The sequence below is a fragment of the Anianabacter salinae genome, assembly GCF_019061145.1.
Taxonomy (GTDB): Bacteria; Pseudomonadota; Alphaproteobacteria; order Rhodobacterales; family Rhodobacteraceae; genus Anianibacter; species Anianibacter salinarum.
The window spans coordinates 275,208-331,333 of sequence record NZ_JAHQZS010000003.1 but is presented as its reverse complement, the minus strand read 5'-3'; the positions used below and the strand labels follow the sequence as shown (position 1 = coordinate 331,333).

The window sequence follows — 56,126 nt, the reverse complement described above, 5'->3', positions numbered from 1 at the left end:
TCATGCGGTGGTCGGTCCTTCGGGATCACCCGCGATCTGGTAGGTCTCTGACGGCTTGAAGCCGACGCCGCGGGTCTGGCGGCCCCATTTGCGCGACAGCGCGACCAGATGCAAGGCCGCCGCCGCCGCGCCGCCACCCTTGTCCTGATCGCCGGGCGCGGCGCGCACCACTGCCTGATCGCGGGTCTCGACCGTCAGGATGCCATTGCCGATGGCGCAGCCCTGCAGCCCCAGCAGCGTGAGCGCGCGGCTGCTGTCGTTGCACACCGTCTCGTAATGCGTCGTCTCGCCGCGGATCACACAGCCAAGCGCGACATAGGCGTCGAAGTTCGACAACCGGTGCGCCAGCGCGATGGCGGAGGGGATTTCCAGCGCGCCCGGCACTTCGACCGTCTCATGCGAAGCGCCCGCCGCCTCTAGCGTTGCCACCGCACCCGCGATCAGGTCGTCGGCGATGTCGCGGTAATAGGGCGCGACCACGATCAGCGCCTTTACCGGGCGGTCGAAGGCGGGCAGCGGCAGGGTGTAGTGCGTCTCGGTTCCGGCCATGGCGGTCACTCCAGCGGGATCTTGCGGGTGCCGACGATCGACAGGCCGTAGCCTTCGAGGCCCACGACCTTGGGCGTCGGCGAGTTGGTCAGCAGGATCAGTTCGGACAGCCCCAGCGAGGACAGGATCTGAGCACCCAGCCCGTATTGCCGCAGGATCTGCGGCGACACGCTGTCATCGGACACCATCTTGGAATGGGTATCGCGCAGCAGCACCAGAACGCCGCGCCCTTCCTCGGCGATCAGGCGCATCGCCGCGCCGAATTCGCCCGTTCGGCCCGCCGGGCCAAGACCGACGACATCCATCAGGGGGTCCATCGCGTGCATCCGCACCGTCACCGGCCCGCCGCCGTCGACATCGCCCTTGATCAGCACGATGTGTTCCGAGCCGTGGGTTTCGTCGGTGTAGATGCGCAGTGTCCAGTCGCCGCCGAACTCGCTGGTGATGGTGCGTTCTGTGGTGATCTTCACAAGGTTGTCGTGGCGGCGGCGGTAGGCGATCAGGTCGCTGATCGTGCCGATCTTCAGCCCGTGGCGCTGCGCGAAGGCCACGAGATCGGGCAGGCGCGCCATCTCGCCGTCTTCCTTCATGATCTCGCAGATCACGCCCGCGGGGTTCAGCCCCGCCAGCCGCGAGATGTCGACCGCCGCCTCGGTATGGCCCGCGCGCACCAGCACGCCGCCCTCTTTCGCGCGCAGCGGAAAGACGTGTCCGGGGGTGGCGATGTCCTGCGCGCCCTTGGTGGGGTCGATCGCCACCGACACGGTGCGCGCGCGGTCATGGGCCGAGATGCCGGTCGTCACGCCCTCGCGCGCCTCGATGGACACGGTGAACGCGGTCTCGTGGCGCGAGGAGTTCTGCGAGGCCATCAGCGGCAGGCCCAGAGCGTCGATGCGATGGCCCGGCAGCGACAGGCAGATCAGCCCGCGCCCGTGGGTCGCCATGAAGTTGATCGCATCGGGCGTCGCCATCTGCGCGGGGATGACAAGATCACCCTCGTTCTCGCGGTCCTCGTGATCGACGAGGATGAACATCCGGCCGTTGCGCGCGTCCTCGATGATCTCCTCGACCGACGAGATCGCGTCGGACCAGTCGCGCTCGACCGGGCCGGGGTCTTCATAGGCGCTCGACGTGGCCTCGTTCATGCGGAGTCTCCTTGGAAATAGCGGTCCGAGGGCAGAAAGCCCCCAAGGCGTGCGGCGGTGCACCAGTCGCGTTCCAGCGCGGTGTCCCCGATGACGACGATTCCGTCCGCCGGGATGCCGCGGGTCAGCGTCTCGATCCGGGTGCGGGCGGCGCGCCATGTGTCGGCAAGACCGGGCGCGCGGTCGGCGCGCTCGATCAGGCCGTCGGTGGCGGCAATCAGGCGTTCGGGCGGCAGCGGCGGCTGGACCAGCGCAAGGCGTCCGCAGGCGTGGATGGCGTGCAGACGCGCGGCGCGGCCGGTCGCGGGGCGGCCATCGCGGGCGACGCGCAGGGCGTTTGACGAGAACAGGAAGGCGATGACATCGCGGCCCGTCGAGGCGCGCAGGCTGGCATAGCTGCGGTAGTCGAGGCCAAGCTCCTTGGCTCGCGTCACCCGCAGGCGAATGACCTCGAGCGGAAGTTTCGGCAGCAACTCGGCGCGGGCCCGTTGCCACGCATGGCGCCGCCAAGCCGTGCCCCCCTCCAGCGTGGGGCCGTTGTTGTGGCCAAGGCCCGCCATCATGCCCAGTCCTGCAGCCGCGCGACGTAGCGCGCCAGCGTGTCGATCTCGAGGTTGATCGCGTCGCCGACCTTCACCCTGCCCCATGTCGTCGCCGTCTGGGTGTGCGGGATGAAGTTGATGCCGAAATCGCGTCCCTCGACCTCGTTCACGGTCAGCGACGTGCCATTGAGAGCGACCGATCCCTTCGGCGCGATGAAGCGCGCCAGCGCCTCGGGCGCGCGGAATATCACGCGGGTGCTGTCACCGTCGGGGGTCACGCCGATCACCTCGGCCACGCCGTCGATGTGACCCGACACGATGTGCCCGCCCAGCTCGTCCCCGACCTTCAGCGCGCGTTCGAGGTTGAGCCGCGTGCCCGCCGCCCAGCCCATCGCGCCGATGTTCGTCTTCGACACCGTTTCGGCCGAAATCTCCACGTCGAACCACGGGCGCGGCGCTTCGCCCAATGCGATCACCGTCAGGCAGACACCGTCGCAGGCGATGGAGGCGCCGATGTCGATGCCGCCGATGTCATAACCGGTGCCGATGCGCGCGCGCAGGTCGCCGCGTTTCTCGGTTTCCAGAACTTCGCCGATATCGGTGATGATGCCTGTGAACATGGGCAATCCTTGCGTTTCGCCTGACCTAGCCCCGCCCAGGGCCTTGCGCAAGTCTGGGGACATGCTGCGAGGTCGCGCGGCGTCTGTGCGCCGTTGCCCTAATCATGCCGCATTGACGTTGCGTAATGAGCCGGGCTGCGTCGCATTTCCGGCGCGTCAGCGGCATATTGCCGAACTATGGGGCTGGGTATGAACGATCCGTCGAACAGGCAATTTCTGTTCCTGCAGGGGCCACATGGCCCGTTCTTCTATCGCCTGAGCCGGATGCTCCGGGCGGCGGGGGCAACGGTCTGGCGCGTGGGCTTCAACGCGGGAGACGCGGCATTCTGGCCCGACCGGTCGAGCTATATCGCCTATGCAGGTGCTCCAGCCGATTGGCCCGCGCGCTTTGCCGATCTGGTGCGGGACAAGGCCATCACCGACATCGTGCTCTACGGCGACACCCGCGCCGTGCATGCAGACGCCATCGAGGCGGCGCGTTCGCTTGGTCTTGCCATCCACGTCTTTGAAGAAGGCTATCTGCGCCCCTATTGGGTGACGTACGAACGCGGCGGATCGAACGGCAATTCGCGGCTGATGGATCTGTCCGTCACGCAGATGCGCGAGACGCTGGCACAGGCGCAACTCGACATCCCCGAGGCACCCGCCCATTGGGGCGACATGCGCCAACACATCTGGTACGGTGCGGTCTATCACGGCTTCCTGATGCTGGCGAACCGCCGCTACCGGCAGTTTCGCGGCCATCGCACGCTGAGCGTCCGGCAGGAGTTCCGCCTTTACCTGCGCCGCCTGCTGCTGATGCCGCTTTTGTGGATCGACCGGGTCGCCGCGACGTGGCGGATCAAGTCCGAAGGCTTTCCATATCATCTGGCGCTGCTGCAACTGGAACACGACGCCAGCTTTCAGGCGCACAGCCCGTTCACCCGGATGACCGAATTCCTGGAACTGGTGATTGACGGCTTCGCGCGCGGCGCGGCGCGGCATCATCACCTGATCTTCAAGGCCCACCCTCTTGAGGACGGGCGCGCGCCGATCCGGCGCGACATCCGGCGCATCGCAGCCGAAAAGGGCGTCGCGGACCGCGTGCATTTCGTGCGCGGCGGCAAGCTGGCGCAGCTTCTCGATCATGCCCGCAGCGCGGTCACGGTGAACTCGACAGCGGCGCAGCAGGCGCTGTGGCGCGGACTTCCGCTCAGGGTGTTCGGCGCGGCGGTCTATGCCAAGCCCGAGTTCGTTTCGGTCCAGACACTGCCCGAGTTTTTCGCCCGCCCGACCCGGCCCGACAACGCCGCCTACCGCGACTATCGCCATTTCCTGCTGGAGACATCGCAGATCTCGGGCGGGTTCTATTCGGCGCGCGGTCGGCGGCAACTGCTGCGGCAAGTGGTCGACCTGATGCTGGCGGTCGACGATCCCTATGACGCGCTGCGGCGGGGCACAGCGGCTCCAAGGCAACAGTTGCGCGTGGTGAAGTGAGGCGCCCCGAAATTGCCCGCTAGCCTTTTTCGCGGGATTTCGATACCTTGCAAAGAAAAATTGAGGCAGAACTCCCGAAACGAGGAGACCGAGCAGTGAAAATCCAGTCATCGCGATGGGCGAGGACGCTAGCCGTGTTTCTGCTTGTGGCAACCGCCGCAAGTTGTGGGCTTCCGCGTTCCGGGCCCACGAAGCGCGAAATCTACTCCGGCTCGGTGCAGCGCGAGGGCGATTCGTTCGTCGTCACAGTGAACGACCGCGTGACCCGCGCCACCGCCGTGATCCCCGCCTTCGGCTTCAGCCAGGCGTTCCTGGGCGCGGGCGTGCTGGGATCTGACACGATCCGTCCGGGCGACACCCTTGGCCTGACGATCTACGAGAACGTCGACGATGGCCTTCTGGCCAGCCAGGGCGTCAACGCCACCGTGCTGGACGAGGTGCAGGTCGACGGCGCGGGCTTCATCTTCGTGCCTTACGCGGGCCGCATCCGCGCGGCGGGCAACTCGCCCGACGAAATCCGCCGTCTCATCACTGAACGGCTGGCTGAACAGACTCCCGATCCGCAAGTCCTTGTGCGCCGCCTTGCTGGCGACGGCTCGACCGTGTCCGTCTCTGGCGCTGTCGGCGGCCAGGGGATCTACGCCATCGAACGCCCGACCCGCACGCTGTCGGCGATGCTGGCCCGCGCGGGCGGTGTGGTGGTCGATCCCTCCATTGCGCAAGTGCAGATTTCCCGCGGCGCGCGTCAGGAAACCGTCTGGTATCAGGATCTCTACGAGCATCCGCAATTCGACATCGCCCTGCGCGGCGGCGACCGCATCCTTGTCAAGGAAGACAGCCGGTCCTTCACCGCGCTGGGTGCAACCGGAACGCAGAACCGCGTGCCGTTCGAGACCCAGACGATCAGCGCCATCGAGGCCATCGCCCAGGTCGGCGGCCTGAACTCCAACGCGGCCGATCCCACCGGCGTGTTCGTCTTCCGCAACGAGCCGCCCGAGATCGCCAACCAGGTGCTCGCCCGCACCGATCTGCAGGGCGCGCAGCGCATGGTCTATGTGCTGGACCTGACCGAGCCCAACGGCGTGTTCCTGGCCCGCGACTTCGTGATCCGCGACGGCGACACCGTCTATGTCACCGAAGCGCCGTTCACCCAGTTCTCCAAGGTGTTGTCGGCCGTGACCGGCACGCTGTCCGCGGCCGGGAACGTGTCGAACATCGCGCAGTAGGCCGGATGGTCGATCCCGAAGGACCACAGGCCGGGGCGGAAACGCCTCGGCCTTTGTTCGTCTACAGCGGCGGCTTCCTGACGCAAGCGCGCGTGCGCCGCATCCTGCGGCTGGCAGGCTGGCAGGTGACGCTGGGCGCCCCGCCCGAAGGCGGCTGGGTCGGCGTCTGGGGGCAAAGCCCCACGGCAGGGCGGGGCGAGGCCGTGGCCGACCGGCGCGGCGCGCAGGTGCTGCGGGTCGAGGACGCCTTTTTGCGGTCCGTCCATCCGGGGCGCACGGGCGGGCGCCCTGCCCTTGGCCTGACGCTCGACAGCACGGGCGTGCATTTCGACGGGCGCGCGCCGTCCGATCTGGAAACCCTGCTGGCCACGCATCCGCTGGACGACACGCCGCTTCTGGACCGCGCCCGCGCCGGGATCGACTGGCTGCGCAGTGCGCACCTGTCGAAATACACCGCCTTCGATCCCGCCGCCCCGGTGCCGGATGCGCCCTACGTGCTGGTAATCGACCAGACGCGCGGCGATGCATCCGTTACTGCATCCGGCGCGACCGACGCGATGTTCCGCGAGATGCTGGTCGAGGCGCAGGCCGATCACCCCGGATTGCCGGTGCTGGTCAAGGTCCACCCCGAGACGGCGGCGGGAAAGCGCGAGGGGCATTTCGGCCCCGACGATCAGACGGGCCGTGTGCGGCTGATCTCTGATGCCGTCTCGCCCTGGGCGCTGCTGGAAGGCGCGGTCGCGGTCTACACCGTGTCCTCGCAATTGGGGTTCGAGGCGATCCTCGCCGGGCACCGCCCCCGCGTCTGGGGTCAGCCGTTCTATGCCGGGTGGGGCCTGACCGAGGACACCAACCCACCGCACCGCCGCACCCGCCGCCTGACCCGCGCACAACTGTTCGCAGGGGCGATGCTGCTCTATCCGAAATGGTACGATCCCTGCATGGACCGGCTCTGCGACTTCGAGACCGCGACCGCCCAGTTGCAGGCCGAGACGCGGGCCTGGCGCGAGGATCGGCGCGGCCACGTCGCCTCAGGTATGCGCCTTTGGAAGCGGAAACCGCTACGGAAATTCCTTGGAACCGAGGGCGCGCTCACGTTCACCGATCCTGTGGACAAGGCTGGGGATCAAGCCGCCGCCACGGGCCGCGATCTGGTGGTCTGGGCGGGCAAGCTGACGGGCGACTTTCACCGATCGGACATTCGCGTGATCCGGGCCGAGGACGGGTTCCTGCGCTCTCGCGGGCTCGGCGCCCGGCTGGTGCCGCCGCTGTCGCTGGCGCTGGATGACCTCGGGATCTACTACGACCCGACCCGCGAAAGCAGGCTGGAACGAATGGTGGCCGAAGCTGCCGATCTGCCGCCTGCGCGGCTGGATTGGGCGCACCGTCTGATCGCGCGGATCATCGACACCGGCGTGACAAAATACAACATCGGCGGGGTGTTGCCCGATCTGCCGCAAGGTCACCGCATCCTTGTGCCCGGCCAGGTCGAGGATGATGCGTCGATCCGGCTCGGCTGTTCGGACGTGACCACGAACGCCGGGCTGCTGGCGCAGGTGCGCGCGGAGAACCCAGGCGCGGTGCTGATCTGGAAGCCGCATCCAGACGTCGAGGCGGGACTGCGAAGCGGCGGCGCGCCTGACGAAACACTGGCCGATGTCGTCGTGCGCCAGGGCGATCCCGTGGCCCTGATCGGTGCTGTGGATGAAGTCTGGACGCTGACCTCTCTCTTGGGGTTCGAGGCGCTGATCCGGGGCAAAACCGTCACCTGCCTTGGCACGCCGTTCTATGCCGGGTGGGGCCTGACGCGCGATCTTGGCCGGGTGCCTGCGCGGCGGCAGGCAAGGCCCTCGCTGGCGGCGCTGGTTCACGCCGCACTGATCGATTATCCGCGCTACCGCGACCCTGTCACCGGCCTGCCGACCACGCCCGAGGTGATCGTGGAGCGGCTGGCGACGGGCGACATCCCCGCACCCGGCACGGCGACGCGACTTGTGTCAAAGCTGCAGGGTCTGCTTGCCAGTCAAAGCTGGCTCTGGCGCTAGACCGCGCGCCAGCGGTGCATCGCGTCGCCGCCCGCCCGCCGCGTCTCGACCAGCCGAAACCGGGGCGCCTCGGCCAGCCGGTCGACGCCCAGCGCGCTGATCGACGGTTGACCTTCCGCCCCGAGCGCAACGCCTGCGGTAAAGCCGACCAACTCGTCCACCAGCCCTGCGGCCAGCAAGGACGCGGCCAGTGATCCGCCGCCTTCGCAGAACACCCGGGTCAGGCCCGCCTCGGCCATCGCGGCCAGCGCCGCCGCGGGGTCGATCTGCCGCCCGCCGCCCGTCGGCACGTCGATCAGCCGCGCACCCGCGCCTTGCCAGTGATCCCGAACATCGGGATCGACGCCGCTGCCGTGGCACAGCCAGACCGGCACCTCGCGCGCCGTGGCGTGCAGGGCCCGCGCCCCGGCCAGATCCAGCCTGCGCGACCAGACGACCCGCACCGGCTGATGCGCCACGCCAAGACCGCGCACGGTCAGCGCCGGGTCATCCGCGCGTGCCGTGCCGCCGCCGACCAGGACCGCGTCATTCCGGGCCCGTTCCAGATGCACCAGTCGACGCGCCTCGGGCCCGGTGATCCAGCGGCTCTCCCCCGTCGCCGTGGCGATCCGTCCGTCGAAACTGGCGGCCAGCTTGAGCGTCACCCAAGGCCGCCCCCGCGACACGCGCGACAGGAACCCTGCCTGAAGCGCGCGCGCCTCATCCTCCAGCACGCCGGTCAAAACCTTGATGCCCGCGTCGCGCAGCATCTCCAGCCCGCGTCCGTTTACGCGGCTGTCGGGATCGCCCAAGGCCACCACGACACGCGCCACGCCGGCCTCCGCCAGTGCCGATGCACAGGGCGGGGTCTGGCCGTGGTGGGAACAGGGTTCCAGCGTGACATAGGCGGTTGCACCGCGCGCCGCGTCACCGGCTGCGGCAAGCGCTACGGCTTCGGCATGGGGGCGCCCGCCAGCTTGTGTCCAGCCGCGCCCGACGACGCGGTCGCCTTGGATCAGAACGCAGCCAACCGCGGGGTTCGGCCAGACCCGGCCCAGCCCCCGCGCCGCCAACGCAAGCGCGTGGCGCATGTGCCGCGCGTGGTCGTCCGTCACACGTCTTCTGGGGGCGTGTGCGGACGCAGCTCACTGACGAACTTGTCGAAGTCGTCGGCGGCCTGGAAGTTCTTGTAAACGCTGGCAAAGCGGACGTAAGCCACGGTGTCGATCCGGGCGAGGCTTTCCATCACGATTTCGCCGATGACCTTGGACGGGATATCCGTCTCGCCCATCGATTCAAGCCGCCGCACGATGCCGGAAATCATCTGGTCGACACGCTCCGGCTCGACCGGGCGTTTCTGCATCGAGATGCGCACCGAACGCTCCAGCTTGTCGCGGTCGAAATCCTCGCGGCGCCCGTTCGTCTTGATGACGACAAGGTCGCGCAACTGCACGCGTTCATAGGTGGTGAACCGGCCTCCGCAGGCGGGGCAGAACCGGCGCCGCCGGATGGCGACGTGATCCTCGGCAGGACGGGAGTCCTTGACCTGCGTGTCGATATTTCCGCAAAACGGGCAACGCATCCGCTCTCCCTCGGTCCCTGTCCCAGTCTGTCCACAGGCACTATAGGGAACCCGCGACCCGTTGGGTAGTGAGGAAATCACGCCCCCACATGATGCGCGGACCCTATTGCAAACCTGCCGCGTTGAGCGCGTGACACAAGACAAGCATGGGAACCCCAAAGGCATGACCAAGACACTTTTCATCACCGGAGCCTCCAGCGGGATCGGCGCGGCCACGGCACGGGCGGCAGCCGCGAACGGCTGGAACGTCGCCCTGTTCGCGCGGTCGCAAGACAAGATCGAGGCGCTAGCGGCAGAGCTTGGCGAGGGCGCGCTGGCGCTGCCGGGCGACGTCACGCGGCTGGACGATCTGGAAAAGGCGGTGGCCGCGACGACCGAAGCCTTTGGCGGGCTCGATGCCGCGTTTGCCAACGCCGGCAAGGGCCTCGACACCCCCGGCACGGTGGAAGGCGACCCCGAGGAATGGCGCAGGCTGGTCGATATCAACATCATGGGCGTGCTTTATACCGCGCGCGCCGCGCTGCCTGCGCTGAAGACGGCCAAGGGACATCTGGTGATGACCGGCTCCGCGGCGGGCCGGCGGCACATCCCCGGCTCGATCTACGGCGCGACGAAATGGTTCGTCCACGGCTACGCAGGCAACATGGCCGACGAGATGCGCGACTGGGGCGGGCGCTGCACCGTCATCGCGCCCGGCATGGTCGACACCGCCTTCTTCGACGAGGCCAAGCCCGACAAGCTGCACCCCGATGACGTGGCGGATGCGGTCCTGCACGCGCTGAACGCCGATCCCCGCAACGGCGTGCGCGAGATTTTTCTGATGCCGCAATCCTGAATCAGCAGCGCCGGGCCGGGGGCACGTTGGTAGGAAGAGTGACCTTCGTGATCGATTCCGGCTCAGACCGACAGATGTGCCGCCACCCGCCGCAGATGCGGGTGGCGGCGATGTTCGAACAGGTAGATCCCCTGCCATGTGCCAAGCGCCATGCGCCCGGCGGCCACGGGGATCGACAGGCTGACCGGCATCATCGCGGCCTTGATATGGGCAGGCATGTCGTCTGGCCCCTCGGCGCGGTGAGCCAGATACGCCATCGCCGGATCGTCGGCAGGCGGAACAAGGCGACCGAAAAAGGCGCCCAGGTCGCGCTGCACGTCGGGATCGGCGTTCTCCTGGATCAGCAGAGAGCACGAGGTGTGGCGCACGAACAGAGTCAGAAGCCCGTCTTGCGCGGGCAGCCAGCGCGCCACGTCCTGCGTGAACTCGGCAAGGCCCGCGCCCTGCGTCTGGATGCGGAATTCTGTCTGCATGTCCGCAAGGATGGCGCAAGCCGTGCGTCACCGCAACGGGGCTAGCAGCTGCGCGCGCCCTCGACCATCGCACCGGGCACGCACATGTTGCCGCCCCAGTGGTAGCCACTGACGCCCGCGTGATCCACGAAGAACCACCGGAAATTGTCCATCTCGACGCCGGTGTCCATCATCACCTGGATGCCGCTGTCCTCGGCCGTCACCAAGAGAACAGCACTGTTCGGATCGGGCTGCTCGAAGATCGTGGCGCCGAACGACAGCCCTGCGGTGTCGATCATCACGGGGTCGGCGGGACGCGAGGCGGCATCAGTGGTGGTCAACTCGCAGCCGATGGTGGTGCGGTTTCCGTCCCCGTCGCTGGCCACGTTGCCGTTGGCGGTGGCACCGATCACGCCCGCCGAAAGGTCATGGCTAAAGGTGATGTTGACGCTGGAACTGGCGAAGGACATCGGATCGGACGGCTCTGCCATCAACACGAAGTGAGCCGTGTTCTCACTACCATCCGCCAATTCGCCGACTTGATCGGCCAGGTCGCCTTCGGTCCCGCTTGCCACGTCGAGGTTGGACGTCGGATAGCGGTCGACATCGACAAAGCCGGGATCGTCGGGGGCGAAGTTGACCGTGTAGCTGTAGGCGCCGTCGCTGACGCAGCTGTAGACATACACCTCGCCGTCGCTGGCGGCCGCCATCTGCGGAAGGGCGGCACAGGCCGCCAACGCGATCGCACTTGTCGCACGCATGATATCGTCACCTTTCAAATGGCGGAACGGGCAGGCCCGTCCACGGAATCGCTCAAGGTGAATGAACCCCGAAAACGCGGCAACATTGCGGAATCGGTCGTTCAATCCGGCGGCGGTGCGGCCAAACGCGAAACGGCGGCCCGGATGAGGGGCCGCCGTTTCTGGGTGGTGGACAGTGAGGCCGATCTCAATAGTGAAAGCGGCACTGAATGATCTGCAAGGCGTCGGGTGTCACACGGTAGACCAGTCGATGTTCACGGTCGATCCGGCGCGACCAGTACCCGGCAAGGCTGGCCCTCAGCGGCTCGGGCTTACCGGTGCCCTCGAACGGATGGCGCTGGCATTCCTTGATGAGCGCGACGATGCGCTGCGCCAGTTTTTGGTCCTGCCCCTGCCAATACAGGAATTGCTCCCACGCCTCGGCGGTGAACGTGACGTTCATTCGCCCGCAGGCGCGTCGAACTCGTCCATCGTCGGTGTGACGATCCGGCCCGCCTCGACCTGTTCGAGCGACCGCGCCAACGACTCCCGGTTGGCCTTGGTCGACATCAGATAGGCGGTTTCGTCGAGCGAATCGTAATCCTCGACCGAGATCATCAGCACCGGCCTTCCATTGGCGCGGGTCACCAGCAGCGGCTCATGGTCCTCGTTCACCTTGTCCATAAGAGCGGACAGGTTCTTGCGCAGATCGGTGGAGGTGGTGTGCTTCATGAATATGAGTGTACGCGATTGCGTACAGAAAAGCAAGCGAGTGAAGCTCTACGAAACAGATCGACAAGCCCGATAAGGCGGGACAAGTCCCGCCTTATCGTCACGCATTGGCAGCGTATCCGCCTGCCCTACTGATCCAGGAAACTCCGCAGCTTCCTCGACCGGCTCGGGTGCTTGAGCTTGCGCAGCGCCTTCGCCTCGATCTGGCGGATGCGTTCGCGAGTGACGCTGAACTGCTGGCCGACTTCTTCCAGCGTGTGGTCGGTGTTCATGCCGATGCCAAAGCGCATCCGCAGAACCCGCTCCTCGCGCGGGGTGAGGCTGGCCAGAACCCGCGTCGTCGTTTCCTTCAGGTTCTCCTGAATGGCGGAATCCAGCGGCAGGACGGCGTTCTTGTCCTCGATGAAATCGCCAAGCTGGCTGTCTTCCTCGTCGCCGATGGGCGTTTCCAGCGAAATCGGTTCCTTGGCGATCTTCATCACCTTGCGAACCTTTTCCAGCGGCATCTGCAGCTTTTCGGCCAGTTCCTCGGGCGTGGGTTCGCGGCCGATCTCGTGCAGCATCTGGCGGCCGGTGCGCACCAGCTTGTTGATCGTCTCGATCATGTGGACCGGGATGCGGATCGTGCGCGCCTGATCGGCAATGGAGCGGGTGATCGCCTGCCGGATCCACCACGTCGCGTAGGTCGAGAACTTGTAGCCGCGCCGATACTCGAACTTGTCCACGGCCTTCATCAGGCCGATGTTGCCTTCCTGGATAAGGTCAAGGAACTGCAGACCCCGGTTGGTGTATTTCTTGGCAATCGAGATCACGAGGCGCAGGTTCGCCTCGACCATTTCCTTCTTCGCCTGCCGCGCCTCTTTCTCGCCCTTCTGGACCTGCTGGACGATGCGGCGGAATTCGCTGATGTCGACGCCGACATACTGGCCGACCTGAGCCATGTCCGAGCGCAGTTCCTCGACCTTGTCGCGCGAGCGTTCAAGGAAAGCCGCCCAGCCGCGCCCCGGCTTTTCGGCCATCCGGTCAAGCCAGTTCGGATCAAGCTCTGCGCCCCGGTATTCGTCGACGAATTCGCGGCGGTTGATGCGAGCCTGGTCAGCCAGCTTCACCATCGAGCTGTCGATCGACATGATCCGGCGGTTGATGCCGTAAAGCTGGTCGATCAGCGCCTCGATGCGGTTGTTGTGCAGGTGCAATTCGTTCACCAGCACCACGATTTCCGAGCGCAGCGACTGGTAGGCGTCTTCTTCCTTCTGGCTGAACGATCCGTCCTCGTTCAGCGTCGCCGACATCCGCAGGTCCTGCATTTCGGACAGGTGGACATAGTCGTTCGCGATGCGTTCGAGAATTTCCAGCACGCGCGGTTTCAGCGCGGCCTCCATCGCGGCAAGCGACATGTTCGCCTGCTCGTCATCCTCGTCGTCGTCATCGCTGCGGATCGGGTTGCCGTCGGCGTCGTATTCCGGCTGTTCGCCGCTCTCTTCAGACTTCGGCTTGGGCTCTGCCGCGCCCTCGAGCCCGGCGACGACCGGCTCGGCGACACCGTCCTCGTCATCGCCTTCGACGCCGCGGCCGAACGTGGCCTCAAGGTCGATCACATCGCGCAGAAGGATGTCCTCGGACAAAAGCTCGTCCCGCCAGATCGTGATCGCCTGGAAGGTCAGCGGGCTTTCGCACAGGCCCGCGATCATCGTGTTGCGGCCCGCCTCGATCCGCTTGGCGATGGCGATCTCGCCCTCGCGGCTCAGCAGTTCGACCGATCCCATCTCGCGCAGGTACATGCGCACCGGATCGTCGGTGCGATCGAGCTTTTCGGTCTCGGAGGACGACACCGTGACTTCGCGGCTGGACGAGGCTTCGACCACGTCGGTCGAGCCCTTGTCGTCGTCGTCGGCCTCGTCGTCCTCGATCACGTTGATGCCCATCTCGGACAGCATCGACATGACGTCCTCGATCTGCTCGGAAGACACCTGTTCCGGGGGCAGGACCTGGTTCAGCTGGTCATAGGTGATGTACCCACGCTCTTTTGCCTCGGCGATCATCTTCTTGACCGCGGTCTGGCTCATGTCGAGCATGACCTCTGAATCCTGATCGTCCGGCTTGCGGTCGTCAGTGGTGTCTTTGGCTGCCATGCGGCACTCCTTCACGAAGCAAAGGGAATCGGGCTTTCCGAATCATACCGGGCGAATCGGCGATTCGCACTCCGTTTACCCTGATTTCTTTGCGAATTCCTCACCCTGTGAGTCAATTAGGCCGCTTTGTGCCTTTGCCAAAGGCAATCTGGCCGAGAAGTGATTCGAACGCGGACTTCTCGTCACGGCTTATGAGGGCCCCGTTCGGTCCGATTTCGTATTCGGTGCGGTCTTCGGTCTGACTTTTCAGAGCCTTGTTCCTTGCGTCTGCCGCCTGTCGCAGCCGGTGGGTCAGCCCCTCGTCGGCGCCGGCCCCCATGTCCTCGACAGCTTCGGCGATTTCCCGTTCAAGCCCGCCCAGCGCCTTCAGCTTGGCAAGCTCCTCTGCGATGCACTGCGCCACGATATCCGAACCGCAGCCCGGACGCATTGCCGGAATGATGCCGAGATGGCGCGCCGAGAGAAGCTTTTCAAGGGCGTCTTCACCCACGTCACGCGCGATGCGGTCCGCCAGCGTTTCTGGATCGGCATCCGCGTTGCGCAGGATCGCGGCGCGCAGCCGTTCGGCATCGGGGTCAATGGCGGTCATGCCCTCCAGATCGCCCTCGAAGCGCAACAGATGCTCGGGGTGCGCCACCAGCATCGCCAGGATCACCTGTTCGCGCAGGCGCCGCTCGGACGCGGCATCCGCCACCAGCGGTGACAGGCGCGCCTCGGCGGTCGGACCCTCGGGCGCCTTCCACATGCGCGGGCCCCGGCCCTGACCGCGCGCACCTTGCGGCCCCCCAGGACGCGCGGCGGGACGGAAGAAGTCCCATTTCAGGCGCTTGATCTCTTCGCCGTAGTGGCGTTGCAGCGTCTGGTCGCCGATCTTGCGGATGCTGTCCCACAGCGCACGGTCCAACGCCGCCTTGCGCTCGGGGCTGTCAAAGCTCTTGCCCGCCGTCTCGCGCCGCCACAGCACGCGGACCAGCGGCTCTGCTGCCTCGACCAGCTTGCGCATCGCCTGCGGCCCGCCGCTGCGGGTCAGGTCGTCGGGGTCCTGCCCCGGCGGCATCAGGCAGAACCGCAGCGACCGTTCCGCCGAGAGCTGCGGCAGCGCAAGGTCCATCATCTTCTCCGCCGCGCGCTGGCCCGCGGTGTCACCGTCGAGCGTCACGACAGGCTCGCGGTCGATCCGCCACAGAAGCTGCAACTGGTCCTCGGTCACGGCAGTGCCCAGCGGCGCCACGGCGGCGCGAAACCCCGCCTCGGACAGCGCGATCACGTCCATGTAGCCCTCGGCCACCAGAAGCGGGCCGTCCTTGCCCGCCGCCGCGCGGGCGTTCTGGATGTTGTAGAGCGTGCGGCCCTTGTGAAAGAGCGGCGTCTCGGGCGAGTTGATGTACTTCGCCTGATCGTTCGGATCGAGCGCGCGGGCACCAAAGGCGATCGCCCGGCCCCGCGCATCGCGGATCGGGAACATCACCCGGTTGCGAAAGGTGTCATAGGGCGCGCGGCCCTTGTCGGATGTGCGCGCAAGACCCAGCGTCACCTGATCGTCCACCGCCACGCCCTTGCCGGTCAGATGCTCGCGCAGCGCTTCCCAGCCGTTCGGGGCATACCCAAGCTCCCAACGGTCGATCACGTCCTCCGGCAGACCCCGCCCAGCCAGATAGTCACGCGCCGCCGATCCGGCCCCGGTCCGAAGCTGCAGGCGATAGAACTGGACCGCCTGTTCCATGATCCCGTGCAGCTTTTCAAAGCGGTCCTGTTTTTGCCGCGCCTCGGGATCGGGCGCGGGCATCTGCATCCCCGCCTCACGCGCCAGCACCTCGACCGCCTCCATGAACTCCATGTTGTCGATCTGGCGCAGGAAAGCGATGGCGTCGCCCTTCGCCTGGCACCCGAAGCAATAGTAGAAGCCCTTGCGGTCATCGACGTGGAAGCTGGCGGTCTTCTCGGAATGGAACGGACACGGCGCCCACCAGTCGCCCTTGGCCTGGTTCGACTTGCGCAGGTCCCACGTCACGCGGCGCCCGACGATCTGCGACAGGCTCGTGCGGGTCTGGATCTCGTCGAGAAAGCCGGGCGGAAGACTCATGGTCGCCAGTGTCCGCCCCCCAAGCCCTCGGTGCAAGGGCCGCTGCCGCCCGCCCGCATCACGTTTCTGGGGATAACTTCAGGTCAGGCGCAGGCGCGCCGCGCGGCTTTCCATCGCTTCCGTGATCTCGTGCACTGCCGTCTTCGCCATCGAGCGGAAGACGAGGATCAGATACGCGTCATCTTCCACCCGCGTGATCGACGCCTGCATGTGGCCCAGAAGCGTGCGCGCGGTCGCGCCCTCGGCAAAGCTGGACGGGCGCAGGTCAAGCGGTGTCAGCCGCGCCAGAACGTCCCGCGCGCCCGCACCGTCCAGCCGCAAGGTGCACCAGGCATCGGACTGGTCCGTCACCGCCGCCCCGTCCAGCGCCGCGACCGGCGGCCCCATCACCAGCACATGCCGCACCCCGAACCAGACCACCCGCGCGCCGCCGCGCCCCGTCGTCGTCGCGCCCGGCCCCGGCAGGCTGGCGCCCGTCGCCGCCTTGAGCGCCGCGCCGATGTCCGCGCCGCCCAGCGCCGCCACGGAGGTTAGGCCGCCGGGGTCCACCTCGGACAGCCGCACCCCCGCTACCTCGACCGGCAGCAGCCCCTCGGCGGGCGTCTTTGCGATCAACCTAGCCACGCATCCGCCCTCCGCCTGCATCGAAGACTTGCGGCGCCACGACCTCGCACAGGGTCTGGACCGAGCGCAGGTGATCGACCATCCGCACCGTCTCGCCCAGCCGCGCGCGCCCGCCCTTCAGGAACGCCAGCCCAAGATAGGATTGCAGCGTTGGCGAATACCCGGCGCTGGTCACATAGCCTTGGGAATTCTCGCGCACCGCCTCTGCCCCTGCCTCGAACAGATGCGCCCCCGCCAGCAGTTGCTTCACCGCACCCACAGGCCGCAGGCCCACAAGCTGCTCGCGGTCGTCGGCCAGCAGCCCCGGACGCGCCGCCCCAGCCTTGCCGATGAAATCGCCCTCGGATTTCAGCATTCCCTGCATCCCAAGATCGAAGGCCGTGGTGCGCCCGTGGAGTTCGGCATGGGTCAGGAAGCCTTTTTCGATCCGCAGGACGTTCAGCGCTTCCATCCCGTAGGGACCGCCGCCCAGCATCTCGGCCTGTGCGACCAAGAGCCGCCACAGGCTTTCGCCATAGCGCGCCGGGACAGCGATCTCATACCCGCGCTCGCCAGAGAACGAGATGCGGAACAGCCGCCCCGCGACACCTGCCACGGGCACCGCGCCGCAGGACATGAACGGCCACTCCGCATCCGTGATCTCGGCATCCGTGACAGCGTTCACCAGCTCCAGCGCGCGCGGCCCGGCGACGGCGAATTGCGCCCATTGCTCGGTGACCGACATCAGCGAGACATCAAGATCAGGCCGCAGCACCTGTGCGACGAAGTCGAGGTGCTGCATCACCTGCCCCGCCGCTGCCGTGGTGGTGGTGATAAGGTAGTGACCGTCGTTCAACCGCGCCGCGGTCCCGTCGTCCATGACGTGACCGTCTTCGCGCAGCATCAGCCCATAGCGCACGCGCCCCGGCTTCAGTGTCGACATTCGCCCGGTATAGACGAAATCGAGGAACCTGCCCGCATCCCGCCCCTGCACGTCGATCTTGCCCAGCGTCGACACATCGGTGACGCCGACCGCCTGCCGCACCATCCCGACTTCCCGATCGCTAGCCTCGCGCCATGTCGCCTCGCCGGGGGCGGGGAAATACGACGGCCGATACCACAGCCCCGCCTCGATCATCGGCGCGCCGCGCTGCCGGGCCGCGCTGTCCGAGGTGGTGAAGCGCTGCGGCGCGAACCCGTCGCCCAGCGCCCCGGCCCCCATCGCGGCGATGGACACGGGCGTATAGGGCGGGCGGAACGTCGTCGTCCCCGTCGCCGGGATCGACCGCCCCGTCGCATCCGCCAAAACCGCCAGAGCGGTGACGTTCGACGTCTTGCCCTGGTCGGTCGCCATGCCTTGCGTGGTGTAGCGCTTCATGTGCTCGACCGAGCGGAAATTCTCCTGCGCGGCCAACGCGACGTCCTTGGTCGTCACGTCGTTCTGCAGATCGAGCCAGGCGCGCCCCTTGGCCTGCACCTGCCAGAAGGCGTCGATCCCGCCCACCTCTGCCACAGCCTCGGGCAGCGACACCGCCTTCGTGCGTCGCCCCAGCGCCTTCAGCGCCGCCTTGCCCGCGCGCAGACCATCGGCAAGACACCCTGCGGTGTCCATCACCCCCGCCGCAGCCCCCGCCGCCTCAAGCCCCGGCACCGCGCCGGGCAAGGGGACAAAGGCCGCGATGGCCTCGTTCCACACCGGCCGCGCGCCCATATGGCTGGTCAGGTGCAGCGCCGGGTTCCAGCCGCCAGACACCGCAAGGCAATCCGCCTCGATCCAGATCTCACGCCCCGCGCCGCGCACCTGCACCGCCTCCAGCCCCAGCCGCCCGCGCGTCGCCGCGACCACCGCCCCGGCATGGACCGGCCAGGGCGCATCGCGCGGCACCTCGGGCCGCGAATCCACCACCGCAGCCACCCGCACGCCCGCCGCGTGCAGGTCCTGCACCGTGCGGTGCGCATCGTCGTTGTTGGCGAACACCACCACCCGCTTGCCCGCCGCGACGCCATAGCGGTGCAGATAGCCGCGCACCGCCCCCGCCAGCATCACGCCGGGCCTGTCGTTGCCGGGATGCGCGATGGGCCGCTCGATGGCGCCCGCCGCCAGCACCGCCCGCCGCGCCACGATCCGCCAGAAACACTCGCGCGGCGCATCGCCGTCCGGCAGGTGCAGCGCCACCCGCTCCAGCGCGCCATAGGTCCCGTGATCGTAGGCGCCTGTCACCGTGGTGCGCGGCATCAGCCGCACGTTCGGCAGCGCGGCCAGTTCCGCCAGAACCTCGTCGGCCCAAAGCGTGCCCGGCAGCCCGCCGACCTCCTCGTCCTCCAAGAGCATCCGCCCGCCCATCCGCGCGCCCTCGTCCGCAAGGATCACCTCCGCGCCCGACCGCGCCGCCACCAACGCCGCCATCAGCCCCGCAGGCCCCGCGCCGATCACCAGAAGATCGCAGTGGGCAAAGGCTTTCTCGTACCGCGCCGCGTCGCGTGCCCCCGACAAGGCCCCCAGCCCCGCCGCGCGGCGAATCACCGGCTCGAACAGCCGTTCCCATAGCCGGTGCGGCCCCATGAAGGTCTTGTAGTAGAAGCCCGCCCCAAGGAACGGCGACAGCAGATCGTTGACCTCCAGCGCATCCCATTTGAGCGAGGGCCAGGCATTCTGCGACCGCGCCTCCAGCCCCGCGAACACCTCCTGCACCGTCGCCCGCACGTTCGGCGTATCCCCCACCGTCATCAGCGCCGACGGCTCCTCCGATCCGCAGGTGAACACCCCGCGCGGACGGTGATACTTGAACGACCGCCCCATCAGCCGCATGCCGCCCGCCAGAAGCGCCGAGGCCAGCGTATCGCCCGCGAAGCCCTCATGACCCTGCCCGTCAAAGGAAAACCGCACCGGGCGCGCGCGGTCCACCAGCCCATACCCCTCGACGCGCATCACAGCCCCTCCGCCGCCAGCCGGGCACCGTCCACCGCATGGGTCACGGTATCGCGTTCCACCACCAGCCAGGCGCCGCAGCCGCCGCCATGATACCAAAGGTCCCGCACAGCCCCCGCAGGGTTGTCCCGCAGATGCAAGTAGTCGTCCCAGCGGTCGATGCCCGCGCCCTCGCCGGGCCGCGCAAGCGCAGCCCCGCGATAGGTGAACTCGCGGATGTCACGGTCGCCGCAGCATGGACAGGGCAGCCTCATCGCGTCCCCCCATCTTTGGCCCTGAAATACTCCGGAGAGCCCGAGAGGCAGCGCCTCTCGGACGCGCCGAGGGGGCTCGATGCCCCCGAGGCGCGTTCCCCCGCGCCGCGATATGCCATGCCGCGCTCCATCAATGCAGGTTGTGCTGGCTGCCGGTGCCTTCTTCGTCCATCAGCCCGGCCCCGCTGCGGAACCGGTCCAGCCGGAACCGTGCGGCAGGGGCATGATGCCGGTCCGTGGCGATCAGATGCGCAAAGGAAAACCCCGATCCCGGCACCGCCTTGAACCCGCCATAGCACCAGCCCGCATCCAGATAGAGCCCGTCCACAGGGGTCTTGTCGATGATCGGCGATCCGTCGGGGGTCATGTCCATGATCCCGCCCCAGGATCGCAGCACGCGGGCGCGTCCGATCACCGGCATCAGCGTCATCGCCGCCTCCATCACATGCTCCTTCATCGGCAGGTTCCCCCGCGCGGCGTAGGAGGCGTAGAAATCAAGATCGCCGCCGAACACGAGGCCGCCCTTGTCGGACTGGCTGATATAGAAATGCCCCATCCCGAAGCTCACCACGTGGTCGATCACCGGCTTCAGCCCCTCGGTGACGAAGGCCTGCAAGACATGGGATTCGATGGGCAGCCGCATCCCCGCCATCGCCGCCACCTGTCCCGACCGTCCTGCGACGACGATGCCGACCTTGCTGGCCCGGATCGCGCCGCGCGTGGTCTGCACGCCGGTGACGCGCCCGCCCGAGATGTCGATCCCCGTCACCTCGCAGTTCTGGATCAGGTCCACGCCCCGGCTGTCCGCCCCGCGCGCATAGCCCCAGGCCACGGCGTCGTGCCGCGCTGTGCCGCCGCGCGGGTGCAGAAGACCGCCGTAGATCGGGAAGCGCACGTTGTCGAAATCGAGATACGGCAGATGTCTGCGCACGCCCTCGCGGTCGAGCAGCACCGCGTCGTCGCCCTGGTTGATCATCGCGTTGCCGCGCCGGGCGAAGGCGTCGCGCTGGCCGTCCGAGTGGAACAGGTTAATCAGCCCACGCTGCGAATGCATCACGTTGTAGTTCAGGTCGCTCTCCAGCCCTTCCCACATCTTCAGCGAATGGGAATAGAACTCGGAATTGCCGGGCAGGAAGTAGTTGGCGCGCACGATGGTGGTGTTCCGCCCCACGTTGCCGCCGCCGATAAAACCCTTCTCCAGCACCGCGATGTTGCGAAGCCCGTGTTCCTTGGCGAGGTAATAGGCCGTCGACAGGCCATGCCCGCCGCCGCCGATGATGACGATGTCGTACTCGTCCTTCGGCACGGGGTCGCGCCAGACGGGTTTCCAGCCCCTGTTGCCGGTCAGGCCCTGTTTCAGGATCTCAAAGGCGGAGTAGCGCAAGGAAGGGCCCCTTGGACGGTGATGCGGTCGCACAGACCTTAACCTGACCCCCCGCCGGATCCGCAAGGTGTTCGCGACAGCGGCAGGGTCGAAAACGTCAGGGGGCCGGTCCCCATTTCATGGCACGGCGCCTTCGGCGGCGCGGCGCTCTGCCAGCGTCAGGACGCGCGGTTCGGCGACCGGTCTGCCGCCATCGTCCCGAAACGGACCACCGCCCTGTCCGGACAACCGCGCGCGCAGATGCCGCAGCAGGACCGCCGCGCCCGCGCGGGCGACACCATAGCCCTTGCGGCCAAGCGGCGGGTCCGCCTGATCGACTGCGTTCAGGCAGATCACCGGCCCCAGCCGGTCCTTGCCCTCCGCGATCAGAGACTGGGGCACGCCGGCAAACCGCAGCCCCGGACTGAACAGCGTGTTGGCCACCGGCGTCCGGCAACAGGCGGTATGCCAGCGCAACAAACCTTTGGGACCAAGGCGCAGGGCGGCCAGATGCTCGGCCCCTGTGTCGATCGTAATGCGGTCGGGCGTGGTCTGGAACAGCGCGGTGCCGCCATGGTCATCGAGCACAACGTTTGCCACATCGTCCCCGAGATGGCGCGCATAGGCGCGGCAATCCTTGCAGTAGCACACCAGCCGCGATCCGCGTGCAGGGTCCAGCCGACCCGTCAGCGCGCCGCACCGGCAGCGCAGCGCGAGGCCGGTCGCAGCTCCCGTCATGGCCCCCGTCACAGCACCCGTCACAGCCCCTTGGCCCGGTAGCTGGAGACCACCCGCTCGATTGCGACGATATAGGCCGCGACGCGCAGGTCCGGCACGCCCTTGCGGCCATGCCAGACCGCGCGCATCGCCTGGTAGGCGCTGCGCATGGTGTCGTCGAGACCCGAGCGCACCAGTTCCAATTCGTCCGCGCCGCGAAGGTAGCGTTCCTTGAAGCCGGGCGACAGCGTCCAGCCCAGTTCCTTGTCGCGCGACAGGCGTTCGAGTTCGTTCACGATCAGCTGGTGGCGCGACTCTTCCTGGCGCCGCTGCATCCGGCCAAAGCGGATGTGGGACAGGTTCTTGACCCACTCGAAATACGACACCGTCACCCCGCCCGCGTTTGCGTAAAGATCGGGGATGATGACGGTGCCCTTGTCGCGCAGGATCTCGTCGGCGCCCGCCGTCACCGGGCCGTTCGCCGCCTCGATGATAAGCGCCGCCTTGATCCGCGCGGCGTTCTCACGGGTAATCACCCCTTCCATCGCGGCGGGAATGAGGATGTCGCAGTCGGTTTCAAGCGCACGGCGTCCGTCGGGGTGGAAGGTGCCGCTCGGATAGCCCGTCAGACCGCCATGCGCGGCGATCCAGGACTTGACCGCCTCGACGTCCAGCCCCGCCTCGGACGACACCGCGCCATCATGCTCGATGATGCAGGTGACGCGCGCGCCGTCCTCCAGGGACAGGAACTTCGCCGCGTGATAGCCGACGTTGCCAAGGCCCTGCACCACGACGCGCTTGCCGTCCAGCGTGCCGGTCAGCCCCGCCTTCGCCACATCCTCGGGATAGCGAAAGAATTCCTGCAACGCGTATTGCACGCCCCGTCCCGTCGCCTCGACCCGGCCCGCGATGCCGCCCGCGTGGACCGGCTTGCCGGTGACGCAGGCGCTGGCGTTGATGTCGGTGGTGTTCATGCGCTTGTACTGGTCTGCCATCCACGCCATCTCGCGCTCGGACGTGCCCATGTCGGGGGCGGGCACGTTCTGGGCGGGGTTGATGAGGTCGCGCTTGGCCAGCTCGTAGGTGAAGCGGCGGGTAATCAGTTCCAGCTCGTGCTCTTCATACTGGCGGGGATCGATGCACAGACCACCCTTGGCGCCGCCGAACGGTGTTTCGACCAGCGCGCATTTGTAGGTCATCAGCGCTGCCAGCGCCTCGACCTCGTCCTGGTTCACCCCCAGCGAATAGCGGATGCCGCCCTTGGCCGGCTCCATGTGTTCGGAATGCACCGAACGGTAGCCGGTGAATGTCGTGATCTGGCCACGCAGGCGCACGCCGAATCGCACGGTGTAGGTCGAGTTGCAGACCCTGATCTTTTCTTCCAGGCCCGGCGGCAGATCGAGAAGCGCCGAAGCGCGGTTGAACATCAGGTCGACCGAGTCGCGAAAGCTCGGCTCCGGCAGGTCGTGGCGCGTCATTCTTCAGATCCTCTTGCGGGGCACGGGATAACGGCACTCGACCAGATTTTGGGCAAGATGGAAACTCTTGAGCGCCTTGGGGCCGGGCAAAGCCCGCGCCTGAGGCATGGCTGGCGGGCAAAGCCGCGCCATTTCCCCTTCGCCGTCAGATTTTCGCCCCGTTTCTCCTTTGAGTTGTAGCGCGGGAAAAGACGGCACTGTGATCCGGAGCACAGACAAGCCCGCCAACCCGGTCCATCCTGCCACAAGGCATGACGGGTCATCCCGACGCTTCGGCGTGGACTTGCCCCCGTTCCGGCGACAGTCCTTGCCGCTTTGGGTGACTGTCCGGAAACCCCGGAACCGGGCGCCGCAATTTCCCCAATATCAGCCCCCGCTCGACACAATCACGCCCGAAATCACCCGCATCGTTAAGGGTAATCGGCGATCCACCGGTCGCTTGAGTCGTATTTTCAGGACGTTGCCATGAACCGTGATTTGCCGAGTTCCAAGCCAGGTCTTCCCCGTGATCGCGTTGCGCGATTTGTGCGTGAGGAAGACGGCACCTTCATCATCCTCGCGGTGGTGATGCTTGCCGGCGCGCTGTTGATCGGAGGTCTGGCACTCGAAGTGATGCGCGCCGAAACGGCCCGCGTCCGCATTCAGGAAACCGCCGACCGCGCGGCACTGGCCGCGGCTTCCTCTACCCAGGACCGCAACGAATTGTCGGTGGTGCAGGACTACTTTGCCCGCGCCGGTCTCAGCGACAAGCTGGGCACGGTCGTCGTGACCCCCAACGTGGGCGGCGCCGAAGTTCAGGTGAACGCCTCGGACGTGCTCAGCTCTTCGATGCTGGGTGCCATCGGCATCGAAAGCTGGACCGCGACGGCCCATGCCACCGCCATCGAGGCGATCAACAAGGTCGAGATTTCGCTGGTGCTCGACGTGTCGGGCTCGATGGGTGACAACAACCGCCTTCAGAACCTCAAATCCTCGGCCAAGGACTTCGTGAACAAGGTGTTCCGCGAATCCACCGATGACGGCGTGACCGTCAGCGTTATCCCGTATTCGTCGCAGGTCAGCCTGCCGCGCGTGATGGCGGACGAGTTCAACATCAACCGGCGCCACGACCAGTCGTCCTGCGTCGATTTCACGGCAGCAGATTTCGAAAGCCGCGCCATCGTGCCGACGCAGTCGCTGGTGCAGACCGGCCATTTCGACCCCTACTCCAACTACCAGAACGGCCGTAACCTCAACTACGAGATCTGCTCCAGCCGGTCCGAAAACGAGATCCTGCCATTCTCGGGCGATCCCGACGAGATAAACGCGGCCATCGACGCCCTGCGCGCCAACGGCAACACCTCGATCGACCTTGGCATGAAGTGGGGCGTCGCCCTCGTTGACCCCGCTGCAAAGCCGGTGCTTTCCGGCCTTGTCAGCAACGGCATCGTCGAATCCAAGTTCTCGGACCGCCCCTTCGGCTACGATGATCCCAACGCGATGAAGATCGTGGTGCTGATGACCGACGGGATGAACACGGACCAGCACACGCTGAAGTCGTCCTACACCACGCAGCGCAGCGATTTCTGGATGGACGTCGACAGCAAGCGCCTGTCGCTTGAATCGACACCCAAGTACAACACCTGGTTCATGTGCAGCCTCAACAGCTACAGCGGGTATTCCACCACGGTCAGCCGTGGCACGCGCTACTGCCGAACCACGAATTCAACGCGCTACAAGACGCTCTATTTCGCGCCGCACAACCGCTACTGGTACGACATGCCCTACGGCGAGACCGGCGGTATCGGGATCGACGGAACCGACGCGATCAAGCTGACCTGGGATCAGCTTTGGTCAGAAAGCACGGTCGATTACGTCGCCTACATGCGGTACCTCGCCTCGGAAAACGCGAACGACTACTACAACAACCGTTCGGCCCCGATCGCCTACGTCGACGCGAACGAGAAGAACCAGCGCCTGATCGACTCTTGCGACGCGGCCCGCGCCGAGAACATCCTGGTGTTCACCATCGCGTTCGAGGCGCCGGACATCATGGTCGCCGACCCCGACCGGCCCGGCCAGCAGATGCCGATCCTGACGCGCTGCGCCACCCACGACTCCTACGCCCACGATGTCGAGGGCCTGGATATCGGCTACGCCTTCAACGCCGTCGCCAGCTCGATCAACACGCTGAGGTTGACCAAATGATCCGTGCCATCGTTCACAAGTTCCTGCGGCGTGAAGACGCCTTCACGTCGATCCAGTTCGTGTTTCTCTTGCCGCTCGTCACCCTCGTCATGGGCCTGACGATCGAGGCGGGGGTTCTGGCCACCCGGCAGGTGATGCTGGACCGCGCACTGGCCGAGGCGTCCCGGACGCTCAAGCTGCGCTCGGGCCTTCTGCCCAGCCAGGCGGCCTTGATCCAGCAGGTGTGCGACACGGCGGTCGTCTTCCCGGACTGCACCAATTCCCTGACGGTCGAGGTCGCCCCGATCGACACCGTCGCCTGGGACATCGGCGCGGAATACATCGAGTGCATCGACCTTGACGATCCGGGCTTCGTGCCTGCCAACGAATTCCGCGGAGGGTCCGACAACACCCTGGTGATGCTGCGCATCTGCGCGACGTTCGAGCCGTTGTTCCCCTATGTTGGCCTTGGCGCCAAGCTTCGCCGCACCGGCGAGCGCGACTACACGATCGCCTCTGCCATCGCCTATGTGAACGAGCCACGCTGATGACCATGTCCAACATCACATCCCGCCTGCGCAGCTTCGCCCGCGACGAGGACGGCTTTCACGCCTTCGAGGCGCTGATCTCGGTCCCGCTGATCCTGAGCACGATCATCGGCCTGTTCTCGGTCACGGACGCTTATCGCAGCATCCATCAGAACGTGGTGTCGACCTACGCCATCGGCGACATCCTCAGCCGCGAGCCGGACGAGGTGTCACCGGATTTCCTGGATGGGTTGAACGAGCTGCACACGCTGATGACCCGCGCCCAGACCGACACCTCGCTGCGGATCACGGTCTTGCACTACAACTACGTGCGCAACCGCTACGAGGTCGAATGGTCCTACGCCAAGGGCGGCGACAAGGTGAAGCGGACCACCGCGACACTGACTGACGCGCTTGGCAAGATCCCGACGCTGTCCGAAGGCGAAAGCGTCACCCTTGTCGAGACGTGGATGGTGTTCCATCCGATCAGCAACTTCATGATCGGCAGCTATGAATTCTACGACGCCGCCGTGACGCGCCCGCGCTATTCCTCGACCCTGGCCTGGACCGGCGCGATGGAAGACAGCCAGCAGCATTCCAATGACGACGACGAGGACGATTACGATCCCTGGGGCCAGCCGCGTTGCAGCTGGTGGGGCTGCTGGTAATCACATCCCGACGCGTGTGCGCTCGGTGATCGCATCGGCCATCGCCCGTGCCATCGCGGGCGGCACAAGGCCGCCGACGCCCAGCCGCGTTCCCATCCGCCACCACAGGCCCGGTGCCCAGCGCGCCGGGCCTGGCACTTTCAAAAGCAGGACAAACCCGCCAGAGGGCTTGAAGGCAAAGGCGCCGCGCTCGATCCGCTCGATGTCCTGCAGGCGGCACAGGATGTCGCCGCCACTGGTGCGCAGCGTGTCCTCGGTCAATTCCAGAGACACCGATGTCGCCTGCCAGCCCAGCGCCGCCACGATCACCAGCGCGGCGCCCGCCGATGCCATGACTGCGCGCGCCAGTCCCGGCATGTCCGGCGTATCCATGGCGACAAAGACCAGCGACGCCGCCAGCGCCGTCAGCATCCCCAGCCCCAGCACCCGGCGCGGGATCGTGGGGTCGAGGCGCGCCAGCACCCGGTCGGTCATGCCCCCACCGCACGGCGGGCCATGTCGCAATAGATTCGTTCCACCCGCTCGCGGCTCAATCGCCCGCCCTCCCGATACCAGGTCGTCACGCCGGTCAGCATCGCGATCAGCGCGAAAGTCGCAAGCCGCGTGTCAGGCACCTTGAAACATCCTGCCGCGACACCGTCCGACAGGATACGTTCAAGCTTGTCCTCGTAGCGGCGGCGCAAGCCTTCGATCACCACGAAGTTCGCAGGCTCGAGGTTGCGCAGTTCCATGTAGGACACGAACACCGCCTCGGTTCGTTCGAGGTTGAACCCGATATGCACCCGCGTGAAGGCCTCGAGCCTCTCCAGCGGGTCCTTCGGCTTGTCTGCCGCATCCCAGGCCGCCTGCAGGGTTTCCAGATGCTCACGCATCATCTCGAACAGCAGGGCCTGCTTGTCGGGGGTATAGAGATACAGCGCGCCCGCCTGCACCCCGACCTCGGCCGCGATCTGGCGCATCGAGACGGCGGCATAGCCATGCCGGGCGAACAGGGTCAGAGCCGCAGCGCGAATGCGCGGCCCGGTGGTTTCAGCGTGAGAGCCGGTCTTGCGTGCCATGCCGCCTGATTATCTGAACAGGCGTTCAGTTCAAACCATTGCTTGTGCGACGGCGTTGGCCTGCTGTAAACTCGCCACAACCGAGCCGGAGACACCGATGAAATCCCTGCCGCTCTTCGCAGTCACCGGATGCCTTGCCCTTGCGGGCTGTGGCGGATTTCCCGATCTTGACGATCGCTTTACCGATCGCGGCACCGGGTATCCGGCGCTGGAACCCATCGACCCGCTTCTGGCCGAACGGTCGATCGCGCGCATTCCGGACGGCACCGCCGACGGACTGGCCGCACGGCGTGACGCCCTGCTGGCGCGGTCATCCTACATCGACACCACCGGGCTCTCTGCTGCAGAACGCGACCGGCTTGATGCCGCCCGGGATCGCCAGATCGCACTGGTTCCGCAATCCCGGATCGACGCGGACACCCTTGCCGCGCGCGGCGATGCGCTGCGCGCCCGGTCCGAGACCGCGCTCGAGGCGCGCAATTCGGTGCTGATGCGCGACGCGGGCAGCGCCATAGCCGAAGCCGAAGGCGCCGAGGAGACACTGGCCGAACGCACCGCCGCGCTGCGCGCCCACCGCGACCGCATCCAGGACGGCGATCAGCGTGCGGCCGTCGCGCTGTCTGACCTGACCGCGCTTGGCGAGGACCCGACCGCCGAAGAGCTGGAGCGCATCGCAGAGTTGCGTGCCCGCGCCGAGGAACTGCGCCGCCGCGCCCAACAGCGGCAGTCACAGACCAACTGACCGCACATGGCGCGCGCCGCGCCCGTTGCACCCCCGTCCCCAAGCGGCTAACAGGCGCAAAGTTTTGTGCCTGATGACGGAGAGCCGCCCATGACCACCCCCCTGCGCCTTGGCATTGCGGGTCTCGGCACCGTGGGTGCCGGTGTCGTCAAGATCGTCCAGCGCCGCGCCGATCTTCTGGCCGAGCGCACCGGACGCAGCATCACGATCAGCGCCGTATCGGCCCGCACCCGCGACAAGGATCGCGGCGTGCGCCTGAACGACTACGCTTGGGAAGACGATCCCGTGACGCTGGCCCGCCGCGACGACATCGACGTCTTCGTCGAGTTGATGGGCGGGTCGGACGGCCCGGCCAAGGCCGCGACCGAAGCCGCCATCGCCGCAGGCAAGGATGTCGTGACCGCCAACAAGGCGATGCTCGCCATCCACGGGCAGGCGCTGGCCGAAGCCGCCGAGGCGGCGAACCGGGTGATCCGCTTCGAGGCTGCCGTCGCGGGGGGCATCCCTTGCGTCAAGGCGCTGACCGAGGGGCTGGCCGGCAACGAGGTGCAGCGCGTGATGGGCGTGATGAACGGCACCTGCAACTACATCCTGACCCGGATGGAGAGCGCAGGCCTCACCTATGACGAGGTGTTCGACGAGGCCAACGCGCTTGGCTACCTCGAGGCCGACCCGGCGCTGGATGTCGGCGGCATCGACGCGGGCCACAAGCTGGCGCTTCTGTCCTCCATCGCCTTCGGCACCCGCGTCGATTTCGGCGCGGTCGAGCTGGAGGGGATCGAGCGCATCACCATCACCGACATCGAACAGGCCCGCGACATGGGTTACCGGATCAAGCTGCTGGGGGTCGCGCAGATGACCGGGCGCGGGCTGGAACAGCGCATGTCGCCCTGCCTTGTGCCCGCCTTCTCGCCGCTGGGCACGCTTGAGGGGCCGACGAACATGGTCGTCCTCGAAGGCGACGCGGCGGGGCAGATCGTGCTTCAGGGCGCGGGCGCGGGCGAAGGCCCGACCGCCAGCGCGGTGATGTCCGACGTTCTGGACATCGCGCGCGGCATCCGGGTGTCGACCTTCGGCAAGCCTGCCTCGGCGCTGGTCACGGCGACCGCGGCGCAGGCCAGTGTGCCCGCACCGTTCTATCTGCGGATGAACCTTCTCGACAAGCCGGGCGCGCTGGCCAAGGTGGCGACCGTGCTGGGCGAGAACGGCATCTCGATCGACCGGATGCGGCAATACCAGCACGACCAGGCAACCGCCCCGGTTCTGATCGTCACGCACAAGACCCCGCGCCACGCGCTCGATGCTGCGCTGACCGCGATGTCCGGCACCGGCGTCGTCGAAGGCGATCCTGTGGCGATCCGCATCGAGGCGGTCTGAACCCGGCCCCTGAACATGGCCCCTGACCATCGCCCGCACAGCTTGTGTCACGCCGTCTTTGCGGGGTAGCTGTAGCGGTGCGCGCAGGGTTGGATACAGGATTTAGAAAAATGGCTGAAAAGATCGAATTTCACGACCGGATGCTGTCGCTGGGCCTCGCCCGGGTGTCAGAGGCGGCGGCGCTTGCATCTGCCGAACTGGTCGGGCGCGGCGACGAAAAGGCCGCCGATCAGGCCGCCGTGAACGCGATGCGCAACCAATTGAATCTTCTCGACATTCGCGGCACGGTGGTGATCGGCGAGGGCGAGCGCGACGAGGCGCCGATGCTCTACATCGGCGAAGAGGTCGGCAACGGCAAGGGCCCCGAGGTGGACATCGCGCTTGACCCGCTGGAAGGCACCACGCTGACCGCCAAGGACATGCCGAACGCGCTGACTGTGATCGCGATGGCACCGCGCGGCACGCTGCTGCACGCCCCCGACGTCTACATGGACAAGCTGGCGGTCGGTCCGGGCTATCCCGATGACGTGGTTTCGCTCGACATGAGCCCGTCCGAGCGGGTCACGGCGCTGGCCCGCGCGCGGGGCTGTGCCGCAGCGGACATCACCGTCTGCGTGCTGGAGCGTCCGCGCCACGAGGACATGATTGCAGAGTTGCGCGCCACCGGCGCGGCGATCCGGCTTATCACCGACGGCGACGTTGCGGGCGTGATCCACTGCGCCGAGGCCGACATCACCGGCATCGACATGTACATGGGATCGGGCGGCGCGCCCGAGGGCGTGCTGGCCGCGTCGGCGCTCAAATGCATGGGCGGGCAGATGTGGGGGCGGCTACTGTTCCGCAACGACGACGAGCGCGGGCGCGCCGACAAGGCCGGGATCACCGATCTCGACCGCATCTATGCCCGCGACGACATGGTGACGTCTCACGTCATCTTCTCGGCCTCGGGCGTCACTGACGGGTCCATCGTTTCGGGGATCAAGCGCACGCCAACGCATCTGACCATCGAGACGGTGCTGATGCGGTCCAAGACCGGATCGGTCCGGCGGATGATCTACCGCAACCCGCGAAAGTAAGGGGGCACATGACCGAGGCCTTTCTGGGCGTCACCACCTCGCTTACGGGGCGCCGCTGGGTCGGCCCTTCGGCCGATCACGACCGGCTGGCCCAGGCGATGGTGCAGACGACCCAATTGCCCGAGGCGCTGTGCCGGACGCTGGTGCGGCGCGGTGTGACGGCAGAGGACGCCGCCGGGTTCCTCGCCCCTGCCCTGCGCGACCTCTTGCCAGACCCGCTGTCCCTGCGCGACATGGGCGCCGCCGCCACGCGGTTCCTGGCAGCCCTGAAAGCGCGCGAGCGGATCGCCGTCTTTGCCGACTACGACGTTGACGGCGGCACCTCTGCCGCCCTGCTGCTGACATGGCTGCGCGACATGGGCCACCGCGCGACGCTGTATATCCCCGACCGCATCGACGAGGGCTATGGCCCGAACGAGCCCGCCATGGCGGCGCTCGCTCGCGATCACGACCTGATCGTCTGCGTCGACTGCGGAACCCTGTCGCATGGTCCCATCGCCGCGGCGAAGGGCGCGGATGTCATCGTGCTCGACCACCACCTTGGCGCCGAGACGCTGCCGGACGCGCTTGCCGTGGTGAACCCCAACCGGCAGGACGAGGACGGCGCGCTTGGGCATCTCTGCGCCGCCGCCGTGGTGTTCCTGATGCTGGTCGAGATCACCCGGCAGATGCGGGCCGAAGGCATGCGCGGGCCCGACCTGATGCGCGCGCTCGATCTGGTGGCGCTGGCGACGGTGGCCGATGTCGCGCCGCTGACCGGGGTGAACCGCGCGCTGGTGCGCACCGGCTTGCAGGTGATGGCGCGGCGCGAGCGTGTGGGCCTGACCGCGCTGTGCGACATCGCCCGACAGAACGGACCGCCGACGCCCTATCACCTTGGCTTCCTTCTGGGTCCGCGCGTCAACGCAGGCGGGCGGATCGGCAAGGCGGATCTGGGCGCGCGCCTGCTGTCCACTCTCGATCCGCACGAGGCTGCGGCGCTGGCCGAGCAGCTTGATACGCTTAACACCGAGCGGCGCGAGATCGAGGCGCGTGTGCGCGAGCAGGCGATGGAACAGGCCGAGGCGCGCGGGCTGGACGGCCCGCTGGTCTGGGCGGCGGGCGAGGGCTGGCATCCCGGCGTCGTCGGCATCGTCGCCGCCCGCCTGAAGGAGGCGACGAACCGCCCCGCCATCGTGATCGGGCTGGAAGGCGACGAGGGCAAGGGATCGGGCCGCTCGGTCTCGGGCATCGACCTTGGCGCGCAGATCCACCGGCTGGCCGCTGAAGGACTGCTCATCAAGGGCGGCGGACACAAGATGGCGGCGGGCCTAACGGTGGCCCGGGACAAGCTGGAACCGGCGATGGAGCGGCTGGGCGAATTGCTGGACAAGCAGGGCGCAGGCAGCCTTGGCCCGCGCGATCTGACGCTGGACGGCCTTCTGATGACGGGCGCCGCCACGGTCGAGCTGATCGAGGCCGTGGAACAGGCAGGACCCTTCGGCGCCAGTGCCCCCGCCCCGCGCTTTGCCTTTGCCGACCAGCGCATCGCCATGGCCAAACGCGTGGGCGACCAGCACCTCAAGATCAGCTTTTCGGACGGTATCGGGCCAAAGATCGACGCCATCGCCTTCGGCGCCTTCGACACCGCGCTTGGCCCCCGGCTCGAGGCACATGGCGGCGCCCGGTTCCACCTTGCCGGACGGCTGGAAATCAACGACTGGGGCGGCAGATTGCGCCCGCAACTTCGCCTCGAGGACGCCGCCGAAGCGGGATGAAAACGATTGCGGAAATGCGGAAAAATCCGCTTGCCACGCCCCGGCGTAGACAATAGATACCGCCCCACACCGGCTTTGGCCCGTTCGTCTATCGGTTAGGACGCCAGGTTTTCAACCTGGAAAGAGGGGTTCGACTCCCCTACGGGCTGCCACTTACGGTCTTATTTTCAATCATTTCACTCATTTGGCTGCGCGACCGGTTCGGGCCCGCCTTGTACCCCGGCATCGCGCGACCTTGACGGTCCGGTGCGCTACCATGGCATCCCCCTTGTCAACCTGATCGGCTTGATCGCCAACACCTGCGCGAAGGCCTCGTGTCGCTACGCCTCTGACCCGCTACGGTGAGGTTTTCGGCGGACGCCCTGCGCGCCGCTCACGAGAAACTGGTCACTTGCCCCGGGGCGCGCCGCGCTGGCGGTGCCGCTGCGCCCTGCATGACAGCTATTTGGCAATCGCGCGTAACGCCCGGGCAGAGCCGTGGTTCCCTCCCCCTCGCTCAAACTTTTTTGGAAACCTATCGCTCAAGTCTCTGTTCAAGAGGCGTCGGGCGGACGGCCGCGCGGGACCGATGCGTGATCGGAGGCGCGGCTGGAGGCCCGACCAGAACAATTTGACCCGCCAAGGGAGGGAGCCAAGTGGAAAACGCCACGTTCGACCTGAGCTGGATCGACTACGCCATTGTCGTGGTCTACTTCATAGGGGTGATCGGCCACGGGCTGTATGTCTCGCGCAAGCTCGAAGGCGGGTCCGAGAACTACTTTCTCGCCGGGCGCAGTCTGCCCTGGTATCTCATCGGCTTCTCGCTCTTTGCCTCGAACATGTCGGGGTCCAGCTTTGTCGGGCTGATGGGCGGGGCCTATGACAACGGCGTCGTCATCTTCAACTACGAATGGACTGCGACGCTGGTCCTGATCCTGTTCGCGATCTTCATCCTGCCCTCGTTCCTGCGGGCAAGGATCTCGACGGTGCCGATGTTCCTCGAGGAACGCTATGACGTCCGCTCGCGCCGGGCGTTCTCGCTGTTCACCATCCTTGCCATCATGTTCATCGACACCGCGGGCGCGCTTTATGCGGGCGGGCTGGTGATCTCGAACGTCACGGGCCTATTGAACCTGTGGACGGCGGTCGCGGTGCTTGCCCTGGTGGCGGGGATCTACACCATCCTTGGCGGGCTGTCGGCGGTGGTCGTCACCGACACGGTGCAGGCGATCCTTCTGATCGTGGCCGCCGCGGTGCTGTTCTGGCTGGGCCTGAACGAGATCGGCGGCTGGCAAGAGCTGTTCGTGGACGTGCCCGAGGAAAAGACCAAGCTGATCCTGCCGGCCGATGACGACTTTCTGCCCTGGACCGGGCTGTGGGGCGTTGTCCTTCTGGGGTTCTACTACTGGTCGATCAACCAGTTCGTCGTGCAGCGCACCCTTGGCGCCAAGGACCTCAAGGAGGGGCAGGTCGGCGCCCTGTTCGCCGGTTTCCTCAAGCTGCCGAACCTGTTCCTGATGATCCTGCCGGGGCTGATCGCGCTCAAGCTTTATCCCGATCTTGAAACGCCGGACCTCGCGTTCCCGACCCTCGCGTTCGAGCTGATGCCCATCGGCGTGCGCGGCCTGATCCTGGCGGCGCTGATCGCCGCGATCATGTCCTCGCTCGACTCGGCGCTCAACTCGGCCTCGACGCTTGTGGTCAAGGACTTCGTGGAGCCGATCTGGAAGATCGACGAGGACCGGCAGGTCTGGCTGGGGCGCGTCGTGACCGGGCTCGTCATGGTGTTCGGCGCGATCTATGCGCCGTCGATCGCCAGCTTCGAAAGCCTGTTCGAGTATTTCCAGTCGTCGCTATCCTACGTCATCCCGACCATCGTCGTGGTGTTCATCCTGGGACTGTTCGTGCCCTGGCTGAACGGCAACGGCGCCTTCTGGACCATCCTCATCGGCCTGATCGTCGGGGTTCCCCTGTTCATCTTCAAGGAAGTCACCGGCCTGTGGGAGACGTGGGGCCTGCCTGCGATCCACTATACGGTGATGTCGTCGCTCATGATGTTCCTCGGCATCGCGGTCCATTTCGGCATCTCGGCGATGACCCGGCAGGACACGAGCGAGGACGTTCGCAACCTTGTCTGGTCGCGCAGCGAATCCGCCAAGGTCTTTACCCGCTGGGAAAGCCCGTTGTGGAAGGACCGCACGCTATGGGCGGGCGTTCTGATCGTCGCGACGGCAGGGTTCGTGATCTGGTTCGCCTGAGGCCATGGACACCCCGGCACGCATCCTGGAAAGCGCGCTGACCGCTCTTGGCGCCGGACCCGACTGGATCGGGTCCGGCGTCATCCTGCTGGCCGCGCTGATCCTGGCGCTGGCGCTGCACACGGCGCTGTTCCGGGCGACTCGCGGCTGGGCCGACACCGACGGCGGCGTTGCGGGTTCGATGCTGCGCAACGCGCGCAGGCCGACGCGGCTGGCGTTTGTTCTTGCGGCCCTCGTCATCGTGGTGCCGCGGCTCGACTTTTCGTGGCGCTGGCAGGGCTGGCTGGCCCATCTGTTCCTGATCCTGCTGATCGTGCTGATCGGCTGGACGGCGATCCTGCTGACCCGCACCTTCAGCGACCGCGCGATCCGCAGGCACCGGATGGATACCGAGGACAACCTGACGGCGCGCAAGTTCATCACGCAGATCCGTGTCCTGCGGCGCAGCGCGACGATCCTTCTGGGGATCATCACCGTGGCGGCGGTGATGCTGACCTTTGATGCGGTGCAGGAATACGGGCTCAGCCTGTTCGCGTCCGCAGGGGCGGCGGGCCTGATCCTGGGGCTGGCCGCGCGCCCCGTGCTGGCGAACCTGATCGCGGGCATCCAGATCGCCATAACCCAACCGATCCAGCTGGAGGACGTGGTGATCGTCGACGGCGAATGGGGCTGGATCGAAGAGATCTTTGCCACCTACGTCGTCGTGCGCATCTGGGACTGGCGGCGCATGGTGGTGCCGCTCAGCTTCTTCATCGAACAGCCGTTCCAGAACTGGACGCGCGAAAGCGCGTCCATCATCGGGTCGGTGTTCTGGTATCTCGACTATACCGTGCCGGTCGGTCAGGTGCGCGAAAAGCTGGAAGAAATCGTGCGCGAGTCGCCCCACTGGGACGGCAACGTCATCAACCTGCAGGTCACAGACACCGACAAGGACACCATCGCCCTGCGCGGGTTGATGAGCGCGCGCACCTCGCCGCAGGCTTGGGATCTGCGCTGCGAGGTGCGCGAAAAGCTGATCGCCTGGTTGCAGGACACCTATCCCGAAGCCTTGCCGCGTCTGCGCGGCGAGCTGGTGCAACAACCCGCGAACCTTTCCGGCGCGGCGGCTGCAACGCGCTGACTCACGGCGCCCGAGAAAGGAGTATGGCCAATGGCCGATCCGCATCAGACCCGAACGCTTGCCCTGCTGGGCGCAGCGCATGGGCACCTGCCCGACCATCTGCGCCAGATCGAGGCGCAGGGCTGACGGATCGGCCATGTCCATGACCGCGACCCTGCCCGCAGGGACCGGCTGTGCGGCGATCTGGACGCCCGCCCCCTCAATGATCTGGACACGCTCGCCGGGCTGGATGTGGCTGGCGCCGTGGTCTGCAGCGAGACCGTGCACCACGAGGCCGACATTCCCGCAGCGCTGGCCGCAGGGGTGCCGGTCTTCTCGGAAAAGCCGCTTGCCGGAAGCGCCCGCGCCGCGCACTGCCTTGCCGAACAGGCCGAGGAGAGCGGCGTGCTCCTGCACACCGGCTACTTCTTGCGCACGATCCCGGCGCTGCAAACGGCGCGGGACTGGATCACCCGGGGCCGCCTTGGCGTGGTGACTGAGGCGCGGATGCGGTTCAGCCATGACGGGGGCTATGCCGACTGGCTGGACCTCGACTGCTGGATGACCGATCCAGGCCGTGCCTGCTACGACGGCTTTGTCGATGAGGCGGTGCATGTGATCGACGCGCTGAACTGGATGATTGGGCCGGTGCACGCAGGCCATGCCGTGACCGGCAACGCGCTTGGCTGGCCGGTGGACGACCACGGCGCCGCCCTGCTGCATCTGGCCAACGGTGCAATCGGTCTTGTCGAAGCGGGCTGGACCGACACTCGGATGCGGCTGGAGCTGGACGTCGTCGGCGCTACTGCCGCGATCTCGCTGCGGGACGGCGAGATGACCCTGACGCCCCGCGGGGCCAGCGCACCGGCGGAGAGGCTGCGCCTCGACCCGCTGGATGCGGGCACCGGCATCCTTCCGTTTCTCGACGCGCTGGACGGGCGGCGCGCGCCCGCGCTGGTGCCCGCTGCCGAGGCCGCCCGCGTCAACGCGGTGCTGGACGATCTTGGCCTGCGCCTGACCTGAGCAACTGAAAGGACCTCACGGATGGACTATGGACTGAACGGAAAGACCGCGCTGATCACCGGCGGCGCCTCGGGCATCGGCAAGGCCACGGCCGAGGTGTTGCTGCGCGAGGGCGCGCAAGTGCTGCTGGTGGACCTCAAGGGCGACGAGGTGGCAAAGGCCGCGCGCGAGCTTGGCGACGGCGCGCAGGCCCTTCAGGCGGACCTGCGCGATCCCAAGCAGGTCAAGGGGTTGGCCGCGACCACCGAGGAGCGCTTTACCATTCCAGACATCGTGGTCTGCGCGGCGGGCGTCACCGGCGCCAAGGGTCTTCCGCTGGCCATGTCCGACGCCGACTGGCACGAGGCGTGGGAGACGGACTTCATGTCGGTCGTCCGCACGCTGCGCGTGTTCCAGCCCGTGATGGAGGATCGCGGCTGGGGCCGTGTCGTGATCCTGTGCTCCGAGAACGCCATGCAGCCGTATTCCGACGAGGCGGTCTACAATGTCGCCAAGGCGGGGCTTCTGAACTTTGCCAAGGGGCTGAGCGGCGTCGCCGCGCGGCGCGGCGTGCTGGTCAACTGCGTCTCGCCCGCGTTCATCGAAACCCCGATGACCGACGAGATGATGGACAAGAAGGCCGACAGCGACGGCACCAGCCGCGACGAGGCCATCGGCGACTTCCTGAAGACTGACCGCCCCTATCTGGCGCTGGACCGGCGCGGCAAGCCCGGCGAAGTCGCCGCCACCATCGCCTTCTTGTGTTCCGAGCAGGCCAGTTTCGTGGTCGGCGCGAACTACCGGGTCGACGGCGGATCGGTCGCGGGGATCGCGCTGTAAGGCGGCTGCGCCTTCACGCAAGGCCCGCCTGCACGCTGCGCCGCGCGTGCTGCGCGACCATGCCAAGGATACGCTCGACCGAAGGCGGAAATTCGTCGCCTGCGCGCGTGACGATTCCGTAAGGCGCGACGACCATGTCCTCGGCCACTGTCAGGCGATCCAGACGCGCGCCGAGAGAACCGCTTTCGACGAAGAAATCCACCATCGAGCGGGCCAGCGGCGCGATGGCGTTGGTCTCGTTTATCATCGCCAGCGTGAACAGACTGGATGTCGTGCTGAGGATGCGTTTCGGCAGGGCATGGCCACGCGCAAGGATATAGGTCTCTGCGGTGCGCCGCAGCAGGCCACCGGGCGGCTGCGTGACCCAGTCGAATTTCAGGCACGCCTCAAGCGTCTGGGGGTCCTGCCGCGTCACCGGGTGATCCTTGCGCACCACCAGCGCGATGGGCTCCGGGCCGATCATGCTGATGGCGAAGGGCCGGGTGTCGGCGCCGTCCGGGATGCGTCCGATGTAAAAATCCAGATCTCGGCCAAGCAGCGCCTCGGCCAGTTTGTCCGAGGTATCCACCTGCACCGACATTTCCAGGTCGGGAAAGGCCAGCCGCGTCTCGCGGATCACCGGCAGCAGGATTTCCAGCGACGGGCCGGTGACCGTTCCCGCCCGCACCAGACCGCGCACACCGCCGATCATCTGGCGGATGCGGTCGTTGGCAAGGTCCAGCCCGTGCAGCGTCGCCTTGGCCTGTACGGCCAGCAAGTGCCCTGCCTCGGTCAGTTCGACGCCGCGCGCGTGGCGGGTGTAGAGCGGTGTTCCTACAAGGTCCTCCAACTGCGTCAGCAGGCGCGAGGCGGCGGGCTGGCTCATCCCGACATGCTGGGCGGCCGCGCCGATCTGGCCCACCTCGCGAAGTGTCGCCAGAAGCCGAAGCTGCGCGAACTTGAGCCCGCTGCGGATCAATGTGTCGGGGCCAGCGTGGTCCATTTAAAATGACAATTTCGGTATATTACGGGCGCTGTTTCGAATTTGACCGATATGGGTTGCGGAGGCAAGGTCTGCCGCAGACTTCGCGCCGGTCCTGTAGAGGAGGGCTTGCGGCGCGGAGTGAACATCGCAGGCGCGTTGTCTGCACTTTGGGAGGATACCATGAATTTCACCAGACGCGCTCTTGGCGCGACGGCGCTCGCCGCGATTCTCGTCACCCCTGCCTTTGCACAGGACAAGGGCACCATCGGGATCGCGATGCCCACCAAATCCTCGGCCCGCTGGATTTCCGACGGCAACAGCATGGTCCAGCAGTTCGAGGCAGCGGGCTATGCCACCGATCTGCAATACGCAGAAGACGACATCCCCAACCAGCTGGCCCAGATCGAGAACATGATTACCAAGGGCGTCGACGCGCTGGTGATCGCGGCCATTGACGGAACCACGCTGACCAACGTGCTGGCCAATGCCGCAGCACTCGACATCCCCGTTGTCGCCTATGACCGCCTGATCCGCGACTCCGGCGACGTGAGCTATTACGCCACCTTCGACAACTTCAAGGTCGGCGTGCAGCAGGCGACCAATCTCGTGAACGGCCTCGAAGAACGCTTTGGCGACGCAGAGACTTGGAACGTCGAGCTGTTCGGCGGCTCGCCCGACGACAACAACGCTTACTTCTTCTACAACGGCGGCATGAGCGTGCTTCAGCCGCTGATCGACAGCGGCAAGGTCAACGTCGTGTCGGGCCAGATGGGCATGGATACCGTCGGCACGCTGCGCTGGGACGGGTCGGTCGCACAGTCGCGGATGGATAACCTTCTGTCGGCGAACTACACCGAACAGGACATCCACGGCGTGTTGTCGCCCTATGACGGGTTGTCCATCGGCATCATCTCGTCGCTGCGCGGCGTGGGCTATGGTTCGGGCGACAAGGCGATGCCCATCGTCACCGGCCAGGATGCGGAGGTCCCGTCGGTCAAGGCGATCCTGCGCGGCGATCAGTATTCGACCATCTTCAAGGACACCCGCAACCTTGCGGGCGTGACCGTGGGCATGGTCGACGCGCTTCTGCAGGGCGGCGAGCCCGAGATCAACGACACCTCGACCTACGACAACGGCGTCAAGGTCGTTCCGTCCTACCTGCTGGAACCGCAGCCGGTGACGGCGGCGAACTGGGACGAGGTTCTGATCGGCAGCGGCTATTACACCCGCGACCAGATCGAGTGATCTCCCGAGCGGGCGCGCAGCCTTCCCTGCGTGCCCCAACTGCCCCGGGCCGCTTGTGCCCGGGGTCTTTCCACCCGGAGTCCGCCCCATGTCCACCATTCTTGAAATGCGCGGGATCACGAAGGAATTTCCCGGCGTCAAGGCGCTCGACAACGTCAACATGAAGGTCGCCGAGGGCGAGATTCATGCGCTTGTCGGCGAGAACGGCGCGGGCAAGTCCACGCTGATGAAGGTGCTGTCGGGCGTCTATCCACACGGCAGCTACGACGGCGACATCATGTTCGACGGCGCCGTGCGGCAGTATCGCAACATCTCGGACAGCGAGGCCGACGGCGTCATCATCATCCATCAGGAACTGGCGCTTATCCCGCTTCTGTCGGTGGCCGAGAACATCTTTCTGGGCAACGAGCGGGCGCGCGGCGGCATCATCGACTGGCACGAGACCGAGGCGCGCGCCGCCGAACTTCTGGCGCGGGTCGGGTTGGCGGAAAGCCCCAAGACGCTGGTGGACGATCTGGGCCTTGGCAAACAACAACTGATCGAGATCGCCAAGGCGCTGTCCAAGGACGTGCGCCTTCTGATCCTGGACGAGCCGACATCGTCGCTGAACGAGACCGACAGCCAGAAGCTTCTGGACCTGCTGCTGGATTTCAAGCGGCGCGGCATCACCTCGATCCTGATTTCCCACAAGCTGAACGAGATTTCCCGCGTCGCCGACACGATCACCGTGCTGCGCGACGGCGCGACTGTATCGCGGCTGGATTGCAGCGCGGGCATCTCGGAAGACGACATCATCCGCGACATGGTGGGCCGCTCGCTCGACGACCGCTATCCGGCACGCGAGACAGCCAACCTTGGCGACATCGCGCTCGATGTGCGTGGCTGGACGGTGCACCACCCGCTGCACGCAGAGCGCAAGGTCGTGGACAACGTCAGCTTTCACGTCCGCCGGGGCGAGGTGCTGGGCATCGCCGGGCTGATGGGCGCGGGCCGCACCGAACTGGCGATGAGCCTGTTCGGGCGCAGCTATGGCCGCGACATCTCGGGCGAGGCGCTGGTGAACGGCCAGGCGGTCGATCTGTCCACCCCGCGCGCCGCGATCAACGCCGGGCTGGCCTATGCCACCGAAGACCGCAAGACCTATGGCCTTGTGCTGGACGACACGATCCGGCGCAACGTGCCGCTGGCGCGGCTCGATGCCGTTGCCGATGGCTGGGTCGTCAACCGCAGGCGTGAGGGCGAAGTCGCCGAGACCTACCGCAAGCGGCTGAACATCCGGTCGTCCTCGATCGAGCAGGAGACCGTGAACCTGTCGGGCGGCAACCAGCAGAAGGTCGTGCTGTCGAAATGGCTGTTCGCCGATCCCGACATCCTGATCCTCGACGAGCCCACGCGCGGCATCGACGTCGGCGCGAAATTCGAAATCTACACCGTGATCCGTGATCTCGCCCGCGCCGGAAAAGCCATCGTGGTGATCTCGTCCGAGATGCCCGAGCTTCTGGGCATCACCGATCGCCTTTATGTCATGAACGAGGGCCGGATGGTGGGCGAAATGCCGACCGCCGAGGCCAGCCAGGAGAAGATCATGGCCCGCATCATCAAGACCGGGGAAGCCGCATGACCCAGACCACCACCGATCCGACCCCCGCCGAGGCGCCCCGGCGCAAACCGCAGGGTGCGCTGACCTTCCTGCGTGGACACCTGCGCGAGTACGGCATCCTGTTCGCGCTGATCGCGATCATGGCGTTCTTCCAGATCGCCACGGGCGGCATCCTCTTGAAGCCGGTGAACCTGACCAACCTGATCCTGCAGAACTCGTATATCGTCATCATGGCGATCGGGATGCTCTTGGTGATCGTGGCCGGGCACATCGACCTTTCGGTCGGCTCCGTGCTGGGCTTTGTCGGCGCGCTGGCCGCCGTGATGATCGTGAACTGGGGTATCCCCTACCCCATCGCCGCCGTCGTCTGCCTGATCGCAGGCGCCATCATCGGCATGGCGCAGGGGTTCTGGATCGCCTATTTCCGCATCCCATCCTTCATCGTGACACTGGCCGGGATGCTGGTGTTCAAGGGGCTGACCCTGTGGCTTCTGGCCGGTCAATCGGTCGGGCCGTTCCCGCCCACGTTCCAGCTGATCTCGTCGGGGTTCATCGCCGATCCCTTCGGCATGGATGGCTTCAACCTTCTGTCCCTTCTGATCGGGGTGGCGGTGGCCAGCGCGCTGGTGCTGATGGCCGTGCGCGGCCGCCAGCGCGAGGCGCGCACCGGCGTTCCGTCCGAGCCGTTCTCGTTCTTCGCCGCGCGCACCGCGCTGATCTTTGTCGGGATCATCTACATGACCTGGCTGATGGCCGATTTCCGGGGCCTGCCGAACGTGTTCATCGTCATGGCGCTGCTGATCGCGATCTATTCCTTCATCACCAGCCGCACCACCATCGGCCGCCGGATCTACGCCATCGGCGGCAACGAAAAGGCGGCGACGCTGTCGGGCATCAACTCCAAACGCCTGACGTTCTTCACCTTCGCCAACATGGGGATGCTTGCGGCGCTGGCGGGCCTTGTGTTCGCCGCGCGGCTGAACACGGCGACGCCCAAGGCGGGCGCCACGTTCGAGCTGGACGTGATCGCCGCGGTCTTCATCGGCGGCGCGTCGATGTCGGGCGGTGTCGGCACGGTCGTCGGCGCGGTGGTCGGCGCCTTCATCATGGGTGTGATGAACAACGGCATGTCGATCCTCGGCATCGGCATCGACTGGCAACAGGTCATCAAGGGGCTGGTGCTGCTGGCCGCGGTGATCTTCGACGTTCTCAACAAGAAAAAAGGGTGACTGGAATGCTTCTGTCGCAATACCGAAAGACCGACGGGCGCATTCAGGTCGTCGCCCGTGACGGCACCGAGGCCTACGAGGTCGGGACCGACCGCGCGATCTACGATCTGGCGATGCACTGCGCCGCCGAAGGCATCGGGCTGAAAGAGCATGTGCTTGGCCTTGGCCTTGCCGGGGCGGTCGATCTGCCACGCCTCTATGACGAGGGACGCCTTTTGCCGCCGCTGCTGCATCCCGATCCGGCGCACCTGCACCTGACCGGAACCGGGCTGACACATCTGGGCAGCGCCTCGACCCGCGCGTCGATGCACGCCAAGGCCACGGGCGACGAGACGGATTCGATGAAGATGTTCCGCATGGGCGTCGAAGGCGGCAAGCCCGCGAACGGCGCGGCGGGCGTGCAGCCCGAATGGTTCTACAAGGGCAGCGGCACCGCGCTTGTCGCCCCCGGCGCGGCGCTTACCTCTCCGGGCTTTGCCGAGGACGGCGGAGAGGAACCCGAGATCGCGGGGCTTTACGTCATCGCCCCCGATGGCGCCCCGGTGCGGGTCGGCTTTGCGCTGGCCAACGAGTTTTCCGACCACGTCATGGAGCGGCGCAATTATCTCTACCTTGCGCATTCCAAGCTGCGCCCCTGCGCGGTCGGCCCCGAGGTGCTGATTGGGGTTCTGCCCGAACACGTCGAAGGCACCAGCCGCATCCGGCGCGGCAACGAGGTTATCTTTGAAAAGCCGTTCCTGTCCGGTGAGGCGAACATGTCGCACGCGATCGCCAACCTGGAGCACCATCATTTCAAGTATGACCTGTTCCGGCAGCCCGGCGACGTTCACATCCACATGTTCGGCACCGCCACCCTGTCCTTTGCCGACGGCATCGCGGCGCGGACAGGCGACATGTTCGAGATCGAGGTGCCCGAATTCGGCCTGCCCCTGAGAAACACGCTCGAACAGATCGACGCCCCGCGCCCCGAGCCCCGCACCGCAATCCGCGCCCTGTGAGTTACCCATGAGTTTCGTTCCCGCCGAATGGCCCCGCAAGCTGCGCTCGCAAGAGTGGTATGGCGGCACCAGCCGCGACAACATCTACCACCGGGGCTGGCTGAAGAATCAGGGCTATCCGCACGACCTGTTCGACGGTCGCCCGGTGATCGGCATCCTGAACACCTGGTCCGACCTGACCCCGTGCAACGGCCACCTGCGCGAGTTGGCGGAAAAGGTGAAGGCGGGCATCTGGGAGGCGGGCGGTTTCCCCGTCGAGGTGCCGGTGTTCTCGGCCTCCGAGAACACCTTCCGCCCCACGGCGATGATGTATCGCAACCTTGCCGCGATGGCGGTGGAAGAGGTCATGCGCGCCCAGCCCATCGACGGCGCGGTGCTGCTGGTGGGCTGCGACAAGACCACGCCCAGCCTGATGATGGGCGCGGCCTCGACCGATATCCCGTCCATCGTCGTGACCGGCGGGCCGATGCTGAACGGCTGGTTCCGGGGCGAACGGGTCGGGTCGGGCACGGCGCTGTGGCAGATGTCCGAGGACATCAAGGCCGGAAAGATGACGCAAGACGAATTCCTCGAGGCCGAGCAGGCGATGAGCCGGTCGTCAGGCACCTGCAACACGATGGGCACCGCAAGCACCATGGCCAGCATGGCCGAGGCGCTTGGCATGGCGCTGTCGGGCAACGCCGCGATCCCCGCGGTGGATGCCCGCCGCCGGGTGATGGCGCAACTGTCGGGCCGCCGCATCGTGCAGATGGTCAAGGACGACCTGAAACCGTCCGACATCCTGGCCCGCGCCGCCTTTGAAAACGCGATCCGCGTGAACGGCGCCATCGGCGGATCGACCAACGCGGTGCTGCATGTGCTGGCGCTGGCGGGCCGCGTCGGGGTCGATCTGACCCTCGACGACTGGGACCGGCTGGGCCGCGACGTGCCGACCGTGGTGAACCTGATGCCGTCGGGCAAATACCTGATGGAGGAGTTCTTTTACGCGGGCGGCCTGCCCGTTGTCCTGAAACGGCTGGGCGAGGCCGGGATGCTGCACCGCGATGCGCTGACCGTCTCGGGCGGCGCGATCTGGGACGAGGTGAAGGACGCCGTGAACTGGAACGAGGACGTGATCCGCCCCGCCGACAAGGCGCTGACGGCCTCTGGCGGCATCGCGGTCCTGCGCGGCAACCTTGCGCCGATGGGCGCGGTTCTCAAGCCGTCCGCCGCGACGCCCGCACTGATGACCCACAGGGGCCGCGCCGTCGTGTTCGAGGACATCGACGACTACAAGGCCCGGATCGCCGACGACGCGCTCGACATTGACGAGACCTGCGTGATGGTTCTCAAGAACTGCGGGCCCAAGGGCTATCCCGGCATGTCAGAAGTCGGAAACATGGGCCTGCCGCCCAAGGTGCTGAAGAAGGGCATCACCGACATGGTCCGCATCTCGGACGCGCGCATGTCAGGCACCGCCTATGGCACGGTGATCCTGCACACCGCGCCCGAAGCGGCGGTTGGCGGCCCGCTGGCCGTGGTCCGCGACGGCGACATGATCGAACTGGACGTCGCCGCGCGGCGCCTGCATCTGGATATCTCCGACGCGGAACTGGCCGAGCGGCTGGCGGCATGGACACCGCAAACCGAACCGCCCGCGTCGGGCTATGCGCGGATGTTCCATGACCACGTCGAAGGCGCAGACAGCGGCGCGGATTTCGATTTCCTCAAAGGATGCCGTGGAAACGAGGTGCCCCGTGACAGTCACTGACATCGCCATCGTCGGCGTCGGCAAGATTGCCCGCGACCAGCATATTCCTGCCATCGCCGCCGACCCCGCCTTTCGCCTTGCCGCGACCGTGTCCCGGTCAGGCGGGGTCGACGGGGTCGAGAATTTCGACACGCTGACCGCCCTTCTTGCAGCGCGCCCCGACATCCGCGCGGTGTCGCTGTGCATGCCGCCCGCCGTGCGCTACGCCGCCGCATCGCAAGCCATCGCGGCAGGCCGCGACGTGATGCTTGAAAAGCCCCCCGGCGCGACACTGGCCGAGGTTCACGCGCTGCAGGATGCCGCCCGCACGGCAGGCGTCACGATCCACGCCACATGGCATTCACGGCATGCGAATGGCGTTGCCGCCGCAAAGGAATGGCTTTCGGGCAAGAAGATCACGTCGGTGCGGATCGACTGGAAGGAAGACGTGCGCAAATGGCATCCGGGCCAGGCGTGGATCTGGCAGCCGGGCGGGCTTGGGGTGTTCGATCCCGGCATCAACGCGCTGTCGATCCTGACCGAGATAATGCCCCATCCGCTGCACCTGACGGCTGCGACCCTGTCGGTCCCGTCCAACTGCGCGACGCCCATCGCCGCCGATCTGGACTTTGCCGGGCCGGATGGCCTTACCGTCGCGGCCGTGTTCGACTGGCGGCTAGAAAGCGGTGAGATCTGGCAGATAGCCGTCGAGACCGAGAGCGGCCGGCTGGACCTGACCGAGGGCGGCGCACGACTGTTCCTTGGCGGCACCGAACAACCGGTGGATGGCCCCGGCGAATACCCCGCGCTCTACCGGCGTTTTGGCGATCTGATCGCCGCGCGCGCCTCGGACATGGACCTGCGCCCGCTGGTCCATGTCGCCGACGCCTTCATGCTTGGCCGCCACGTTGCGGTCGACCCTTTCCACGACTGACCCGCAGGAGACACCATGACCGAACTGACCGGACGCCATCTTATCGCAGGCGAATGGGCCGAGGGCGGCTCACCGTTCCAGTCCGATCCCGTGACAGGCCCGGCCCTGACAGTCCTTTCGGGCGTCAAGGCCGAAGTCGATGCCGCCATGACTGCCGCTGAAGCGGCCTTCGAAACCTACGGCTGGACCACGCGCGACGAGCGCGCCGCGTTCCTCGAGGCCATTGCCGACGAGATCGAAGCGCGCGGCGACTCGCTGACCGCCATGGGCAGCGCCGAGACCGGCCTGCCCGAAGGTCGGCTTGAGGGCGAGCGGGGCCGCACCACCGGCCAGCTGCGCCTGTTCGCCAGTCATATCCGCGACGGTGCCTATCTTGACCGGCGCCATGACGCTGCCTTGCCCGACCGCCAGCCCCTGCCGCGCCCCGATCTCAGGTCGGTGCAGCGCCCAATCGGGCCGGTCGGCATCTTCGGCGCGTCGAACTTCCCGCTGGCGTTCTCGACGGCGGGCGGCGACACGGCGGCGGCGCTCGCTGCTGGCTGCCCGGTGGTCTACAAGGGTCACCCCGGCCATCCCGGCACCGGCGAAATCGTCGCGGACGCGATCCGCGCCGCAATCGAGAAAACCGGCATGCCGAAGGGCGTCTTCGCGCTGATCCAGTCCAACACCAACGCGGCCGGCGAGGCGCTGGTGACGCATCCGCTGACCCGCGCGGTGGGCTTCACCGGATCGTTCCGGGGTGGCAAGGCGCTGTTCGATCTGGCGATGTCCCGGCCCGAGCCGATCCCGTTCTTCGGCGAGCTTGGCTCGATCAACCCGATCTTCGTGCTTCCTGCCGCGGCAGAGGCCCGCGCCGGCGCCATCGGCACGGCCTGGGCCGGATCGCTTACGATGGGCGTGGGGCAGTTCTGCACCAACCCTGGCGTGCTGATCGTCGAGGACACGGCGGCGGATGCACTGTTGGACGCGGCAGAGGCGGCGCTGGCAGCGGTCGCGCCGCAGCCGATGCTTACCACCGGCGGAGCCAAGGGCTATCGCGGCGGCGTGGACCGGCTGGCTGGGATGGACGCGGTGCGCACGCGGCTGCGCCACGACTGCGACGGGCGCAAGGGCGCGCCCGCGCTGTTTGACGTGACGGGGGACGACTGGCTGGCGAATGCCGATCTGGCCGATGAAGTGTTCGGCCCCTCTGGCATCGTGATCCGCGTCTCCGGCCCGGGCCAGATGCGGGACATCGCCCGCGCGCTGCATGGCCAGTTGACCGCCACGCTGCAGATGGACGACGGCGATCTGGACGTCGCGCGCCCCCTGATGCCGCTTCTTGAGCGCAAGGTCGGGCGCATCCTCGTCAACGGCTATCCCACCGGCGTCGAAGTTGCGGATGCGATGGTGCATGGCGGCCCCTACCCGGCCTCGACCAACTTTGGCGCGACCAGCGTGGGCACGATGGCGATCCGCCGCTTCCTGCGGCCCGTCTGCTATCAGAACATGCCCGACGCGCTGTTGCCGTTCGACCTGCGGGGATAGCGATGGACGCCGAGGTCTTTGACAGCCGAATCTGCGAACTGGGCGAAGGCCCGCTGTGGCACCCGGGGCGCGGGCAGGCCTTCTGGTTCGACATCCTCGGCAAGCGGATGCTGTCGCGGGACGGGGACCAGCCGCTTGATTGGGGCTTTGACGGCCATGTCTCGGCGGCGGGATGGGTGGACAAGGATACCCTTCTGATCGCCAGCGAAACCGCGCTGTCGCTGTTCGACATCGCCAGCGGCAAGGTGTCCGAGGTCGTGCCTCTGGAGGCGGACAACCCCGCCACCCGGTCGAACGACGGGCGCGCCGACCGGCAGGGCGGGTTCTGGATCGGGACGATGGGCAAGAAGGCCGAGACGGGCGCAGGCGCGATCTATCGCTATCACAGCGGTAAGATGGAACGGCTGATGACCGGCATCACGATCCCCAACGCGATCTGCTTCGCGCCGGACGGGCGGCTGGCCTATTACGCCGACACCCCCGCACAGGTGGTCATGGCACAGCCGCTTGACGCCGAAGGCTGGCCGACAGGCGCACCGCGGGTGTTCCTTGACCTTGCCGCGCAAGACCTGTCGCCGGACGGCGCTGTGGTCGATGCCGAGGGCTGCGTCTGGCTTGCTCTGTGGGGGGCGGGGCGCGTGTCGCGCTACGGGCCAGACGGCGGGCTTCTGGATAGCATCGCCATCCCGGCGGCGCAGTCCACCTGCCCGTGCTTCATCGGTGCAGCGCTGGACACACTTATGGTCACCACGGGACGCGAGAGGCTGGTGTCACCACACGACGGCGAAGGCGCGACCTATTTCGCGAAGGTGCCGGTGCGCGGCCTGCCAGAGCCGAAAGTGCGGATCAGCCGCGAGGCATCTGGTCACTGAAGCGCGACGCGCGGTCCGCGATCTCGTCCAGTCCATAGCCCGGCTTGAACAGCGCAGACCCGATACCGAAGGCATCGGCGCCCGCCGCGCGGTAGGGCGCCATGGTGTCCGGCGTGATGCCCCCCACCACCGCGACGATGGCGGTCTTCGGCAGCACCGCGCGCATCGCCGAGATGGCTTGGGGCGGGATCATCTCGGCCGGGAAGAACTTGAGCATCGCCGCGCCAAGGCTGAGCGCCGCGAAGGCCTCGGTCGGGGTGGCGACGCCGGGGCACCACAGCATCCCGCGTTCGGTGGCGGCGCGGCCCACGGCGGGGTCCATGTTCGGCGCCACGATCAACCGCCCGCCCGCGCCTGCGACGGCCTCGACATCCTCTGCCGTCAGCACGGTGCCCGCGCCGATCAGGGCATTGTCGCCGTGCCGTTCCACGATCCGTTCGATGGAGGTGAGCGGCGCGGGCGAGTTGAGCGGCACCTCGATGATCCGCAGCCCCGCATCGACCAGCACATCGGCCACGGGCGCGGCCTTGTCCGGGTCCAGCCCGCGCAGGATGGCGATCAGCGGGTTCACGGCCAGCGCGGCCCTCAGGTCGGTCATGGCAGCAGCCCCGCAGTTCTGGCGATGTGGAAATGGCCCATGGCGACGGTGTCCTCGGGCAGGGTCGAGGAGTCAATTCCCGCCAGACCCAGCGCGGTGACATAGCGGGCGGCCAGCGCATCACCGCCGATCACGACGACCGTTCTGGCCCTCGTCTCGCGCTGCATCTGCCCGGCGATCTCGGAGCCGATCAGAACCCCCGACAGGTAGTCCGCGACGCCGCCTTCCGCGATCTGCCCGAACAGCGGCAGGGTGCGCGCGTGGAACAGGGCGTGCAGCAGGCCCCTGCCCTCGGCCAGCCCCGCCCGCACCCCGCGCGCAAAGTCGTCGGGGCTGGGGGGGCCGTCCTCGATCATCCTGCCGAGGATCGAATGCGCCTTGAGGACGGCGAACACCTCGCCGGTCATGTGGGTCGCGTGGGACAGGATGCGCCCGCCGCCAAGCTCGATCCATTTGCTGTGGGTGCCGGGCAGGATGATCGACGCGTCGGTCAGCCCCAGGACTGCCGCGCCGATCGCCTGCGTCTCCTCGCCCCGGATCACGTCCGGCGCATCGACCGAAGCGGTGCGCGCGCCGGTGACAAGGTGGATCACGGCGCCGCCGGGGGTCTTTAGCGGCACCAGCGCAGCGGCCAGATCGTCAAGGCCCAGCGGCATGGTCAGATACGGCGTCTCGTTCCAACCGCTGCGGCTGGTAATCATGCCCGACGCGAGGACCGGCAGTCGCCTGTCGTCCCAGCGCGAAAGGATGCCCTGCGCCACCGCGCCGAAATTCCCGTGCGGGACGTTCAGGATGCCCTCGCCCGTTGCCATCCGGTCGATCACGCGGCCCTCCGCGCCGATCAGGTAGGCCCGCAGCGAGGACGTGCCCCAATCGATCCCGATCAGCGCTGGCCGGTTACCGTCTTGTGTGCCTGTCATACCGTTCCGGTCCCGCCGCCTTGCCTGCAACGGCGCCATACTAATGTCAGCGCAAGGCAATCCCCAGTCCGATTTCAGCGCACGAACAGGGATCACCCGGAGGAAATCGCGGTATACGCCCGGCGCGCGCCCTGATATTCACATCCTGGAATATCAAAGGGAGCCCATCATGTATCGCCGCCAATTCCTGACCCGGTCCATGGCCGCCGCCGGAAGCCTTGTCGCCGCACCGACCTTCGCCATCGCAGAGCTTGCGATGGGCGACGCCACCCTCACGACGGTCAGCGACGGCACGCTTCTGTTGCCGCGCAGCTTTACCCTTGCCGGGTTGCCCGAGGCCGAGGCGGGCCGGATTCTTGAAGCGAATGGCGTGACCGGCGATCAGCTGACGCCGCCCTGCAACGTCACGCTTTACCGCGACGGCACCAACACGGTCCTGTTCGATGTCGGCTCTGGCGACACCTTCATGCCGACGGCGGGCACGCTGCTGGACAGCCTCGATGCCATTGGCGTCACCGCCGACGACATCACCCATGTCGTGTTCACCCATGGCCATCCCGATCACCTGTGGGGACTGCTGGACGACTTCGGCGACATCGCCTTTGCCAATGCCGCCTTTCACATGGGCCAGGCGGAATGGGACTACTGGACCAACCCCGAGACGGTGAACACCATCGACGCCGAGCGGCAGGCCTTTGCCGTAGGCGCGGCCCGGCGACTGGAGGCTTTGGCGGACCAGATCGCCCTGTTCGATGGCGGCGACACGGTGCTGCCGGGCATCGAGGCGGTCGCCACCTACGGCCACACGCCGGGGCACATGTCCTTTGCGCTGGACGCGGGCGGGCAGCAGGCCTTCATCATCGGCGATGCCATCGGCAACCACCATGTGTCTTTCGCCCACCCCGAATGGCAGATCGGAAGCGATCAGGACCCCGCGACCGGCGCCGCCACGCGGACGGCGCTGATGGACCGGCTGGCGGTTGACGACACGACAGTCGTTGGCTTTCACCTGCCCGAGGGCGGGATTGGCCGCGTCGAGCGGTCGGGCGACGGATACCGCTTCGCCCCGCTCGACGGCTGACCTTGTCGCGGGCGGCGCGTCAGCGCGTGCCGCCCGCCTCTTCCACGATGCCGGTCAGCAGCGACCGGACCGGCGACATCGTATCGTCGGGGTAGGCACGGTGCCCGATCATCACCTCGCCCTGTGCCTCGGTCACGAAAATCCCGTAGGGGCAGTGCTGAATGTTCATGGGATCGGCTTCCATCACCTCGCGCGAGGTGACGGCGGAGCAGAAGAGATAAATCTCGGCCTGATCGAAAATCGTCTCGGCGCTGCCGACATCCGCGCCGGTGCGGTTCAGCATCTCGCCGACATGGCTGGTGAAGTCGATGACCAGACCCTGCCCGATGATCGCGTTCTCAAGCGCGAATGTCGCGTCGTCGAAACTGCCGTCGAAGGCGTAGGTGACGGGCTCTTCCGCGATGGCGGCTGTGGCTGTGGCGGAAAGAGCTGCAAAGGCAAGGGCGAACAGTCGGTTCATGGGGTGTCTCCTCTACTGATGGCCGGATGATAGCGGAACGGAAAAGCCCGGCCCTGACATGGGTCAAGGCCGGGCGGATCACTTGCTACGAAACGCCTGTCAGCCGAACATGTCGGCGGTGATACCCGAGTACCAGCCTTCGGATTCCTGATAGGTCGCCTCGCGCAGCGCAGCGTCCTCGCCGGTCTGGCTGACGAAGCTGCCGGTCGAGGCGATCTTCTCCTCGGTCGGCTCGTAGCTGGCGCCGACCTTGACGCCGTCGTTCTCGGCGATCAGGGACCAGCAGGTGTTCGAGTACTTGGCCGGGAACACCTGGCTGCCGGTCAGCGCGCCGCGGATCGACATGGCCGCGACCTTGGCCTGACTGTTGGCCGAGAAGCCGGACTTGGGCATGTCGCCCTGCGCCGAGGCATCGCCAAGAACGTGGATGTTCTCGTCCATCTTCGAGGTCATGTCGCCGGGATTGACCGGCGCCCAGTTGCCATCGGTCACGCCCGCGACGGCAGCGATGTGGCCCGCCTTCATCGCCGGGATGACGTTGACGACATCCGCGTTGATGACTTCCCCGTCGATATCAACGGTCATCGCCGCCGGATCGACGGTGACGTTTCCGCCACCGAAATCGGGGCCGATCCGGGTTATCATGCCCGAGTAGTGCTTTTGCCAGCCTTCCTCGAACAGGCCCTGCTTGGAGAAGTTTTCCTTGGGGTCGGCGATGATGATCTTGGCGGTCGGGTTGTTCTGGCTGAGATACCAGGCGACCATCGACACCCGCTCGTACGGGCCGGGCGGGCAGCGGTAGGGGTTCGGCGGGGCGACCATGACAAAAGTGCCGCCCTCGGGCATCGCTTCAAGCTGCGCCTTCAGAAGCTGGGTTTGCGAGCCGCCCTTGTAGGCGTGCGGCATGGCGTTCTGCGCCGACACGTCCCAGCCCGCAACCGAGCCTGCGACAAAGTCGATGCCGGGCGACAGGACCAGACGGTCGTAGGGCAGGCTGTCCCCGCTTGCCAGCGTCACGGTTTTGGCATCGCGGTCCACGCCGACGGCGTAGTCATGCACCACGTTGACGCCGTAGTCGGAGGCAAGCGTGCCATAGCTGTGGCCAAGATCGTCGTACTGCTTGAAGCCGCCCAGATACAGGTTCGAGAAGAAGCAGGTGTAATAGGTCCGCGTCGGCTCGATCAGCGTGACGTCGATGGCGCCGTCGCTGTCCTTGGCGATGTAGCGGGCTGCGGTCGCACCGCCTGCGCCGCCGCCGATCACGACGACCTTCGGCTTGCCGCCGTGGGCTGCCGCATAAAGCCGGGGCGCTGCAAGAACCGCTGCGGCCATCGCAGATGTTCCCAGGAACGCGCGTCTGTTGAATGTCATGGTCGTCCTCCCTTCGTGGTGCGCCCAGATTATTCCAGGGTCGCAAAATATGCGGCGAGCGCCGCAATCTCTTCGTTCGACAGGCGTCCGGCCATCATGTTCATGACGGGATGCTCGCGCGCCTTGGTCTTGTAGGCGTGCATGGCGATGACAAAATCGTCCTCTGGCCAGGCAATGATTGACGGAATGCCGCTGTCCTGGCCATCGACCCGGTGGCAAGTCTGGCATTCGCTCGCGAGGTATTCGCCATACGCTGGATCGCCCTGGATCTCGAGGATCGCGGGGTCGAGGTCATGGCTGACCGCGCGGGCGGTCGGATCGGATTCGGGGATGTTCGCGGGCGAGGCAGAGAAGTCACGCATGTAGGCGATCAGGTCTGCGCGGTCCTGGGCGTCGGCCATACCGCGATAACTCATGCGCGTGCCGGGGACGATTGCCTTGGGATTCTCCAGAAAACTGCCGAGCGTGTCGATGTGCCATTCGAGGCCCTTGGACCCGGCGCGTTCGAACGCCTTGGAGTAGCGGAAGCCTTCGACCGACCCGGCGGTGCGGCCGAACACACCGTTCAGATGAGGCCCGACGCGGTTGGTCGCATCTGGCCCGATCTGGTGACAGCTCTGGCACTGGCGGAACAATGCTTCGCCCCGCTCTGCATCGCCGATTTCTTCCGCCGCCGTGGCCACCTGCGCAAGGCAGGCCACCACGGCGACGAGGGAGAAACGGGCAAGAAGGGTCATGTCACTCTCCGCTGTCGAAGGTCTTCAGATAGGCCAGAACGGCGTCGGTGTCCTGGTCGTCGCGAAAGCCCGCAAAGGACATCTTGGTGCCGCTCATGTACTCGCGCGGCTTGGCCAGAAACTCGGCCAGCGACGCCTCGTCCCAGACCCGGCCCGCGTCACGGGCTTCCTGGAAGACGCCGGAATACTTGAACCCCTCGATGCCGCCCATGGTGCGCCCGAACAGATCGTTCAGATGCGGGCCGGTGCGGTTCTTGGCGCCGTCTCCAACCTGGTGACAGGACGAGCATTTGCGGAACACCGTCTCGCCCGCCGCCACAAGGGCCGGATCGGGGCCGACCGCGTCCTGCGCAGGCGCCTCGGCGATGGCGGTTTCGGCCTCGGCCGGGGCTGCGGTCTCGGCAGGCGCCGCGGCAACCGTCTCTGCCGCCACTTCGTCGCCTTCCACGTCGGGGGTCACGTCCAGCACGGTGGCGCGCATGGTGATCTCGACCGAGGTCTTGCACGCCTCCATGCACGGCTCTGCGCGCCACAGCGGATACTCCGTCTCGGGCCGGTCATCGACGATGAAACCGCCCGCGTTGGGCATCTCGACCTCGAGGAAGTTCTCGTTCGACAAGACGAAATCGTCCTCCACCAGAAAGTTGGAATAGAGGATATACGCGGTGATCGCGTATGTCTCGTCCGGCGTCAGGATCTGCGCGTTGCCGAACGGCATCGAGCGGTGGACATAGTCATAGACCGTCGACAGGTAGGGCCAGTACGACCCGACGGTCTTGACCGGATCGTCATTGGCTAGGCTGCCGTCGCCGCCTGCCAGCTTGGGCCAGTTGCCCGCGCCTTCTGCAAATTCGCCGTGGCACGCCGCGCAGTTGTCAGAGAACAGCGTCTCGCCATCCGCGACCGACCCGGACCCGACCGGCAGGCCGCGCCCGTCGGGCATCACCTTGACGTCCCAGGCGCGCACCTCGTCCTCGGTCGCCGGACGGCCAAGGCCGAAGCCGCCGTCCCGCGCGGGCGCCGCGGACGCAAGCTGCACCGGCGCACTTGCCTGGTCCGTTGTCGCCTGGGTCTCCGTATCGGCGACGGCGGCGGACACGATCTCGCCGCGCGCCGGGGCGGGCATGTCCGTCACAAGCTGGTCGGCGAGGAAATAGGCAGAGCCGAGAACGGCCGCCGCGCCCGTTGCGGTGGGTGCGAAAAGCTTAAGAAACTTCGACATTCTCTGCCTCTCCGTTTGCCTTGACGTGCCAGGTCTGGATGCAGTTGTTGTGATAGACCGAGTTCAGGCCGCGCACCTCGCGCAGCTGTGCCTTGGTCGGCTGGACATACCCGGTCTCGTCGATGGCGCGCGATTGCAGCAGCATCTCCTCGCCGGTCCAGTCGGTGTCGAGATAGAAGCGGGTCAGCGCCATGGCCGTCCCGGGCGCCGCCAGCCGCGCGGTTTCCCACGTCATGCCGCCGTCCTTGGACACATCCACACGGGTGATCCGACCGTGACCCGACCATGCCAGCCCGGTGATGACCAGGGGTCCGGGCCCGTGGGTGATCGGCGCCTGCGGGCTGGGCGAGGTGACGACCGACTTGGCGTCCATCACCCAGGTCCACTTGCGCGCGGTGCCATCGGCCAGCGTGTCGGTATACTTCGACGTCTCCTCGCGGCTTTCGACGGCGGCGTCGGTGACTTCGATGCGGCGCAGCCACTTCACCCACATGTTGCCTTCCCAGCCCGGCACGATCAGCCGCACCGGATAACCGTGCTCCTTGCGCAGCGCCTCGCCGTTGGCCTTGAAGGCGACAAGGCAGTCGTCCAGCGCCTTTTCCATCGGG

53 protein-coding genes and 1 tRNA gene (2 of these 54 cut by a window edge) are annotated in these 56,126 nt (G+C 66.7%); 25 read left to right on the top strand and 29 right to left on the bottom strand.

The genetic code is table 11. From position 1 onward, the window contains the following. Window positions 1–4: the 5' portion of a transcription antitermination factor NusB gene (gene nusB / locus KTJ87_RS10585; protein ID WP_267139088.1), read on the bottom strand. Its footprint begins 467 nt before the window's first position; 4 of the gene's 471 nt are visible here — the first part of the coding sequence; the start codon lies at window positions 2–4; the stop codon falls past the left edge of the window. Then, on the bottom strand, window positions 1–549 hold the full coding sequence (locus tag KTJ87_RS10580; RefSeq protein WP_267139087.1) for a 6,7-dimethyl-8-ribityllumazine synthase: 549 nt from the start codon (window positions 547–549) through the stop codon (window positions 1–3). The genes nusB and KTJ87_RS10580 overlap by 4 nt, the downstream gene beginning before the upstream one ends. Before the next feature lie 5 nt (window positions 550–554). Next, window positions 555–1,694 carry a 3,4-dihydroxy-2-butanone-4-phosphate synthase gene (ribB, locus tag KTJ87_RS10575; protein ID WP_267139086.1) on the bottom strand — a complete coding sequence of 380 codons (1,140 nt, stop codon included), beginning with the start codon at window positions 1,692–1,694 and terminating at the stop codon, window positions 555–557. After that, window positions 1,691–2,257: a hypothetical protein gene (locus KTJ87_RS10570; RefSeq protein WP_267139085.1), complete on the bottom strand. Its 567-nt coding sequence runs from the start codon at window positions 2,255–2,257 to the stop codon at window positions 1,691–1,693. The genes ribB and KTJ87_RS10570 overlap by 4 nt, the downstream gene beginning before the upstream one ends. Continuing rightward, on the bottom strand, window positions 2,254–2,856 hold the full coding sequence (locus tag KTJ87_RS10565; protein ID WP_267139084.1) for a riboflavin synthase: 603 nt from the start codon (window positions 2,854–2,856) through the stop codon (window positions 2,254–2,256). Before KTJ87_RS10565 ends, KTJ87_RS10570 begins: the two co-directional genes overlap by 4 nt. 189 nt (window positions 2,857–3,045) lie before the next feature. On the opposite strand from KTJ87_RS10565, the gene KTJ87_RS10560 reads away from it, so the two are divergent. The 3 genes from KTJ87_RS10560 to KTJ87_RS10550 all read left to right on the top strand — a co-directional run bounded on the left by KTJ87_RS10560 (window position 3,046) and on the right by KTJ87_RS10550 (window position 7,603). Beyond that, entirely contained in the window at window positions 3,046–4,332 is a 1,287-nt protein-coding gene (locus KTJ87_RS10560; protein WP_267139083.1) for a capsule biosynthesis protein, read from the top strand. 95 nt (window positions 4,333–4,427) lie between these two features. Continuing rightward, a complete protein-coding gene (locus KTJ87_RS10555; RefSeq protein ID WP_267139082.1) occupies window positions 4,428–5,558 on the top strand; it encodes a polysaccharide biosynthesis/export family protein in 1,131 nt (376 codons plus the stop codon). Between the two features lie 5 nt (window positions 5,559–5,563). Continuing rightward, the gene (locus tag KTJ87_RS10550; protein ID WP_267139081.1) at window positions 5,564–7,603 is read left to right on the top strand and encodes a capsular polysaccharide biosynthesis protein; all 2,040 of its coding nucleotides are present in this window, start codon (window positions 5,564–5,566) and stop codon (window positions 7,601–7,603) included. On the opposite strand, the gene ribD is transcribed toward KTJ87_RS10550, so the two are convergent. Then, window positions 7,600–8,697 (bottom strand): bifunctional diaminohydroxyphosphoribosylaminopyrimidine deaminase/5-amino-6-(5-phosphoribosylamino)uracil reductase RibD, encoded by a 1,098-nt coding sequence (gene ribD, locus KTJ87_RS10545; protein ID WP_267139080.1) that lies wholly within the window; start codon window positions 8,695–8,697, stop codon window positions 7,600–7,602. The genes KTJ87_RS10550 and ribD overlap by 4 nt on opposite strands. Then, a complete protein-coding gene (gene nrdR, locus KTJ87_RS10540; protein WP_267139079.1) occupies window positions 8,694–9,164 on the bottom strand; it encodes a transcriptional regulator NrdR in 471 nt (156 codons plus the stop codon). Before nrdR ends, ribD begins: the two co-directional genes overlap by 4 nt. Before the next feature lie 163 nt (window positions 9,165–9,327). Between nrdR and KTJ87_RS10535 the strand changes: the two genes are divergently transcribed. Beyond that, window positions 9,328–9,999 carry an SDR family oxidoreductase gene (locus KTJ87_RS10535; protein WP_267139078.1) on the top strand — a complete coding sequence of 224 codons (672 nt, stop codon included), beginning with the start codon at window positions 9,328–9,330 and terminating at the stop codon, window positions 9,997–9,999. 62 nt (window positions 10,000–10,061) lie between these two features. Here the strand turns inward: KTJ87_RS10535 and KTJ87_RS10530 are convergent, their stop codons facing one another. The 12 genes from KTJ87_RS10530 to KTJ87_RS10475 form a co-directional block, all read right to left on the bottom strand. Beyond that, window positions 10,062–10,472 carry a secondary thiamine-phosphate synthase enzyme YjbQ gene (locus KTJ87_RS10530; protein WP_267139077.1) on the bottom strand — a complete coding sequence of 137 codons (411 nt, stop codon included), beginning with the start codon at window positions 10,470–10,472 and terminating at the stop codon, window positions 10,062–10,064. 41 nt (window positions 10,473–10,513) lie between these two features. Continuing rightward, window positions 10,514–11,212: a hypothetical protein gene (locus tag KTJ87_RS10525; RefSeq protein ID WP_267139076.1), complete on the bottom strand. Its 699-nt coding sequence runs from the start codon at window positions 11,210–11,212 to the stop codon at window positions 10,514–10,516. Window positions 11,213–11,399: 187 nt separating this feature from the next. Further along, window positions 11,400–11,654: a Txe/YoeB family addiction module toxin gene (locus KTJ87_RS10520; RefSeq protein ID WP_267139075.1), complete on the bottom strand. Its 255-nt coding sequence runs from the start codon at window positions 11,652–11,654 to the stop codon at window positions 11,400–11,402. Next, the gene (locus KTJ87_RS10515; RefSeq protein WP_267139074.1) at window positions 11,651–11,923 is read right to left on the bottom strand and encodes a type II toxin-antitoxin system Phd/YefM family antitoxin; all 273 of its coding nucleotides are present in this window, start codon (window positions 11,921–11,923) and stop codon (window positions 11,651–11,653) included. Before KTJ87_RS10515 ends, KTJ87_RS10520 begins: the two co-directional genes overlap by 4 nt. 128 nt (window positions 11,924–12,051) lie before the next feature. Continuing rightward, window positions 12,052–14,055 (bottom strand): RNA polymerase sigma factor RpoD, encoded by a 2,004-nt coding sequence (gene rpoD, locus KTJ87_RS10510; RefSeq protein WP_267139073.1) that lies wholly within the window; start codon window positions 14,053–14,055, stop codon window positions 12,052–12,054. Window positions 14,056–14,167: 112 nt separating this feature from the next. Next, window positions 14,168–16,138: a DNA primase gene (dnaG, locus tag KTJ87_RS10505; protein WP_267139072.1), complete on the bottom strand. Its 1,971-nt coding sequence runs from the start codon at window positions 16,136–16,138 to the stop codon at window positions 14,168–14,170. Window positions 16,139–16,216: 78 nt separating this feature from the next. Next, entirely contained in the window at window positions 16,217–16,762 is a 546-nt protein-coding gene (locus KTJ87_RS10500; protein ID WP_267139071.1) for a sarcosine oxidase subunit gamma, read from the bottom strand. Beyond that, window positions 16,755–19,670 (bottom strand): sarcosine oxidase subunit alpha family protein, encoded by a 2,916-nt coding sequence (locus KTJ87_RS10495; RefSeq protein WP_267139070.1) that lies wholly within the window; start codon window positions 19,668–19,670, stop codon window positions 16,755–16,757. Before KTJ87_RS10495 ends, KTJ87_RS10500 begins: the two co-directional genes overlap by 8 nt. After that, window positions 19,670–19,924 carry a sarcosine oxidase subunit delta gene (locus tag KTJ87_RS10490; protein ID WP_267139069.1) on the bottom strand — a complete coding sequence of 85 codons (255 nt, stop codon included), beginning with the start codon at window positions 19,922–19,924 and terminating at the stop codon, window positions 19,670–19,672. The genes KTJ87_RS10495 and KTJ87_RS10490 overlap by 1 nt, the downstream gene beginning before the upstream one ends. Window positions 19,925–20,054: 130 nt before the next feature. Beyond that, window positions 20,055–21,308, bottom strand: a complete 1,254-nt coding sequence (locus KTJ87_RS10485) for a sarcosine oxidase subunit beta family protein (RefSeq protein ID WP_267139068.1) — start codon at window positions 21,306–21,308, stop codon at window positions 20,055–20,057. 117 nt (window positions 21,309–21,425) lie between these two features. Then, window positions 21,426–22,025: a DUF6151 family protein gene (locus KTJ87_RS10480; RefSeq protein WP_267139067.1), complete on the bottom strand. Its 600-nt coding sequence runs from the start codon at window positions 22,023–22,025 to the stop codon at window positions 21,426–21,428. A 20-nt stretch (window positions 22,026–22,045) separates the two neighbouring features. Next, the gene (locus KTJ87_RS10475) at window positions 22,046–23,482 is read right to left on the bottom strand and encodes a Glu/Leu/Phe/Val family dehydrogenase (RefSeq protein ID WP_267139066.1); all 1,437 of its coding nucleotides are present in this window, start codon (window positions 23,480–23,482) and stop codon (window positions 22,046–22,048) included. A 465-nt stretch (window positions 23,483–23,947) separates the two neighbouring features. On the opposite strand from KTJ87_RS10475, the gene KTJ87_RS10470 reads away from it, so the two are divergent. Genes KTJ87_RS10470 through KTJ87_RS10460 form a run of 3 tightly spaced genes read left to right on the top strand, consistent with a single transcriptional unit; the run spans window position 23,948 to window position 26,843 of the window. Beyond that, entirely contained in the window at window positions 23,948–25,669 is a 1,722-nt protein-coding gene (locus KTJ87_RS10470; RefSeq protein ID WP_267139065.1) for a pilus assembly protein TadG-related protein, read from the top strand. Further along, window positions 25,666–26,196 carry a TadE/TadG family type IV pilus assembly protein gene (locus KTJ87_RS10465; protein WP_267139064.1) on the top strand — a complete coding sequence of 177 codons (531 nt, stop codon included), beginning with the start codon at window positions 25,666–25,668 and terminating at the stop codon, window positions 26,194–26,196. Before KTJ87_RS10470 ends, KTJ87_RS10465 begins: the two co-directional genes overlap by 4 nt. Further along, a complete protein-coding gene (locus KTJ87_RS10460) occupies window positions 26,196–26,843 on the top strand; it encodes a TadE/TadG family type IV pilus assembly protein (RefSeq protein WP_267139063.1) in 648 nt (215 codons plus the stop codon). The genes KTJ87_RS10465 and KTJ87_RS10460 overlap by 1 nt, the downstream gene beginning before the upstream one ends. Here KTJ87_RS10460 and KTJ87_RS10455 read toward each other — a convergent pair whose 3' ends face one another. After that, the gene (locus KTJ87_RS10455) at window positions 26,844–27,317 is read right to left on the bottom strand and encodes a hypothetical protein (protein WP_267139062.1); all 474 of its coding nucleotides are present in this window, start codon (window positions 27,315–27,317) and stop codon (window positions 26,844–26,846) included. It abuts the gene before it with no gap. After that, entirely contained in the window at window positions 27,314–27,901 is a 588-nt protein-coding gene (locus tag KTJ87_RS10450) for a TetR/AcrR family transcriptional regulator (RefSeq protein WP_267139061.1), read from the bottom strand. The genes KTJ87_RS10455 and KTJ87_RS10450 overlap by 4 nt, the downstream gene beginning before the upstream one ends. Window positions 27,902–27,998: 97 nt before the next feature. On the opposite strand from KTJ87_RS10450, the gene KTJ87_RS10445 reads away from it, so the two are divergent. From KTJ87_RS10445 to KTJ87_RS10405, 9 genes are all read left to right on the top strand, one after another. Continuing rightward, window positions 27,999–28,643, top strand: a complete 645-nt coding sequence (locus KTJ87_RS10445; protein WP_267139060.1) for a hypothetical protein — start codon at window positions 27,999–28,001, stop codon at window positions 28,641–28,643. Window positions 28,644–28,733: 90 nt separating this feature from the next. Further along, entirely contained in the window at window positions 28,734–30,020 is a 1,287-nt protein-coding gene (locus KTJ87_RS10440; protein ID WP_267139059.1) for a homoserine dehydrogenase, read from the top strand. 110 nt (window positions 30,021–30,130) lie between these two features. Next, window positions 30,131–31,096, top strand: coding sequence for a class II fructose-bisphosphatase (gene glpX, locus KTJ87_RS10435; protein ID WP_267139058.1), 966 nt, complete (start codon window positions 30,131–30,133; stop codon window positions 31,094–31,096). Between the two features lie 8 nt (window positions 31,097–31,104). Continuing rightward, a complete protein-coding gene (recJ, locus tag KTJ87_RS10430; RefSeq protein WP_267139057.1) occupies window positions 31,105–32,853 on the top strand; it encodes a single-stranded-DNA-specific exonuclease RecJ in 1,749 nt (582 codons plus the stop codon). A 77-nt stretch (window positions 32,854–32,930) separates the two neighbouring features. Further along, window positions 32,931–33,005, top strand: a tRNA-Glu gene (locus KTJ87_RS10425). 483 nt (window positions 33,006–33,488) lie between these two features. After that, window positions 33,489–35,090 (top strand): sodium:solute symporter, encoded by a 1,602-nt coding sequence (locus KTJ87_RS10420; RefSeq protein WP_267139056.1) that lies wholly within the window; start codon window positions 33,489–33,491, stop codon window positions 35,088–35,090. A gap of 4 nt (window positions 35,091–35,094) precedes the next feature. Continuing rightward, entirely contained in the window at window positions 35,095–36,210 is a 1,116-nt protein-coding gene (locus KTJ87_RS10415; protein WP_267139055.1) for a mechanosensitive ion channel family protein, read from the top strand. Window positions 36,211–36,339: 129 nt separating this feature from the next. Next, on the top strand, window positions 36,340–37,212 hold the full coding sequence (locus KTJ87_RS10410; protein ID WP_267139256.1) for a Gfo/Idh/MocA family protein: 873 nt from the start codon (window positions 36,340–36,342) through the stop codon (window positions 37,210–37,212). A gap of 21 nt (window positions 37,213–37,233) precedes the next feature. Next, window positions 37,234–38,031 (top strand): SDR family NAD(P)-dependent oxidoreductase, encoded by a 798-nt coding sequence (locus KTJ87_RS10405; RefSeq protein WP_267139054.1) that lies wholly within the window; start codon window positions 37,234–37,236, stop codon window positions 38,029–38,031. A 13-nt stretch (window positions 38,032–38,044) separates the two neighbouring features. Here KTJ87_RS10405 and KTJ87_RS10400 read toward each other — a convergent pair whose 3' ends face one another. After that, window positions 38,045–39,013 carry a LysR family transcriptional regulator gene (locus KTJ87_RS10400; protein WP_267139053.1) on the bottom strand — a complete coding sequence of 323 codons (969 nt, stop codon included), beginning with the start codon at window positions 39,011–39,013 and terminating at the stop codon, window positions 38,045–38,047. Window positions 39,014–39,175: 162 nt separating this feature from the next. On the opposite strand from KTJ87_RS10400, the gene chvE reads away from it, so the two are divergent. The 8 genes from chvE (at window position 39,176) to KTJ87_RS10360 (ending at window position 49,129) form a co-directional block, all read left to right on the top strand. Next, on the top strand, window positions 39,176–40,240 hold the full coding sequence (chvE, locus tag KTJ87_RS10395; protein ID WP_267139052.1) for a multiple monosaccharide ABC transporter substrate-binding protein: 1,065 nt from the start codon (window positions 39,176–39,178) through the stop codon (window positions 40,238–40,240). An 88-nt stretch (window positions 40,241–40,328) separates the two neighbouring features. Then, window positions 40,329–41,861, top strand: coding sequence for a multiple monosaccharide ABC transporter ATP-binding protein (gene mmsA / locus KTJ87_RS10390; protein WP_267139051.1), 1,533 nt, complete (start codon window positions 40,329–40,331; stop codon window positions 41,859–41,861). Then, complete coding sequence (gene mmsB / locus KTJ87_RS10385) at window positions 41,858–43,069, top strand: multiple monosaccharide ABC transporter permease (protein ID WP_267139050.1); 1,212 nt, start codon at window positions 41,858–41,860, stop codon at window positions 43,067–43,069. The genes mmsA and mmsB overlap by 4 nt, the downstream gene beginning before the upstream one ends. A gap of 5 nt (window positions 43,070–43,074) precedes the next feature. Next, entirely contained in the window at window positions 43,075–44,067 is a 993-nt protein-coding gene (gene araD1, locus KTJ87_RS10380; RefSeq protein WP_267139049.1) for an AraD1 family protein, read from the top strand. 7 nt (window positions 44,068–44,074) lie between these two features. After that, the gene (gene araD, locus KTJ87_RS10375; RefSeq protein WP_267139048.1) at window positions 44,075–45,817 is read left to right on the top strand and encodes an L-arabinonate dehydratase; all 1,743 of its coding nucleotides are present in this window, start codon (window positions 44,075–44,077) and stop codon (window positions 45,815–45,817) included. Beyond that, window positions 45,804–46,730, top strand: coding sequence for a Gfo/Idh/MocA family protein (locus KTJ87_RS10370; RefSeq protein WP_267139047.1), 927 nt, complete (start codon window positions 45,804–45,806; stop codon window positions 46,728–46,730). The genes araD and KTJ87_RS10370 overlap by 14 nt, the downstream gene beginning before the upstream one ends. A 15-nt stretch (window positions 46,731–46,745) precedes the next feature. Then, complete coding sequence (locus KTJ87_RS10365) at window positions 46,746–48,257, top strand: aldehyde dehydrogenase (NADP(+)) (protein WP_267139046.1); 1,512 nt, start codon at window positions 46,746–46,748, stop codon at window positions 48,255–48,257. A gap of 2 nt (window positions 48,258–48,259) precedes the next feature. Continuing rightward, window positions 48,260–49,129, top strand: coding sequence for an SMP-30/gluconolactonase/LRE family protein (locus tag KTJ87_RS10360; protein ID WP_267139045.1), 870 nt, complete (start codon window positions 48,260–48,262; stop codon window positions 49,127–49,129). Here the strand turns inward: KTJ87_RS10360 and KTJ87_RS10355 are convergent. Beyond that, complete coding sequence (locus tag KTJ87_RS10355) at window positions 49,104–49,727, bottom strand: 2-dehydro-3-deoxy-6-phosphogalactonate aldolase (RefSeq protein WP_267139044.1); 624 nt, start codon at window positions 49,725–49,727, stop codon at window positions 49,104–49,106. The genes KTJ87_RS10360 and KTJ87_RS10355 overlap by 26 nt on opposite strands. Continuing rightward, window positions 49,724–50,647 carry a 2-dehydro-3-deoxygalactonokinase gene (locus tag KTJ87_RS10350; RefSeq protein WP_267139043.1) on the bottom strand — a complete coding sequence of 308 codons (924 nt, stop codon included), beginning with the start codon at window positions 50,645–50,647 and terminating at the stop codon, window positions 49,724–49,726. Before KTJ87_RS10350 ends, KTJ87_RS10355 begins: the two co-directional genes overlap by 4 nt. A 169-nt stretch (window positions 50,648–50,816) precedes the next feature. On the opposite strand from KTJ87_RS10350, the gene KTJ87_RS10345 reads away from it, so the two are divergent. After that, complete coding sequence (locus KTJ87_RS10345) at window positions 50,817–51,728, top strand: MBL fold metallo-hydrolase (protein WP_267139042.1); 912 nt, start codon at window positions 50,817–50,819, stop codon at window positions 51,726–51,728. Window positions 51,729–51,747: 19 nt separating this feature from the next. On the opposite strand, the gene KTJ87_RS10340 is transcribed toward KTJ87_RS10345, so the two are convergent. From KTJ87_RS10340 to soxC, 5 genes are all read right to left on the bottom strand, one after another. Continuing rightward, window positions 51,748–52,188 (bottom strand): DUF302 domain-containing protein, encoded by a 441-nt coding sequence (locus KTJ87_RS10340; protein WP_267139041.1) that lies wholly within the window; start codon window positions 52,186–52,188, stop codon window positions 51,748–51,750. A gap of 99 nt (window positions 52,189–52,287) precedes the next feature. After that, complete coding sequence (locus tag KTJ87_RS10335) at window positions 52,288–53,559, bottom strand: NAD(P)/FAD-dependent oxidoreductase (RefSeq protein WP_267139040.1); 1,272 nt, start codon at window positions 53,557–53,559, stop codon at window positions 52,288–52,290. 29 nt (window positions 53,560–53,588) lie between these two features. After that, entirely contained in the window at window positions 53,589–54,296 is a 708-nt protein-coding gene (locus KTJ87_RS10330) for a c-type cytochrome (protein ID WP_267139039.1), read from the bottom strand. A 1-nt stretch (window position 54,297) separates the two neighbouring features. Beyond that, entirely contained in the window at window positions 54,298–55,518 is a 1,221-nt protein-coding gene (locus tag KTJ87_RS10325; protein ID WP_267139038.1) for a c-type cytochrome, read from the bottom strand. After that, window positions 55,502–56,126 carry the 3' end of a sulfite dehydrogenase gene (gene soxC / locus KTJ87_RS10320; RefSeq protein WP_267139037.1) on the bottom strand. Its footprint extends 653 nt past the window's final position, so 625 of the gene's 1,278 nt are visible here — the last part of the coding sequence; its start codon lies off the right edge, out of view — the gene reads right to left on this strand; it ends in the stop codon at window positions 55,502–55,504. Before soxC ends, KTJ87_RS10325 begins: the two co-directional genes overlap by 17 nt.

What these genes read in the sequence shown, in the direction of transcription:
- KTJ87_RS10580 (WP_267139087.1), bottom strand. Translation starts at nt 549, where the DNA reads ATGGCCGGAACCGAGACGCACTACACCCTGCCGCTGCCCGCCTTCGAC.
- ribB (WP_267139086.1), bottom strand. Translation starts at nt 1,694, where the DNA reads ATGAACGAGGCCACGTCGAGCGCCTATGAAGACCCCGGCCCGGTCGAG.
- KTJ87_RS10570 (WP_267139085.1), bottom strand. Translation starts at nt 2,257, where the DNA reads ATGATGGCGGGCCTTGGCCACAACAACGGCCCCACGCTGGAGGGGGGC.
- KTJ87_RS10565 (WP_267139084.1), bottom strand. Translation starts at nt 2,856, where the DNA reads ATGTTCACAGGCATCATCACCGATATCGGCGAAGTTCTGGAAACCGAG.
- KTJ87_RS10560 (WP_267139083.1), top strand. Translation starts at nt 3,046, where the DNA reads ATGAACGATCCGTCGAACAGGCAATTTCTGTTCCTGCAGGGGCCACAT.
- KTJ87_RS10550 (WP_267139081.1), top strand. Translation starts at nt 5,564, where the DNA reads ATGGTCGATCCCGAAGGACCACAGGCCGGGGCGGAAACGCCTCGGCCT.
- nrdR (WP_267139079.1), bottom strand. Translation starts at nt 9,164, where the DNA reads ATGCGTTGCCCGTTTTGCGGAAATATCGACACGCAGGTCAAGGACTCC.
- KTJ87_RS10535 (WP_267139078.1), top strand. Translation starts at nt 9,328, where the DNA reads ATGACCAAGACACTTTTCATCACCGGAGCCTCCAGCGGGATCGGCGCG.
- KTJ87_RS10530 (WP_267139077.1), bottom strand. Translation starts at nt 10,472, where the DNA reads ATGCAGACAGAATTCCGCATCCAGACGCAGGGCGCGGGCCTTGCCGAG.
- KTJ87_RS10525 (WP_267139076.1), bottom strand. Translation starts at nt 11,212, where the DNA reads ATGCGTGCGACAAGTGCGATCGCGTTGGCGGCCTGTGCCGCCCTTCCG.
- KTJ87_RS10520 (WP_267139075.1), bottom strand. Translation starts at nt 11,654, where the DNA reads ATGAACGTCACGTTCACCGCCGAGGCGTGGGAGCAATTCCTGTATTGG.
- KTJ87_RS10515 (WP_267139074.1), bottom strand. Translation starts at nt 11,923, where the DNA reads ATGAAGCACACCACCTCCACCGATCTGCGCAAGAACCTGTCCGCTCTT.
- rpoD (WP_267139073.1), bottom strand. Translation starts at nt 14,055, where the DNA reads ATGGCAGCCAAAGACACCACTGACGACCGCAAGCCGGACGATCAGGAT.
- dnaG (WP_267139072.1), bottom strand. Translation starts at nt 16,138, where the DNA reads ATGAGTCTTCCGCCCGGCTTTCTCGACGAGATCCAGACCCGCACGAGC.
- KTJ87_RS10495 (WP_267139070.1), bottom strand. Translation starts at nt 19,670, where the DNA reads ATGCGCGTCGAGGGGTATGGGCTGGTGGACCGCGCGCGCCCGGTGCGG.
- KTJ87_RS10490 (WP_267139069.1), bottom strand. Translation starts at nt 19,924, where the DNA reads ATGAGGCTGCCCTGTCCATGCTGCGGCGACCGTGACATCCGCGAGTTC.
- KTJ87_RS10480 (WP_267139067.1), bottom strand. Translation starts at nt 22,025, where the DNA reads ATGACGGGAGCTGCGACCGGCCTCGCGCTGCGCTGCCGGTGCGGCGCG.
- KTJ87_RS10475 (WP_267139066.1), bottom strand. Translation starts at nt 23,482, where the DNA reads ATGACGCGCCACGACCTGCCGGAGCCGAGCTTTCGCGACTCGGTCGAC.
- KTJ87_RS10470 (WP_267139065.1), top strand. Translation starts at nt 23,948, where the DNA reads ATGAACCGTGATTTGCCGAGTTCCAAGCCAGGTCTTCCCCGTGATCGC.
- KTJ87_RS10465 (WP_267139064.1), top strand. Translation starts at nt 25,666, where the DNA reads ATGATCCGTGCCATCGTTCACAAGTTCCTGCGGCGTGAAGACGCCTTC.
- KTJ87_RS10460 (WP_267139063.1), top strand. Translation starts at nt 26,196, where the DNA reads ATGACCATGTCCAACATCACATCCCGCCTGCGCAGCTTCGCCCGCGAC.
- KTJ87_RS10455 (WP_267139062.1), bottom strand. Translation starts at nt 27,317, where the DNA reads ATGACCGACCGGGTGCTGGCGCGCCTCGACCCCACGATCCCGCGCCGG.
- KTJ87_RS10450 (WP_267139061.1), bottom strand. Translation starts at nt 27,901, where the DNA reads ATGGCACGCAAGACCGGCTCTCACGCTGAAACCACCGGGCCGCGCATT.
- KTJ87_RS10445 (WP_267139060.1), top strand. Translation starts at nt 27,999, where the DNA reads ATGAAATCCCTGCCGCTCTTCGCAGTCACCGGATGCCTTGCCCTTGCG.
- KTJ87_RS10440 (WP_267139059.1), top strand. Translation starts at nt 28,734, where the DNA reads ATGACCACCCCCCTGCGCCTTGGCATTGCGGGTCTCGGCACCGTGGGT.
- glpX (WP_267139058.1), top strand. Translation starts at nt 30,131, where the DNA reads ATGGCTGAAAAGATCGAATTTCACGACCGGATGCTGTCGCTGGGCCTC.
- recJ (WP_267139057.1), top strand. Translation starts at nt 31,105, where the DNA reads ATGACCGAGGCCTTTCTGGGCGTCACCACCTCGCTTACGGGGCGCCGC.
- KTJ87_RS10415 (WP_267139055.1), top strand. Translation starts at nt 35,095, where the DNA reads ATGGACACCCCGGCACGCATCCTGGAAAGCGCGCTGACCGCTCTTGGC.
- KTJ87_RS10405 (WP_267139054.1), top strand. Translation starts at nt 37,234, where the DNA reads ATGGACTATGGACTGAACGGAAAGACCGCGCTGATCACCGGCGGCGCC.
- KTJ87_RS10400 (WP_267139053.1), bottom strand. Translation starts at nt 39,013, where the DNA reads ATGGACCACGCTGGCCCCGACACATTGATCCGCAGCGGGCTCAAGTTC.
- chvE (WP_267139052.1), top strand. Translation starts at nt 39,176, where the DNA reads ATGAATTTCACCAGACGCGCTCTTGGCGCGACGGCGCTCGCCGCGATT.
- mmsA (WP_267139051.1), top strand. Translation starts at nt 40,329, where the DNA reads ATGTCCACCATTCTTGAAATGCGCGGGATCACGAAGGAATTTCCCGGC.
- mmsB (WP_267139050.1), top strand. Translation starts at nt 41,858, where the DNA reads ATGACCCAGACCACCACCGATCCGACCCCCGCCGAGGCGCCCCGGCGC.
- araD1 (WP_267139049.1), top strand. Translation starts at nt 43,075, where the DNA reads ATGCTTCTGTCGCAATACCGAAAGACCGACGGGCGCATTCAGGTCGTC.
- araD (WP_267139048.1), top strand. Translation starts at nt 44,075, where the DNA reads ATGAGTTTCGTTCCCGCCGAATGGCCCCGCAAGCTGCGCTCGCAAGAG.
- KTJ87_RS10365 (WP_267139046.1), top strand. Translation starts at nt 46,746, where the DNA reads ATGACCGAACTGACCGGACGCCATCTTATCGCAGGCGAATGGGCCGAG.
- KTJ87_RS10360 (WP_267139045.1), top strand. Translation starts at nt 48,260, where the DNA reads ATGGACGCCGAGGTCTTTGACAGCCGAATCTGCGAACTGGGCGAAGGC.
- KTJ87_RS10355 (WP_267139044.1), bottom strand. Translation starts at nt 49,727, where the DNA reads ATGACCGACCTGAGGGCCGCGCTGGCCGTGAACCCGCTGATCGCCATC.
- KTJ87_RS10350 (WP_267139043.1), bottom strand. Translation starts at nt 50,647, where the DNA reads ATGACAGGCACACAAGACGGTAACCGGCCAGCGCTGATCGGGATCGAT.
- KTJ87_RS10345 (WP_267139042.1), top strand. Translation starts at nt 50,817, where the DNA reads ATGTATCGCCGCCAATTCCTGACCCGGTCCATGGCCGCCGCCGGAAGC.
- KTJ87_RS10340 (WP_267139041.1), bottom strand. Translation starts at nt 52,188, where the DNA reads ATGAACCGACTGTTCGCCCTTGCCTTTGCAGCTCTTTCCGCCACAGCC.
- KTJ87_RS10335 (WP_267139040.1), bottom strand. Translation starts at nt 53,559, where the DNA reads ATGACATTCAACAGACGCGCGTTCCTGGGAACATCTGCGATGGCCGCA.
- KTJ87_RS10330 (WP_267139039.1), bottom strand. Translation starts at nt 54,296, where the DNA reads ATGACCCTTCTTGCCCGTTTCTCCCTCGTCGCCGTGGTGGCCTGCCTT.
- KTJ87_RS10325 (WP_267139038.1), bottom strand. Translation starts at nt 55,518, where the DNA reads ATGTCGAAGTTTCTTAAGCTTTTCGCACCCACCGCAACGGGCGCGGCG.